General features: G+C 69.9%; 52 protein-coding genes, 2 tRNA genes and 1 riboswitch (1 of these 55 running past the window's edge). Of the genes, 27 read left to right on the plus strand and 27 right to left on the minus strand.

Translation table 11 applies throughout. The features are described 5' to 3' along the window. Positions 1-392 precede the first annotated feature (392 nt). Positions 393-1223, minus strand: coding sequence for a C40 family peptidase (locus tag EAT51_RS06265; RefSeq protein WP_130561512.1), 831 nt, complete (start codon positions 1221-1223; stop codon positions 393-395). A 236-nt stretch (positions 1224-1459) separates the two neighbouring features. Continuing rightward, positions 1460-2035 (minus strand): C40 family peptidase, encoded by a 576-nt coding sequence (locus tag EAT51_RS06270; RefSeq protein WP_130561431.1) that lies wholly within the window; start codon positions 2033-2035, stop codon positions 1460-1462. Positions 2036-2108: 73 nt separating this feature from the next. Here EAT51_RS06270 and EAT51_RS06275 point away from each other — a divergent pair, with 73 nt between their 5' ends. From EAT51_RS06275 to gorA, 3 genes are all read left to right on the plus strand, one after another. Continuing rightward, positions 2109-2588 (plus strand): FKBP-type peptidyl-prolyl cis-trans isomerase, encoded by a 480-nt coding sequence (locus EAT51_RS06275; protein ID WP_130519048.1) that lies wholly within the window; start codon positions 2109-2111, stop codon positions 2586-2588. Between the two features lie 90 nt (positions 2589-2678). Continuing rightward, entirely contained in the window at positions 2679-3905 is a 1227-nt protein-coding gene (locus EAT51_RS06280) for a DUF418 domain-containing protein (protein WP_130561432.1), read from the plus strand. Between the two features lie 81 nt (positions 3906-3986). Further along, a complete protein-coding gene (gorA, locus tag EAT51_RS06285; protein WP_130534763.1) occupies positions 3987-5351 on the plus strand; it encodes a glutathione-disulfide reductase in 1365 nt (454 codons plus the stop codon). A gap of 12 nt (positions 5352-5363) precedes the next feature. Here the strand turns inward: gorA and EAT51_RS06290 are convergent, their stop codons facing one another. Next, positions 5364-6233, minus strand: a complete 870-nt coding sequence (locus EAT51_RS06290; protein WP_130519317.1) for a LysR family transcriptional regulator — start codon at positions 6231-6233, stop codon at positions 5364-5366. 158 nt (positions 6234-6391) lie between these two features. Between EAT51_RS06290 and EAT51_RS06295 the strand changes: the two genes are divergently transcribed. Then, positions 6392-7330: an alpha/beta hydrolase gene (locus tag EAT51_RS06295; RefSeq protein ID WP_228257839.1), complete on the plus strand. Its 939-nt coding sequence runs from the start codon at positions 6392-6394 to the stop codon at positions 7328-7330. Positions 7331-7523: 193 nt separating this feature from the next. On the opposite strand, the gene EAT51_RS06300 is transcribed toward EAT51_RS06295, so the two are convergent. The 5 genes from EAT51_RS06300 to EAT51_RS06320 all read right to left on the minus strand — a co-directional run bounded on the left by EAT51_RS06300 (position 7524) and on the right by EAT51_RS06320 (position 13156). Continuing rightward, positions 7524-9113 (minus strand): DHA2 family efflux MFS transporter permease subunit, encoded by a 1590-nt coding sequence (locus tag EAT51_RS06300; protein WP_130519042.1) that lies wholly within the window; start codon positions 9111-9113, stop codon positions 7524-7526. A gap of 10 nt (positions 9114-9123) precedes the next feature. Next, positions 9124-10320 (minus strand): HlyD/EmrA/EmrK family protein, encoded by a 1197-nt coding sequence (locus tag EAT51_RS06305; protein WP_130519040.1) that lies wholly within the window; start codon positions 10318-10320, stop codon positions 9124-9126. Further along, positions 10317-11801 carry an efflux transporter outer membrane subunit gene (locus EAT51_RS06310; RefSeq protein WP_130519038.1) on the minus strand — a complete coding sequence of 495 codons (1485 nt, stop codon included), beginning with the start codon at positions 11799-11801 and terminating at the stop codon, positions 10317-10319. The genes EAT51_RS06305 and EAT51_RS06310 overlap by 4 nt, the downstream gene beginning before the upstream one ends. A gap of 2 nt (positions 11802-11803) precedes the next feature. Beyond that, the gene (locus tag EAT51_RS06315; RefSeq protein WP_130519036.1) at positions 11804-12265 is read right to left on the minus strand and encodes a MarR family winged helix-turn-helix transcriptional regulator; all 462 of its coding nucleotides are present in this window, start codon (positions 12263-12265) and stop codon (positions 11804-11806) included. Positions 12266-12364: 99 nt separating this feature from the next. Then, the gene (locus tag EAT51_RS06320; protein ID WP_130519034.1) at positions 12365-13156 is read right to left on the minus strand and encodes a cytochrome C assembly family protein; all 792 of its coding nucleotides are present in this window, start codon (positions 13154-13156) and stop codon (positions 12365-12367) included. A gap of 190 nt (positions 13157-13346) precedes the next feature. On the opposite strand from EAT51_RS06320, the gene ffh reads away from it, so the two are divergent. From ffh to EAT51_RS06370, 10 genes are all read left to right on the plus strand, one after another. Further along, positions 13347-14732 carry a signal recognition particle protein gene (gene ffh, locus EAT51_RS06325; RefSeq protein ID WP_130519032.1) on the plus strand — a complete coding sequence of 462 codons (1386 nt, stop codon included), beginning with the start codon at positions 13347-13349 and terminating at the stop codon, positions 14730-14732. Between the two features lie 7 nt (positions 14733-14739). Then, positions 14740-15810 carry an NAD(P)H-dependent flavin oxidoreductase gene (locus EAT51_RS06330; protein WP_130561433.1) on the plus strand — a complete coding sequence of 357 codons (1071 nt, stop codon included), beginning with the start codon at positions 14740-14742 and terminating at the stop codon, positions 15808-15810. Further along, the gene (locus EAT51_RS06335) at positions 15807-16613 is read left to right on the plus strand and encodes an aminotransferase class IV (RefSeq protein ID WP_130561434.1); all 807 of its coding nucleotides are present in this window, start codon (positions 15807-15809) and stop codon (positions 16611-16613) included. Before EAT51_RS06330 ends, EAT51_RS06335 begins: the two co-directional genes overlap by 4 nt. A 101-nt stretch (positions 16614-16714) precedes the next feature. Next, positions 16715-16978, plus strand: a complete 264-nt coding sequence (gene rpsP / locus EAT51_RS06340) for a 30S ribosomal protein S16 (RefSeq protein WP_130519026.1) — start codon at positions 16715-16717, stop codon at positions 16976-16978. Between the two features lie 40 nt (positions 16979-17018). Continuing rightward, the gene (gene rimM / locus EAT51_RS06345) at positions 17019-17534 is read left to right on the plus strand and encodes a ribosome maturation factor RimM (RefSeq protein WP_130519024.1); all 516 of its coding nucleotides are present in this window, start codon (positions 17019-17021) and stop codon (positions 17532-17534) included. A 79-nt stretch (positions 17535-17613) separates the two neighbouring features. Next, positions 17614-18381 (plus strand): tRNA (guanosine(37)-N1)-methyltransferase TrmD, encoded by a 768-nt coding sequence (gene trmD, locus EAT51_RS06350; protein ID WP_130519022.1) that lies wholly within the window; start codon positions 17614-17616, stop codon positions 18379-18381. 161 nt (positions 18382-18542) lie between these two features. Next, positions 18543-18947, plus strand: a complete 405-nt coding sequence (gene rplS / locus EAT51_RS06355) for a 50S ribosomal protein L19 (RefSeq protein WP_130519020.1) — start codon at positions 18543-18545, stop codon at positions 18945-18947. Between the two features lie 122 nt (positions 18948-19069). Further along, positions 19070-19354, plus strand: a complete 285-nt coding sequence (locus tag EAT51_RS06360; protein WP_130519017.1) for a hypothetical protein — start codon at positions 19070-19072, stop codon at positions 19352-19354. 63 nt (positions 19355-19417) lie between these two features. After that, positions 19418-19681: a hypothetical protein gene (locus tag EAT51_RS06365; RefSeq protein ID WP_130519015.1), complete on the plus strand. Its 264-nt coding sequence runs from the start codon at positions 19418-19420 to the stop codon at positions 19679-19681. Next, positions 19674-20078 (plus strand): RNA-binding S4 domain-containing protein, encoded by a 405-nt coding sequence (locus EAT51_RS06370; protein ID WP_130519013.1) that lies wholly within the window; start codon positions 19674-19676, stop codon positions 20076-20078. The genes EAT51_RS06365 and EAT51_RS06370 overlap by 8 nt, the downstream gene beginning before the upstream one ends. 15 nt (positions 20079-20093) lie before the next feature. Here EAT51_RS06370 and EAT51_RS06375 read toward each other — a convergent pair whose 3' ends face one another. The 6 genes from EAT51_RS06375 to EAT51_RS06400 form a co-directional block, all read right to left on the minus strand. Further along, positions 20094-21581, minus strand: coding sequence for an MATE family efflux transporter (locus EAT51_RS06375; RefSeq protein ID WP_130519011.1), 1488 nt, complete (start codon positions 21579-21581; stop codon positions 20094-20096). Positions 21582-21639: 58 nt separating this feature from the next. Further along, on the minus strand, positions 21640-22221 hold the full coding sequence (pnuC, locus tag EAT51_RS06380; protein ID WP_130519009.1) for a nicotinamide riboside transporter PnuC: 582 nt from the start codon (positions 22219-22221) through the stop codon (positions 21640-21642). Next, positions 22218-24392: a TonB-dependent siderophore receptor gene (locus tag EAT51_RS06385; protein ID WP_130519007.1), complete on the minus strand. Its 2175-nt coding sequence runs from the start codon at positions 24390-24392 to the stop codon at positions 22218-22220. The genes pnuC and EAT51_RS06385 overlap by 4 nt, the downstream gene beginning before the upstream one ends. A 73-nt stretch (positions 24393-24465) precedes the next feature. Next, a riboswitch (TPP riboswitch) is annotated at positions 24466-24561 on the minus strand. Between the two features lie 43 nt (positions 24562-24604). Next, positions 24605-25744 carry a phosphotransferase enzyme family protein gene (locus EAT51_RS06390; RefSeq protein WP_130519005.1) on the minus strand — a complete coding sequence of 380 codons (1140 nt, stop codon included), beginning with the start codon at positions 25742-25744 and terminating at the stop codon, positions 24605-24607. Positions 25745-25990: 246 nt separating this feature from the next. Then, positions 25991-28183, minus strand: a complete 2193-nt coding sequence (katG, locus tag EAT51_RS06395) for a catalase/peroxidase HPI (protein ID WP_130519003.1) — start codon at positions 28181-28183, stop codon at positions 25991-25993. A 161-nt stretch (positions 28184-28344) separates the two neighbouring features. Continuing rightward, positions 28345-28974 carry a DUF937 domain-containing protein gene (locus EAT51_RS06400; RefSeq protein ID WP_130519001.1) on the minus strand — a complete coding sequence of 210 codons (630 nt, stop codon included), beginning with the start codon at positions 28972-28974 and terminating at the stop codon, positions 28345-28347. 112 nt (positions 28975-29086) lie between these two features. On the opposite strand from EAT51_RS06400, the gene EAT51_RS06405 reads away from it, so the two are divergent. Continuing rightward, positions 29087-29782 carry a helix-turn-helix transcriptional regulator gene (locus EAT51_RS06405; RefSeq protein WP_130518999.1) on the plus strand — a complete coding sequence of 232 codons (696 nt, stop codon included), beginning with the start codon at positions 29087-29089 and terminating at the stop codon, positions 29780-29782. A 68-nt stretch (positions 29783-29850) separates the two neighbouring features. After that, entirely contained in the window at positions 29851-30498 is a 648-nt protein-coding gene (locus EAT51_RS06410; protein ID WP_130518997.1) for a glutathione S-transferase family protein, read from the plus strand. Positions 30499-30798: 300 nt separating this feature from the next. Here the strand turns inward: EAT51_RS06410 and mutS are convergent, their stop codons facing one another. Together mutS and EAT51_RS06420 are read right to left on the minus strand one after the other, a co-directional pair. Continuing rightward, on the minus strand, positions 30799-33462 hold the full coding sequence (gene mutS / locus EAT51_RS06415) for a DNA mismatch repair protein MutS (RefSeq protein WP_165421963.1): 2664 nt from the start codon (positions 33460-33462) through the stop codon (positions 30799-30801). Positions 33463-33739: 277 nt separating this feature from the next. Next, positions 33740-34741 carry an NAD-dependent epimerase/dehydratase family protein gene (locus EAT51_RS06420; RefSeq protein WP_425478236.1) on the minus strand — a complete coding sequence of 334 codons (1002 nt, stop codon included), beginning with the start codon at positions 34739-34741 and terminating at the stop codon, positions 33740-33742. A gap of 104 nt (positions 34742-34845) precedes the next feature. On the opposite strand from EAT51_RS06420, the gene EAT51_RS06425 reads away from it, so the two are divergent. The 3 genes from EAT51_RS06425 to EAT51_RS06435 all read left to right on the plus strand — a co-directional run bounded on the left by EAT51_RS06425 (position 34846) and on the right by EAT51_RS06435 (position 37277). Further along, complete coding sequence (locus EAT51_RS06425; protein ID WP_130518993.1) at positions 34846-35772, plus strand: LysR family transcriptional regulator; 927 nt, start codon at positions 34846-34848, stop codon at positions 35770-35772. Between the two features lie 117 nt (positions 35773-35889). After that, positions 35890-36279, plus strand: a complete 390-nt coding sequence (locus EAT51_RS06430; RefSeq protein WP_130518991.1) for an OsmC family protein — start codon at positions 35890-35892, stop codon at positions 36277-36279. Positions 36280-36440: 161 nt separating this feature from the next. After that, positions 36441-37277 carry an aldo/keto reductase gene (locus EAT51_RS06435; RefSeq protein ID WP_130518989.1) on the plus strand — a complete coding sequence of 279 codons (837 nt, stop codon included), beginning with the start codon at positions 36441-36443 and terminating at the stop codon, positions 37275-37277. A 67-nt stretch (positions 37278-37344) separates the two neighbouring features. On the opposite strand, the gene EAT51_RS06440 is transcribed toward EAT51_RS06435, so the two are convergent. Both EAT51_RS06440 and EAT51_RS06445 read right to left on the minus strand, forming a co-directional pair. Then, on the minus strand, positions 37345-38358 hold the full coding sequence (locus tag EAT51_RS06440) for a transporter (RefSeq protein WP_130518987.1): 1014 nt from the start codon (positions 38356-38358) through the stop codon (positions 37345-37347). Positions 38359-38561: 203 nt separating this feature from the next. Further along, positions 38562-40853 carry a glycoside hydrolase family 3 N-terminal domain-containing protein gene (locus EAT51_RS06445; RefSeq protein WP_130518985.1) on the minus strand — a complete coding sequence of 764 codons (2292 nt, stop codon included), beginning with the start codon at positions 40851-40853 and terminating at the stop codon, positions 38562-38564. 173 nt (positions 40854-41026) lie between these two features. Between EAT51_RS06445 and EAT51_RS06450 the strand changes: the two genes are divergently transcribed. Together EAT51_RS06450 and EAT51_RS06455 are read left to right on the plus strand one after the other, a co-directional pair. Then, positions 41027-41518, plus strand: coding sequence for a CinA family protein (locus EAT51_RS06450; protein ID WP_130518983.1), 492 nt, complete (start codon positions 41027-41029; stop codon positions 41516-41518). A gap of 17 nt (positions 41519-41535) precedes the next feature. Continuing rightward, positions 41536-43203, plus strand: coding sequence for an ABC1 kinase family protein (locus tag EAT51_RS06455; protein ID WP_130519312.1), 1668 nt, complete (start codon positions 41536-41538; stop codon positions 43201-43203). A 3-nt stretch (positions 43204-43206) separates the two neighbouring features. Here the strand turns inward: EAT51_RS06455 and EAT51_RS06460 are convergent, their stop codons facing one another. From EAT51_RS06460 to EAT51_RS06470, 3 genes are read right to left on the minus strand one after another with little or no spacing between them, the layout of a single operon-like run. After that, entirely contained in the window at positions 43207-43419 is a 213-nt protein-coding gene (locus tag EAT51_RS06460; RefSeq protein ID WP_130518981.1) for a helix-turn-helix domain-containing protein, read from the minus strand. Further along, a complete protein-coding gene (locus EAT51_RS06465; protein ID WP_130518979.1) occupies positions 43419-43931 on the minus strand; it encodes a hypothetical protein in 513 nt (170 codons plus the stop codon). The genes EAT51_RS06460 and EAT51_RS06465 overlap by 1 nt, the downstream gene beginning before the upstream one ends. After that, complete coding sequence (locus EAT51_RS06470; RefSeq protein WP_130518977.1) at positions 43931-44167, minus strand: hypothetical protein; 237 nt, start codon at positions 44165-44167, stop codon at positions 43931-43933. The genes EAT51_RS06465 and EAT51_RS06470 overlap by 1 nt, the downstream gene beginning before the upstream one ends. 121 nt (positions 44168-44288) lie before the next feature. On the opposite strand from EAT51_RS06470, the gene lexA reads away from it, so the two are divergent. The 6 genes from lexA to EAT51_RS06500 all read left to right on the plus strand — a co-directional run bounded on the left by lexA (position 44289) and on the right by EAT51_RS06500 (position 50114). Beyond that, the gene (gene lexA, locus EAT51_RS06475) at positions 44289-44936 is read left to right on the plus strand and encodes a transcriptional repressor LexA (RefSeq protein WP_130518975.1); all 648 of its coding nucleotides are present in this window, start codon (positions 44289-44291) and stop codon (positions 44934-44936) included. 173 nt (positions 44937-45109) lie between these two features. Continuing rightward, positions 45110-46144 (plus strand): recombinase RecA, encoded by a 1035-nt coding sequence (gene recA / locus EAT51_RS06480; protein WP_130518973.1) that lies wholly within the window; start codon positions 45110-45112, stop codon positions 46142-46144. A gap of 188 nt (positions 46145-46332) precedes the next feature. Further along, positions 46333-46830, plus strand: a complete 498-nt coding sequence (gene recX, locus EAT51_RS06485; protein WP_425478235.1) for a recombination regulator RecX — start codon at positions 46333-46335, stop codon at positions 46828-46830. Positions 46831-46944: 114 nt separating this feature from the next. Further along, positions 46945-49593, plus strand: a complete 2649-nt coding sequence (alaS, locus tag EAT51_RS06490; RefSeq protein WP_130561435.1) for an alanine--tRNA ligase — start codon at positions 46945-46947, stop codon at positions 49591-49593. 143 nt (positions 49594-49736) lie between these two features. Further along, positions 49737-49946, plus strand: a complete 210-nt coding sequence (gene csrA, locus EAT51_RS06495; protein ID WP_130518967.1) for a carbon storage regulator CsrA — start codon at positions 49737-49739, stop codon at positions 49944-49946. 75 nt (positions 49947-50021) lie between these two features. Next, positions 50022-50114 (plus strand) — tRNA-Ser (locus tag EAT51_RS06500). A gap of 430 nt (positions 50115-50544) precedes the next feature. On the opposite strand, the gene EAT51_RS06505 is transcribed toward EAT51_RS06500, so the two are convergent. The 6 genes from EAT51_RS06505 to EAT51_RS06530 all read right to left on the minus strand — a co-directional run. Further along, positions 50545-50621, minus strand: a tRNA-Arg gene (locus tag EAT51_RS06505). Between the two features lie 143 nt (positions 50622-50764). Further along, complete coding sequence (locus EAT51_RS06510; RefSeq protein ID WP_130518965.1) at positions 50765-51772, minus strand: NAD-dependent epimerase; 1008 nt, start codon at positions 51770-51772, stop codon at positions 50765-50767. A 34-nt stretch (positions 51773-51806) separates the two neighbouring features. Then, the gene (locus EAT51_RS06515) at positions 51807-53090 is read right to left on the minus strand and encodes a nucleotide sugar dehydrogenase (protein ID WP_130518963.1); all 1284 of its coding nucleotides are present in this window, start codon (positions 53088-53090) and stop codon (positions 51807-51809) included. A 67-nt stretch (positions 53091-53157) separates the two neighbouring features. Continuing rightward, positions 53158-54006 carry an alpha/beta hydrolase family protein gene (locus EAT51_RS06520; protein ID WP_130518961.1) on the minus strand — a complete coding sequence of 283 codons (849 nt, stop codon included), beginning with the start codon at positions 54004-54006 and terminating at the stop codon, positions 53158-53160. 60 nt (positions 54007-54066) lie between these two features. Then, positions 54067-55470, minus strand: a complete 1404-nt coding sequence (locus EAT51_RS06525) for a PhoH family protein (protein WP_130518959.1) — start codon at positions 55468-55470, stop codon at positions 54067-54069. Positions 55471-55552: 82 nt separating this feature from the next. Beyond that, positions 55553-55895, minus strand: partial view of a peroxiredoxin gene (locus EAT51_RS06530; protein ID WP_130518957.1) — the 3' portion only. The gene runs 140 nt beyond the window's last position; only the last 343 of its 483 coding nucleotides appear in the window; its start codon lies beyond the right edge, outside the window — the gene reads right to left on this strand; it ends in the stop codon at positions 55553-55555.

The raw sequence follows: 55895 nt of genomic DNA on the forward strand, positions 1-55895 counted from the left end.
CCGGCAAAGCACTTCGCCGCCGCGGGCCAAAAAGCCATAAGGACGGCTCCCACCTGTAGAGCGGAGCTTGCTCCGCTGCTCTTCGTTCAGTTCGTGGGAAAGGCCCCAGCGGAGTCCCCAAAAGGGGGTTGCCACAAGCTCCGCTCTACAGGCAGGCCGCTGCGAGATTTGAGGAGACAGTTGCTCCCACGATGGGGTCCGCATGCAACCGGTAGAGGCCCACTGCGGATGGATCGGGGCTTCTTTTGAAACGAAGCCTCATACCTCGACGCGCCGGCCCGCTGCCCTTCCGAAGCCAGCACTCGCACTCACCACGATCTCTCAAGCGGGAAGAACAGCCACAAAAAAGCCGGCGCATGCGCCGGCTTCTTGTTGCAGCCCTGGGTCCGCGCTTACAGCGAGACGCGGCGCGCCTGCATGAAGCGACCGCCCCAGTAGCCGGAGGTCAGCGTATCGACGCGCACGTCCTTGCCGGTGCTGGGCGAGTGCAGGAAGCGGCCTTCGCCGACATAGATGCCGACGTGGTTGACCCGGCCGCGGGCGCCGAAGAACACCAGGTCGCCCTGGCGCAGCTGGTCGCGGTTCCTGATCAGCTCGCCCTCGCCGTCGGCGGCCATGTCGCGCGAGACGCGCGGCAGGTCCACGCCCAGCGCGGTGCGGAACACGTAGCCCACCAGGCCGCTGCAATCCAGACCGCTGTCCGGATCGCTGCCGCCCCAGCGGTAGGGCGTGCCGAGCAGGGCCAGCGCGCTCTGCAGGACGCTCTGGACCTTGCCGACATCGGCCTGGCCGCCGGTCGCAGCCGCGGCACCGGCCAGGTTGTAGTGGCTCAGCAGGCGGCTCAGGTCGCCGGCCAGCGTGGTCGAGCGGTCCATGACCGGCACGGTGTCGCTGGCGGCCAGGCGCGGCAGCAGCGCGGTCAGGGTGGCGGCGGCGGCCTCGGTGGCCTTATCGCGCAGCGAGCCGTTGCCGGCCACGGCCACGGCCGGGACCGCGGCGGCCGGCGCCAGTGCGGCGACCGGAATGCTCACGGCGGGAGCCGTCGCGGGGGCGGCGGGAGCAGGTGTGGCAGCGGCGATCGGCTGGCCGGCCGGAACCGCGGCAGCGCTGTTGGCGTTGATCGGAGTCGGCACGCCAGTGGCGACCGTGGTGGCCACCGGGCTGGTGACCGTGGCCACGTCCGAGGACGGCGTGGCGGGGAGATGGGTAGCGTCCTGGGCCATCGCCAGCGGCGCGGCACCGGTACCAAGCAACGCCAGGATCAGTAGCGGAAGCGGGCCACGATGCAGGCGGCGGGTGGTGAGCGGCTGGCCCAACTTCAGGTCGTCGTTCGTCACGGGCGGGTGAAGGTTTCGCGGCGGAGACTGGAGTTTGCCGTTAGTCGCCAGTGAAGATGTTCAAAGTTCGTTACAGGAGCGTAGAGGGCATTGAGAAATGCATCACATTTTACGCATCACATTTAATTAACAACCCGGCGGGCTCCGCTGTAATGGTCGCGCCAGTAGGCTCCGTCCAGCGAGTCCAGGCGGACCGTTCCGCCGCTGCTGGGGGCATGGACGAAGCGGCCTTCGCCCACATAGATGCCCACATGGCTGACGCTGCCGGGCGTGCCGAAGAACACCAGATCGGCCGGCGCCAGGCGGCTCTCATCGATGCGCGGCCCCTGGATCTGGGCCAGCTCCCTGGAGGTGCGCGGCAGGCGCAGGTCGAGCATGTCGCGGTAGACGTAGTTGACCAGGCCGCTGCAGTCGAAGCCCGATTCGGGCGTGTTGCCGCCGTAGCGGTAGGGCGTACCGACCAGCCCCAGGGCGCGCATGATCACGCCGTTGACCGCCATCGGGTCGGCCACCGGCTGCACCGACCAGACCCGGGGCGGTGGCGGCGCCTTGCTGCGCACCACTGGGCGCTCGCTGCCGCAGCCGGCCAGCAAGGCCAGGACCAGGGCGAGTCCGCTCAGGACCAGACCGCGCCGGAGCCAGGCGGTTGGCATGCGCCGGGGCGAGCCCGGATAATGGACGGTCTTCATCGCGGCCATTGTGGTCCGCACGCCCTGCGGCGGACAAGCCGCGCACCCTGCCGCGCCACCGCGGCCTTCACCAGAGTTTGCAATGAAAATCGCCAAAGACAGCGTCGTGCGTTTCCACTACACCGTGTCCGAAGTCGGCGCCGAGCCGCTGGAGTCCTCCAAGGACCGCGAGCCGCTGGCCATCCTGATCGGCCACGGCAACATCATCCCCGGCCTGGAGGCGGCGATGATGGACAAGGAAGCCGGCGAAAGCTTCGGCGTGGACGTGGCCGCGGCCGAGGCCTACGGCGAGCGCCGCGATGGCCTGAGCCAGCGCGTGCCCAAGAAGCACTTCGGCGGCCAGAAGCTCGCCGCCGGCCAGCAGGTCGTGCTGCAGACCAACTTCGGCCCGCGCGCGGTGACCATCCAGAAGGTGGGCATGAGCGTGGTCGACGTGGACCTCAACCATCCGATGGCCGGCAAGGATCTGCATTTCGACGTGGAGATCGTCGAGGTGCGCGAGGCCTCGCCCGAGGAGATCGAGCACGGTCACGTGCACGGCGATGGCGGCCACCAGCACTGAGCCATGCGCTTGCTTGTGCAAGCTTTGCGGCGGCCCGCGTGATGCGGGCCGTCGTCGTTTGGGGTCGGCGCGATGCGCCCTGACTCCGCCATGAGGGCGCTGCCCGCGCCGCTGGGCGAGCGCGCGCGCCTGCCGGCGATGGATGTGCTGCGCGGCCTGGCGCTGCTGGGCATCGCGCTGATGAATCTGGAGGGCTTCGCCGGCCCGCCAGCGTCGATGGGCACCGGCGTGGATCCGGCGCTGTCCGGCGCGGATCGCTGGGTGGACGCGGCGATCTATGTGGTGGTCCAGGGCAAGTTCATCGCGCTGTTCTCGCTGCTGTTCGGCGCGGGCTTCGCCGGCCTGGCCGCGCGCGCCGAGCGCGAGGGCTGGGCGCTGGGCCCGGTGTGGCTGCGCCGCTGTGCGGGGCTGCTGCTGATCGGGCTGGCGCACGCGCTGCTGGTCTGGTCCGGCGACATCCTGGTGACCTATGCGCTGTGCGGACTGCTGTTGCTGGCCTTCCGCGAGGTGATCGGCGGCGTGCTGGCGTGGATCGGCGTGGCGCTGTTCCTGGTGCCGGCCGGGCTGATGCTGGGCGTGGCGGCGATGGGCGCATCGCTGGCCAGTGATCCGGCCTGGCAGCAGGCGCTGCACGAGCAGGCCGTGCACGCCCAGGCCCAGGCGCAGGCGCAGATCGGCGCCTACGCGCACGGCGATTACCTCGCCGCCACGCGCCAGCGGCTGGAGGACTTCGTCTCGAACCTGCAGGTGCTGCCGATCTACGGGGCGCAGGTCTTCGGCCTGTTCCTGATCGGCGGCTGGCTGGGCGGGGTGTTGGCCGAACCGGCGCGGCATGCGCGCGCGCTGCAGGCGATGCGCTGGCTCGCGCTGCCGCTGGGCCTGGGCGCGATGGGGCTGGCGGTTTGGCTGGCGCCATGGATCGGGCCGGGGCGTACCGATGCGCGGACCTGCCTGGGCGCGGCGCTGGCGTCGGCGGCTAGCCTGCCGATCTGCCTGGGCTATGTGGCCTGGACCCTGCGCTGGCTTCAGGGGCGCCCCTCGCTGACCGGCCTGTGCGCGGCGCTTGCTGCGACCGGCCGGCTGGCGCTGAGCAACTATCTGCTGCAGTCGCTGGTGTGCACCACGCTCTTTTACGGGTATGGATTCGGGGCCTTCGGGCTGGCGCGACGCTGGCAGCTGCCGCTGGCGCTGGCCCTGTTCGCGCTGCAGCTTGTCCTGAGCCGGTGGTGGCAGAAGCGCGGGCTTCCCGGGCCGGCCGAATGGGCGCTGCGCGCGCTGGCCTATGCGCGGCCGCCGCGCCGCGCAGGACAACGATGAGTCGCCTTGTCCTCACCCGTCGTGGGCCGGGGCTTGGGCATGCTGTGCAACGACCCTGAGACCCGAGCGGAGTGAACATCCATGCAGGCAGCGGCTGACAGCGCCTTCGATCTGATCGTCATCGGCGGCGGCTCCGGGGGGCTGGCCGGCGCCTTCCGCGCGGCCGAATACGGCGCCAGCGTGGCGCTGCTCGAGCCAGGCGAACTGGGTGGGACCTGCGTCAACGTCGGCTGCGTGCCGAAGAAGGCGATGTGGCTGGCGGCCGAGATCGCCCGGCATCTGGACATGGCCGCCGACCTGGGCTTCCCGGTCGAGCATGGGCCGCTGGACTGGCAGGAGTTCGTGGTCCATCGCCAGCGCTACATCGCCGGCATCCACGACAGCTACCGCCGCCGCCTGCACAAGGGCGGCATCAACCGCATTCCCTCGCGCGGCCGGCTGATGCCGGGCGGCGTGCGCTGCGAGGACGGACTGGAGCTCAAGGCGCGGCATGTGCTGATCGCCACCGGCGGTCATCCCAAGCGGCCGGACATCCCCGGCGCGGAGCTGGCGATCGATTCGGATGGCTTCTTCAACCTGTGCTCGGCGCCGCCGCGGGTGGCGATCGTCGGTGGCGGCTATATCGCCGTCGAGCTGGCCGGCGTGCTGCAGGCGCTGGGCAGCCAGGTCGAGCTGTTCGTGCGCGGCCCGTGTCTGCTGCAGGCCTTCGACCGCGGGCTGACCCACCAACTGGCCGAGAACCTGCGCCAGGGCGGCATCCGCCTGTTCTTCGACATGCAGGTGACCGCGCTGGAACGCCACGGCCAGGCCACGCGCGTGCTCACCGACACCGGCCCCATGCCAGGCGAATACGACTGCGTCATCTTCGCCACCGGCCGCACGCCCAATACGCACGACCTGGGCCTGGAGACCGTGGGCGTGCGCACCGATGACGAAGGCTACGTCCAGGTCGATGAGTGGCAGGACACCAACGTGGAGAACATCCATGCCATCGGCGATGTCACCGACGTCGGCGTCGAGCTGACCCCGGTGGCGATCGCCGCGGCGCGCCGGCTGATGGACCGGCTGTTCGGCGGCAAGCCGCAGGCCAAGCTGGATTACGCCAACATCCCCAGCGTGGTGTTCTCGCATCCGCCGATGGGTGGCGTCGGCCTGAGCGAGAAGGAGGCGCAGGCCAAGTTCGGCCAGGATGCGGTGAAGGTGTATTCGACCACGTTCCGGCCGATGCTCTACGCGCTGGCCGACGCGCCGCAGCACAGCCTATTCCGGCTGGTGTGCGTGGGTCCGGAGCGGCGCGTGGTCGGCGTGCACCTGATGGGCGAGGGCGCCGATGAGATCCTGCAGGGCTTCGCGGTGGCGGTGAAGCTGGGCGCCACGCTGGACGACCTGCACGAGACGGTCGCCATCCATCCCACCAGCGCCGAGGAAGTGGTCCTGCTGCGCTAGGGGGGCGCGCTGCTACGGCCCGGGCAGCTGCGCCAGCAGCCATCTTCTGAAGCTCGTCATCGCCGGAGTGAGCGGACGACGTTTCAACATGGTCAGCCAGTACGCGCCGGTGCTGACCACGACCGGAAACGGCTGGACCAGGCGCCCGCTTTCGAGGTCGCGCTCGAACATGCACGGCGGCACCAGGGCCACGCCGTGCCCGTCGATCGCCGCGTGCGCCATCAGCGTCGAGGCGTCGAAGACGGGGCCACGCAGCGGGACCGGCGCGCAGCCGGCGGCCTGGAACCAGGCCGGCCAGTCCTGCGGCCGGTAGGAACGCAGCAGCGGCACGTCCTTCAGGTCCGCGGGCGTCTGCAGGCGCGCCGCGGTCGCCGGCGAGCACAGCGGCGAGAGCGGCGCGTCCAGCAGGCATTCGGCCTGCAGCCCGTGCCAGGCACCGTCGCCGAAGCGGATGGCGAAGTCCAGGCTCTCGCCGGCCACGTCCACGCGGTTGTTGTTGGTCAGCAGGCGCAGGTCGATCAACGGATGCTGCGCCTCGAAGTCGCGCAGGCGCGGCAACAGCCATCCCATCGCGAAGGTGCCCACGACGCTGACGGTCAACACCTCGCGCCGGTGGCCGTGCTCGAACTGCTCCAGCAGCCGGCCCACGCGGGCGAAGGTATCGCTCAGCGTCGGCACCAGGGCCAGGCCTTCGTCGGTGATGACCAGGCCCTTGGAGGTGCGCCGGAACAGGCGCACACCGAGCCGATCCTCGAGCGACTTGACCTGGTGGCTGATGGCCGCGGGCGTGACCGAGAGTTCGTCGGCGGCCAGGGTGAAGGACAGATGCCGCGCCGCGCTTTCGAAGGCCTTGAGCGCGTTCAACGACACCGACGGCCCCATGGGCACATGAGATCTTCTTGAAGCTGCCAAGAGATAACATCCTTTGCGCGCGTACGGGGCGGATCAGACTATAGCGCCGACCTTTTTTCTCAGTCGGAAGGCGTCGGAACATGCATCGGATCGTGTATGGCGTGGTATGCGCAGCGGTTGTCTTTGGCTTGTCCGGCCGTGCGGCGCTGGCCGCGCCGGCCGATCCTTCTTCGAAAGAAGTCGCACGTGTCGAGGTGTGGCAGGCGCCCGCAGGCACGACGCAGCTGCCGATCTGGCCGCATGCCGCGCCGGATCCGGAAGAGACCACGCGCAAGCCCGAGCGCGTGCTGACCAAGCTCACGCCGGATGCGCTCGGCGGCGATGTGTCGCAGGGCGTGTTCGATGTCAGCGTTCCCACCATGACGGTCTACCCGCCGAAAGGACGCAATACCGGCGCGGCCGTGGTGGTCTTTCCCGGCGGCGGCTTCGTGATGCTGGCCATCACCCTGGAAGGCACCGAGATCTGCGACTGGATCACCGCGCACGGCATGACCTGCATCCTGTCCAAGTACCGGGTGCCCGGCGGCAACCACCACTACGACAAGGACTGCGACTGCGAGATCACGCCCAGGACGCCGTTCGCCCTGCAGGACGCACAGCGCACCATCCGCCTGGTACGCGCGCACGCGGCGCAGTGGCACATCGATCCGGCCAAGGTCGGGGTGATCGGCTTCTCCGCCGGCGGCTATCTGGTGGCGCAGACCAGCAACATCTTCACCTCGACCTATGCGCCGGTGGACGCGGCCGACAAGCTCAGCAGCCGGCCGGACTTCGCGATCGCGGCCTATCCCGGGCACCTGTGCCGCGAGGGCAAGTTCGCGCCGGGCTTCAAGGTCACGGCGCGTACGACGCCGACCTTCCTGCTGCAGGACTGGGACGACCCGGTCGACGACATCTGCAACAGCACCGTCTACGCGCGCGCGCTGGAGCAGGCCGGCGTGCCGGCCGAGGTGCACCTGTTCGCCAAGGGCGGCCATGCCTTCGGGCTGCGCCCGTCCAAGCATCCGGTGGTGAAGATGTGGCCGGTGCTGCTGGAGCAGTGGCTGAAGGAGATCGGGATCCTGTAAGCGCGGGGCGGGACGGCTGGGAACGGCCCGTCATTCCCGCGAACGCGGGAATCCAGTGCCTTGACTGCCTGAGTGCGAAAGTCGCTGGGTTCCCGCGTCCACGGGAACGACGATGTGTGGCGGTTGGCAGTGACGCCAAAGACAAAGGGCCGCATCGCTGCGGCCCTTTGTCTTTGCGCGGAAGGCGTAGACCTCAGTGGCCGCCGGCCGCCGCGCCACCGCCGGCCTTGGCCGCGAACGGCGGTTTGGCGAACCACACCACCACGATGATCGACAGGAAGACGATGCCCAGCAGGTGGAAGATCTCGTTGAAGCCGATCTGCGCGGCCTGCTGGCCGATCATCTGGTTCAGCGCCACCGCGCCGGTCTGCAGGTCGCCGCGGCCGAGCTGGTTCACGGTCTGCTGCATGGCCGGATCGTAGGCGTTGATGTGCTCGGTCAGTTGCGCATGGTGCACGGTGGTGCGCTGGTTCCAGGCCCAGGTGGTCAGCGAGGCGGCGAAGCTGCCGCCCAGCGTGCGCACGAAGGTGGCCAGGCCCGAGCCGGCGGCGATCTCATGCGGCTCCAGGTCCGACAGCAGGATGGTCAGCACCGGCATGAAGAACAGCGCCACGCCCAGGCCCTGGATCAGCTGCACCTCGGCCACGCGGCCGAAGTTGACGTCCAGGTTGAAGCCCGAGCGCAGGAAGCTGGTGGAGGCCATGACGAAGAACGCGAAGCTCGCCAGCAGACGCAGATCGAAGCGCGAGGCGTACTTGCCCACGAACGGCGTCAGCAGCACCGGCAGCACGCCCAGTGGTGCCGAGGCCAGGCCCGCCCACAGCGCGGTATAGCCCAGGTTGCGCTGCAGCCACAGCGGCACCAGCAGGCCGATGGAGAAGAACGCCGCATAGCCCAGCACCATCGCCAGCGTGCCGGCGGTGAAGTTGCGGTGGCGGAACAGGCGCAGGTTGACGATCGGATCCTTCTCGGTCAGTTCCCAGATGACGAACACCGTCAGGGCGAGCACCGCCACGATGGTCAGCCATACGATCTTGGTCGAGTTGAACCAGTCCTCGTCGTTGCCCAGGTCCAGCATGATCTGCAGCGCGCCCACGCCCAGGATCAGCGTGGCCAGGCCGATGTAGTCCATCTTCGGCGACTGCAGCTGCTCGGGCCGCCCCTTCATCTGCCGGCCGACCACGAAGCTGGCGAAGATGCCGATGGGAATGTTGATGAAGAAGATCCATTCCCAGCTGTAGTTGTCGGTGATCCAGCCGCCCAGGATGGGGCCGGCGATCGGCGCGACCACCGTGACCATCGCCAGCAGGGCGATGGCCTGGCCGCGCTTGTGCGGTGGATAGATCGAGATCAGCAGCGCCTGGGTCACCGGATACATCGGGCCGGCGACGAAGCCCTGCAGCGCGCGGGCCACCACCAGCAGGCCCATCGAGTTGGCGATGCCGCACAGGAAGGAGGCAACCACGAAGGCCAGCGTGGCCAGGGTGAACAGCCGCACCTCGCCGTACTTGCGGGTCAGAAAGCCGGTCAGCGGCAGCGCGATCGCGTTGCTCACCGCGAACGAGGTGATGACCCAGGTGGCCTGGTTGGCGCTGGCGCCCAGGTTGCCCGAGATGGTGGGCAGGGAGACGTTGGCGATGGTCGTGTCCAGCACCTGCATGAACGATGCAAGCGCCAGGCCGATCGTGGTCAGCGCCATGTTCGGCGGGCGGAACGGCTGGGCCGCCGGCTTGGGGGCGGCCGGCGCGCCGCCGCCGCCCGCGTCTTCGGCGATGGTGGACATCAGTGCGCGCTCAGTTGGTCTTGGCCGACTCGGGCAGGTTCTGCTCGATGATCGAGGTGATCAGCTGGTTGGCGTCGGCCAACTGCTTGTTGTAGGCGGCCGTGGTCATCAGCGGCTTGGCATCGGCCGGGCGGGCCGGCGCCAGGACCGGGCCGTTCTGGTCCTTCAGGCTCACGTTGACGTCCGTGCTCAGGCCGATGCGCAGCGGATGGGACTGCAGCTGCTTGGGATCGAGCACGATCTTGACCGGCAGGCGCTGGACGATCTTGATCCAGTTGCCGCTGGCGTTCTGCGCCGGCAGCAGCGAGAACGCACTGCCGGTGCCCAGGCCCAGGCTGTCGACCTTGCCCTGGTAGGTGACGTCATCGCCGTACAGGTCGGCATGCACCTCGACCGGCTGGCCGATGCGCATCTTGCCCAGCTGGGTTTCCTTGAAATTGGCCTCGATCCACACCTGGTCGATCGGCACGATCGTCATCAGCGTGGTGCCGGGCTGGACCTGCTGGCCCAGCTGCACGCGGCGCTGGGCCACGTAGCCCGAGACCGGCGCGAGGATCGCGGTGCGCTGCAGGTTGAGATAGGCCTGGCGCAGCTGCGAGGACGCGGCCTGCACCTGCGGGGTCTTGGACACGGTGGTGGCATCGACCAGCGCGCGGGTGCGCTGCAGGTTGCCACGCGCGCCGCCCAGGGCGGCCTCGGCCGAGGCCAGGATGTCGCGGGCGTGGGCCAGCTCCTCGCGCGAGACCGCGCCGGTGGCGACCAGGCCTTCGCGGCGCTTGACGTCGGCGCGCGCCTGATCGACGGCGACCTGGCGGGCGCGCAGGTCCGATTCGCTGGACTCCACGCTGCTGTACAGGCCGCGCACCTGGCGCACGGTGCCGGCCAGGTTGGCCACGGCCTGGTCGTAGCTGACCTGGGCATCGTTGGGATCCAGGTGCACCAGCGGCTGGCCCGCCTCGACCTTCATGCCGTTGTCGGCGTCGATGCTGACCACCGTGCCCATGGTCTGCGGCACGATCGAGACGATGTTGCCGGCGACGTAGGCGTCGTCGGTGCTCTGGTGCCAGCGGCCGTACAGCAGCTCGTAGGCGATCCAGCCCACGCCGGCCACGACGATCACCAGGAGCAGGATGAGCAGGGAACGCTTGCGGTTGCTCTTCTTCGGCGGCTGCGCGCCGGCCTGAGCGTTGGGAGTCTGCGAGTTCATGGCGTGGAGGTATCGGCGGTATTGGTGGAAGAGGGAGTCGGCGCGGTCAGCGGCAGGCCGCCGCCCAGGGCCTGGTCGAGATCGACCACGGCGACGTAGCGGCGGGCGTGGAGATCGGCCAGCTGCTGTTCCAGCTGCAGCAGCGGTCGCTGCGCGGAGAGCACGTCCAGCTGGGTGCCCAGGCCCGCGTCGTAGCGGTTGGAGGCCAGGTCGTAGGCCTTCTGCGCCGCATCGCGCGCCGCGGTCAGCGAGGCGACCTGCGCATCGAGCGAGCGCGCCGACTGGACCGCATCGGCGACCTCGTGCATGGCACCGACCAAGGCACCGTTGTAGCTGGCCACAGCGAGGTCGTACTGGGCGTCCGCGTTGTCCAGGTTGGCGCGCAAGCGACCGCCATCGAAGATCGGCAGGCTGATCGCCGGCCCGCCCAGGCCCAGCACCGCATCGCTGTCGAACAGATCCGACAGGTTGGCCGAGGCCAGGCCGACGATGGCCGACAGGTTCACGCTGGGCTTGAAGGCGGCCTTGCGCGCGTCGATGCCGCGGTTGGCGGCCTCCACGCGCCAGCGCGCGGCGACCACGTCGGCGCGATGGCCGAGCAGTTCGCTGGGCAGCACGCCGGGCACCGACGGCGCGGGCGCGGCGAGCAGCTTGGGCTGGGCGATGGCCAGGCCGCGGTCCGGGCCCTTGCCGAGCAGGGCGGCCAGCGCGTTGCGCAGGGCGTCGATCTGCTGCTGGGCGGCCTGTTCCTGCTGGCGCGCGCTGGCGATGGTGCTCTCGGCCTGGCGCAGCTGCAGGTTGTTGTCCAGGCCGGCGTCGACGCGCTGCTGGCTCAGGTCGCGCAGGCGGCCCGAACGCTGCTGCTCGCGGCGGGCCACGTCCAGCGCCTCGTAGGCCTGCGACAGCGAGATGTAGGTGCGGGCGATGTTGGCCGACAGGGTCAGGCGGGCGGCCTGGGCGTCGACCTCGGCGGCGCGCGCCTGGCCGACGGCGGCCTCGTAGGCGGCGCGCTGGCCGCCCCACAGGTCCGGCGCCCACTTGAAGTCGAGCATCAGCACGTTGGCCCACATCACATCGCCGCCGATCTCCGGGCCGGCCAGGCCCTTGGGCAGCTGCACGCCGCTGTATTCGCCGGTGGCGTCGAGCGTGGGCTTGCGCTGCGCGTCGGCCAGGCCGGCCTGGGCCTTGGCTTGGCGCAGGCGCGCGTCGGCCGCGGCCAGCGATGGGTTGCCCTGCAGGGCCTCGCGGATCAGGCCGTCCAGCTGCGGGTCGCCCAGCGCGTTCCACCAGTCCTGACGCGGGAAGGCGGCGGCGCTGAAGGCGTCCGCGCCCAGGACCTGGCGTGCACCGAGGGTGTCTGCGTCGAGCGGCTGGCCGCTGGTGGTCAGGCCGCGGCTGCTGGCGCAGCCGGCCAGCACCAGCGCGCAGGCCATCGCCGCGGCGAGCCTGCCGTGCAGGCGTGGGGGAACGGACGTGGACATGGTCAATCGGTCTCGGAGGTGAGGTTGTCGCGCGCCTGCTCGAGCAGGCGCATCAGTTCGCTGGATTCGGCCTCGGACATGCCGCGCGTCGCGCGCTGCAGCACGCGCTGGCCGCACAGGTTGATGTCCTGCCAGATGGCGGTGCCGGCCTCGGTGAGGTGGATGTGCAGGGCGCGGCGATCGCCGGGATCGGCCTTACGCGTGACCAGGCCGCGCGCCTCGAGGCGATCGAGCAGGCGGGTCATCGCGCCAGGGTGGACCTCGGCGGCGCGCGCCAGGTCGGTCACGCTGGCGATGCCGTCGGCCAGCTTCTTGATGGTGACGAACTGGCTGAAGGTCAGGTCGTGGCCGGCGGCGATCAGTTCGCGCTCCATCGCTTCCCAGATCGCGTCACGCGTCTGGCGGATCAGCAGGCCGAGCGAGGACCCGCTCGCGGGCGGGCAGATGGACGCAGGGGAATTCATGGCGCGGCATGATCCGCGCGGGTGGGATATTTGTCAATGCAAATATTGTTTCAGCAATGGAATGCCGCGTCGCGGCATTCTGCTGACAGAACGGTCAGCTCATAAGGTGCGTTTCAGGATCAACTCCAGCACCGCCTTGCTGCCGAAAAACGCGAGCAGCAGCAGCGCCATGGCCACCAAGGTCCAGCGCACCGCAGTCGTGCCGCGCCAGCCGCGCCGCCAGCGCCCCAGCAGCAGGCCGCCGAAGACCAGCCAGGACAGCACGCTCAGCACGGTCTTGTGCACCAGATGCTGGGCGAACAGGTTCTCCACGAACATCATTCCGGTCAGCAGCGTGGCCGTCAGCAGGGCGAAACCCACCGCGATCGTGCGGAACAGCAATGTCTCCAGCTCGGTCAGCGGCGGCAGCGCGCGCAGCCAGGCGTGGAACTCGCGCCGGCGCAGGGCGCGCTCCTGCACCCACAGCATGATCGCCAGCAGCGCCGCCACCGCCAGCGTGGCGTAGGACAGCAGCGCCAGCCAGGCATGCAGCTGCAGGCGCCAGTCCAGACCGGAGGAGGGGCGGTGGCCGTAGCCGTGGTAGACGGCCAGCAGCAGCGCGGCCAGCGGGAAGGACACCACGCCCACCGCTGCCATGCGGCCGCGCGCGACCAGGGCGGTCATCGCCGCCATGCCCAGGCTGACCAGCGACAGAGCCGCGAAGAAATGCATGTCTGGCCCGCCCGGCGTGCGCCAGGCCACCCACAGGTGGTAGCCGCTGTGCAGGGCGATGGCCAGCAGGGCCGGCAGGCGCCAGGCGCGGGTCGGCCCGGCGGCATCGGGCGCGACGGCGCGCACCAGCAACAGGGTCGCCAGCAGGTACAGGACACAGGAAGGAAGGACGAACCCCATGGCGCGCAGTGTCGCATGCGGCTCCGCTTTTCGAGAACCATTCTTGTTGGACGGGCGGTGGGATGGGGCCGCGCGCGGAGAGGCACAAGCCGCGCCGATAAGGCTCAGCTCGCCCCTCATTCCCGCCCGGCCGCAAAACCCACCCGGATATACTGCGCGCCCGCTTCGCGTCCGCTTTCCGGTTGCCCCCATGTTCGAATCCCTGACCCAGCGCCTGTCCGGCACCATCGAGCGCCTGCGCGGCCGCGGCCGCCTGACCGAGGACAACATCCGCGAGGCCACCCGCGAGGTGCGCATCGCCCTGCTGGAAGCCGACGTCGCCCTGCCGGTGGTCCAGGCCCTGGTCGAGCGCATCAAGGTGCGCGCGGTCGGCCAGGAGGTGCTGAAGTCGCTGACCCCCGGCCAGGCGCTGATCAAGGTGGTGCGCGACGAGCTGACCGCGGTGATGGGCTCCACCGCCCAGGACCTCAACCTCAACGTGCCGGCGCCGGCGGTGATCCTGATGGCCGGCCTGCAGGGCGCGGGCAAGACCACCACCGTGGGCAAGCTCGCCAAGCACCTGAAGGAGAAGCGCAAGAAGAAGGTCATGGTGGTCTCGGCCGACGTCTACCGCCCGGCCGCCATCGAGCAGCTCAAGGCGCTGGCCCAGCAGGTCGACGTGCCGTTCTTCCCCTCCGATGCCTCGCAGAAGCCCGAGGCCATCGTCCGCGCCGCGATCGAGGACGCGCGCAAGTCCTTCACCGATGTGCTGATCGTCGATACCGCCGGTCGCCTGGCCATCGACGAGGCGATGATGGCCGAGATCAAGGCGCTGCACGCCGCGGTCAAGCCGGTCGAGACCCTGTTCGTGGTCGACTCGATGACCGGCCAGGACGCGGCGACCACCGCCAAGGCCTTCTCCGAGGCGCTGCCCCTGACCGGCGTGGTGCTGACCAAGACCGACGGCGATGCCCGCGGCGGCGCGGCGCTGTCGGTGCGCTACATCACCGGCAAGCCGATCAAGTTCATCGGCGTGGGCGAGAAGCCCGACGGCCTGGACGTGTTCCATCCCGAGCGCGTGGCCAGCCGCATCCTGGACATGGGCGACGTGCTGTCGCTGGTGGAGCAGGTCGAGAGCCAGGTCGACAAGGACAAGGCGCAGAAGCTCGCCGAGAAGGTCGCCAAGGGCAAGAAGTTCGATCTCAACGACATGCGCGACCAGCTCGAGCAGATGCAGAACATGGGCGGCATCGGCGCGCTGATGGACAAGCTACCTGGCCTGGGCCAGGTGCCCGAGCACCTCAAGGCGCAGGTCGCCGGCAACAAGGAAGTGCCGCGCATGATCGCGATCATCAATTCGATGACCAAGAAGGAGCGCCGCAATCCGGCGCTGCTCAACGGCTCGCGCCGCGCGCGCATCGCCAAGGGCTCGGGCACCCAGCCGGCCGACGTGAACAAGCTGATGAAGCAGTTCACGCAGATGGAAAAGATGATGGGCAAGCTGGGCCGCGGCGGCATGAAGGGCATGATGCGCGGCATGCGCGGAATGATGGGCGCCATGGGTGGCGGCGGCCGCGGCGGCATGCCGTTCCGCTGATCGCCTGATGGCCTCGGCCGCGCGCCTGCGATCCGATGCGTTCTGCGCGCGCTTCGGCGTGCGCGTGTCGATCCTGCTGGCGCCGATGGCCGGCGCCTGCCCAGTGCCGCTGTCGGCTGCGCTGGCCGATGCCGGCAGCCTGGGCGCGATGGGCGCGGTGCTGTCCACGCCGCAGGACATCGGGCGTTGGATGGACGACTTCCGTGCGCTTTCCAGCGGGCCTGCACAGGTCAATCTGTGGGTGCCAGACGCGCCGCCCGCGCGCGATGCGCAGGCCGAGGCCGCCGTGCGTGCGCTGCTGGCGCAGTGGGGGCCGGATGTGCCCGCCAGCGCGGGCGATGCGGTCCCCGCGGATTTCGACGCGCAGTTCGACGCCGTGCTGGCGGCGCGGCCGCAGGTGTTGTCCACGATCATGGGCGTGCTGCAACCGGCCCAGGTGCAGGCGCTGCGCCGCGCCGGCATCGCCTGGTTCGCCACCGCGACCACGCTGGCCGAAGCGCAGTGCGCGCAGGACGCCGGCGCCGATGCGGTGATTGCGCAGGGCTTCGAGGCCGGTGGGCATCGCGGTGCGTTCGATCCGGCCGCCGCCGAGCGCCAGCTGGTCGGCCTGTTCGCGCTGGTGCCGCGCCTGGCCGATGCGCTGTCGGTGCCGGTGATCGCCGCCGGTGGCATCGCCGATGGCCGCGGGGTGGCCGCTGCGCTGACGCTGGGCGCGAGTGCGGCGATGGTCGGCACCGCCTTCCTGCGCACGCCGGAAGCCGCCATCGCGCCGGCCTGGGCGCAGGCCCTGGCCGGGACCGAGCCGCAGGACACCTGGCCGACGCGTGCGTTCTCCGGCCGGCTCGGGCGTTCGATCGCCACGGCCTATGTCCGCGCAGCGACGAATCCTGAAGCGCCACCGCCCGCGCCGTATCCGGTGCAGCGCGGCCTGACCGCCGCGATGCGCAAGCAAGCCGTGGTCGAGGACCGGCTCGATGCGATGCAGGCCTGGGCCGGGCAGTCGGCCTGGGCCGCGCAGGCCAGGCCCGCCGCCGCGCTGCTGCGGGACTGGTGGGCGCAGGCCGACGCCCTGCTGTGAGCGCGCCCCGCCTGAGCATCGCCGGCCGGCCCGCCACGCACGACGACCTGCGTCCGCTGGCGCAGTCCAACTACGGCCACTTCACCGCCTTCCGCACGCGCGGCGGCGCGGTGCAGGGGCTCGATCTGCACCTGGCGCGGCTGCGCGAGGGCCATGCGACGCTGTTCGACGCCCCGTTCGACGAGCCCGCGTTGCTGGCGCAGCTGCGGCAGGCGCTGCATGGGGTGGAGGACGCGTCGGTGCGGATCACCGGCTTCGCGCGCGACTTCGACTACCGCGATCCGCTCAAGCCGGTGACGCCGCAATGGCTGATCTCCGTGGCGGATGCGCAGCCGGCGGCGCCGGCCGGGCCGCTGGCCCTGAAGTCCTATGCGTTCGTGCGGCCCCTGCCGCAGATCAAGCACATCGCCACGCTGCCGCTGTTCCACTACCGGCGCCAGGCACGGCTGGCCGGCGCCGACGACGCGCTGTTCGTCGAAGCGGCGGGGCAGGGCGCGCGCGTGGTGGAAGGCTCGGTCTGGAACATCGGGTTCTGGGACGGCGGCCAAGTGCTCTGGCTGCAGGGCCCGGCGCTGCGCGGCACCTGCGAGGCGCTGCTGCAGCGGGGCCTGGATGTCTTGGGTGTGCCGCAGCGGAGCGCGGACGTCACGCTGAAACAAGCGGGCACGTTGGCCGCCTTCACCGCCAACGCGAACGGCTGCACGCCGGTGTCCGGGATCGATGGCAGGCCCTTGCCGGCCGCGCCGGAACTGCCCGCCCTGCTGGCCCGGGCGCTGGACACCCAGCCCTGGGATCGCCCCTGAGCACAGGCGGGAGAGTGGGGACGGGTTTGCGTGGCGCGCGCGGCCAGCTATAATCGCCGGCTTACCTCGCCATCCTGGCGACTGGGCAACACGAGAGCACCATGGTCAAGATCCGCCTTACCCGCGGTGGCGCCAAGAAGCGCCCCTTCTACCACATCATCGTCACCGACGTGCGCAGCGCGCGCGACGGCCGCAACATCGAGCGTCTGGGTTACTACAACCCGGTCGCCCAAGGCGCCGAGCCGCGCGTGGTGCTGGACACCGCCCGCGTCGACCACTGGGTGAGCAACGGCGCCCAGCTGACCGACAAGGTCCGCAACCTGTACAAGGAAGCGGCCAAGGCCAACGCCCAGGCTTCGGCCTGATCGCGCTGCGGCCGCGCCTGGCGCGGCCGGTCTTCTCGCAATGAGTGAGAACGCAACGCGCCGCATCCTGCTGGGCAGGGTGGTCGGCGCGTTCGGCGTGCGTGGCCAGGTCAAGATCGAGTCCTGGACCGAGCCGCGCGAAGCCATCTTCCGCTACCAGCCCTGGACCCTGCGCGATGCGGCCGGCCGCGAGCGCGAGCTGTCCGGCGTGCGCGGCAAGCCCTCGGGCAAGCATCTGATCGCCAGCTTCCCCGGCGTTGAGGACCGTGATGCGGTCGAAGCGATGGTCGGGCTGGAGATCGCCGTGCCGCGCAGCGCGCTGCCGCCGCCCCAGCCCGACGAGTACTACTGGGTCGACCTGGAAGGCCTGCGCGTGATCAACGCCGACGGCCGCGACTTCGGCACGGTCTCGCACCTGTTCTCCACCGGCGCCAACGATGTGCTGGTGGCGCGGGGCGACAAGGACCGGCTGATCCCGTTCATCCAGCCGGACTTCGTGACGCGCGTGGATTTCGAGGCCGGCGTGGTGGGCGTGGACTGGGACCCGGAGTTCTAGGAACGAGTGGAGAGGAGTGAGGAGTGAGCGTAGTGCTCTACTAGGCGCCATCCCACTCGTCTTGGCTCACCGCTCGCCCATGCGTATCGACGTCGTCAGCCTGTTTCCCGAGTTCATCGACCAGAGCGCCGGTTACGGTGTGGTCGGTCGTGCGCGCGAGCGTGGGCTGCTGGCCTTGCGGGGCTGGAATCCGCGCGACTACGCCGCCGGCAACTACCGCCGCGTGGACGACCGTCCGTTCGGCGGTGGTCCCGGCATGGTGATGCTGATCGAGCCGCTGCGCGCCTGCCTGGACGAGGTCCGTCAGGCCGATCCGGCGCCGGCGCCGGTGATCTACCTGAGCCCGCAGGGCCGGCCGCTGACCCAGGCACGCGTGCGCGAACTGGCCGCGCTGCCACGGCTGGTGCTGCTGTGCGGCCGCTACGAGGGCGTGGACGAGCGCTTCCTGGCGCACGAGGTCGACGAGGAGATCTCCATCGGCGACTACGTGCTCTCCGGCGGTGAACTGGCCGCGGCGGTGCTGATCGACGCGGTCACCCGCCTGCAGGACGGGGCGCTCAACGACGCCGAATCCGCCGCCCAGGACAGCTTCGAAGGCGAGGCCGGGCTGCTGGACTGCCCGCACTACACGCACCCGGCCAGCCACGCCTGGGGCGAGGTGCCCGAGGTGCTGCGGTCGGGCAACCATGCCGCCATCGCGCGCTGGCGCCGGCAGCAGTCGCTGGGCCGGACCTGGCTGCGGCGGCCCGACCTGCTGGACGAGGCCGCGCTGTCCAAGGCCGATCGCAAGCTGCTGGAGGCCTTCCGGGCCGAGCACGCCGCCGAAGGCCAGGGGCAGAACAGCTAGCCACGCGCCGGAAATTTCGTCTACAATGCGCAGTTCCCGCGGGCCGGTCGGCCTGGGCGGGCCGCAAGATCACGATAAACGTGCAGCGTCATTTCTGCGACTGCATCAGCCTTTGTTGTCGAGACCCGACACACCCACCCGAACATTGAATCGGTGCCACCATGAGCAAGTTGAACAAGTCCATCATCGCGGAGTTCGAGTCCGCCCAGATTTCCCGCGAGCTGCCGCAGTTCAGCCAGGGTGACACCGTCGTCGTCAATGTGAAGGTGAAGGAAGGCAACCGCGAGCGCGTGCAGGCCTACGAAGGCGTGGTCATCGCCAAGAAGAACGCCGGCCTGAACTCCGCCTTCACCGTGCGCAAGATCTCGCATGGCTACGGCGTCGAGCGCGTGTTCCAGACCCACAGCGCGACCATCGACTCGGTCGAAGTCAAGCGCCGCGGCAAGGTCCGCGCCGGCAAGCTGTACTACCTGCGCGGTCTGCAGGGCAAGGCCGCCCGCATCAAGGAAGACCTGGCCGCCGCTGCCGCCGCCAAGGCTGCCCGCCAGGCTGCCGCTGCCGAGTAAGCCTTCGGCACATTCGCCCGGCCTGCGCCGCGCTAAGCTCGAAACCCGGCCCTCGTGCCGGGTTTCTTGTTTTCAGCGCCGCGCACCCGTGCGGCCCGGCGCGCCCACGGAAGGAGGATGGGATGTCACGCGTTCTCAGTATCAAGTGGATCGCCGGCGTCGGCCTGGCGCTGGGGTTGGCGGGCTGCGCCAGCACCAACGGCCTGGACGGCTCGAACATCGCCTACGAATGCCAGCTGCAGGCGCGCGACGCCGCCAACCAGCCGCCGTTCCCGGACAAGATCCGCGACGGCAAGCACGGCCAGGCGTTCGAGCAGGGCGTGCGCGATGCGCATATGACGCAGGCCTGCCAGCGCGACACCGAATCGCACGCCGAGATCCGCTTCGGCGACAAGCCGGGCACGTGAGCTTCACGCACCGCGTCGCCCACTGGCACGTGGAAGAGAACACGCATGCACAGGAACACGAAGATGAAACTGCAGGGAACCTCGCTGGCCGCCGCGCTGTTGCTGCTGTCGGCCTGCGCCAGCCACCAGGCGCGCGACGATGCGACCGCGCTGCGTCCGGCCGACCGGTCCGAATGCCAGGTCGCCTCGTCCTCGGCAGCCGATACGCTGGCGCGATCCTCGGCGGGCACGATGGTGCGCGATCCCTGCCATCCGGAGGCCTGGGCCGAGCCCGTCCCGCGTGCGGGCCAGCCGATCAAGCCGGACTTCTCTGGAAAGCATGACTGAGCCCGTCGTTCCGCAGGCGGTGCGCCTGGACGTGTGGCTGTGGGCCGCGCGCTTCTTCAAGACCCGCGCCCTGGCCAAGGACGCGGTAGGCCTGGGCAAGGTGGAGATCGGCGGGCAGCGCGCCAAGCCCTCGCGCACGGTGCGGGTGGGCGATGCGCTGCGCGTGCAGCGTGGCGAGGAATGCTTCGAGATCGCCGTGTGCGGCCTGTCCGACCAGCGCGGTCCGGCGCCGGTGGCGCAGGCGCTGTATCAGGAAACCGAAGCATCGCGGCAGCGGCGCGTCGAGGCGCGCGCGCTGCGTGCGGCCGAGCGCGGCGGCTATCGGCCGCCGGAGAGCAAGCCGGACAAGCGCGCGCGTCGGCTGATCCAGGCGCTGGGCGACATCGACGCGCTCTGAGCGCGCGCGAGGCGATCAGGATTTCTGCAGGACATCGTCCGGCGCGCGGTCCGGGTCGGCCGGATCGGCCACCGGCGAGGGCGGGCTCGCCGGTACCTCCGAGGGCACGGCGATGGTGCGCGTATCGGCCGCGCCCATGCGCGCCTTGCGCCAGCCGCCCCAGCGGTAATAGGCGATGGACATCAGCATCGAGCACAGCGAACTGGTCGGGAAGCTCCACCACACCGCATCGGCACCCAGCGTGGGCTGCAGCAGCTTGGCGAACGGCACGCGGATGCCCCACAACGAGATCACCAGCATGATCAGCGGCGGGATCACCGCGCCGGTCGAGCGCACCACGCCGGACAGCACGAACATCACCCCGAAGAACAGGAACGACCAGATCGCGATGTGGTTGAGATGGCGCGCCGTGTCGAAGGCGGCGCTGCCCGGGGCCAGGAACAGGCCGAAGGTCCAGTGGTCGAGCAGGATCAGCGGCGCGATCAGCGCGCCGGTCATCAGGAAGTTGAACAGCACGCCGGTGCGCGCGATCGCCGAGACGCGGTCCCAGCGCTGCGCGCCCACGTTCTGCGCGGCCATCGAGGACACCGCCGCGGCGATGGCCATGGCCGGCATCTGCACATAGGCCCAGGTCTGCAGCGCCGCGCCGTAGGCGGCGGCCGTGTCGGTGCCGAAGCGGTTGACCAGGGTCATCATGGCGATCATCGCCAGCGACACCAGCACCATCTGCAGGCCCATCGGCACCCCCTTGGTGACCAGCGACTTGAGGATGGCCGGATCGATGCGGAACAGCCCCAGATCCTTGCGGCCGAGCCACAGCACATGGCGCCGGCGGCGCAACGCGATCAGCATGGCCAGCAACGCGATGGCCTGGGTGATCAGCGTCGACCAGGCCGCGCCGGCGATGCCCAGCTTCGGGAACGGCCCCAGGCCGAGCATCAGCACCGGGTCCAGCGCGCAGTCCAGCACCACGGCCAGCAGCAGATAGCGGAACGGCGTCTTGGCATCGCCCGCGCCGCGCAGCGCCGCCGAGAGGAAGGCGAAGGCGTAGATCAGCGGTATCGCCAGGAAGATCACGCGCAGATAGCTTTCGGCCAGCGGCAGCGAATCGGCCGGCGTGCCCATCGCCGCCAGCAGATGGCGCGCGGTCCACACGCCGGTGCAGGCGATCAGCACCGACAGCCCAATGAAGAAGCTCGCGCTGGTGCCGAACACCTGGCGCGCGCGGGCGATGTTGCCCGCGCCGATCGCCTGGCCGATCAGGATGGTGGCGGCCATGCCGATGCCGAACACCGAGCCGATCAGGAAGAACAGGATGCTGTTGGCGTTGGCCGTGGCGGTCAGCGCCGATTCGCCCAGGAACTTGCCGATCCACACCGCGTTGACCGAGCCGTTCAAGGACTGGGCCACGTTGCCGCCCAGGATCGGCAGCGAGAACAGCCACAGGCTGCTGCCGATCGGGCCTTCGGTCAGCGAACGCGGGGGGGCGGCAGGGGCGGGCATGGAGAAAGCGGGGCCGGCGAGGGTCCGGCACCCTACCATCGCCTGACCGTCGCGTCAGTCAAGCCGCCGGCAGCGGCGCGGCCTGGGCCGCCCGGCGCCACTGGCGCAGGCCCATCACCGCCAGGCCGACGAAGCCCAGGTACAGCGCCGCGGTCACCTCGAGCGACTTGAACAGGTACAGCCCGACGTAGATCAGATCCAGCACGATCCACAGCCACCACGCCGCCACGTGGCGGCGGCCCTGCCACCACTGCGCCACCAGGCTGAAGGCGGTCAACGCCGCGTCCAGCCACGGCAGCGCCGCGTCGGTGTAGCGGTGCATGCCAAAGCCCAGCAGCAGCGCGCCGAGCGCGCCCAGCCCCAGGTCGCGCAGCGCCGCGCCCGGCGCGAGCGCGGCCACGCGCACCAGGCCGTCGTCGTCCAGGTTGGCCTTCCAGCGGCGCCAGCCGTAGACGATGAAGCCGGCGAAGGCGACCTGCAGCAGTGCGTCGGAGTACAGCCGCGCATCGACGAACACCAGCGTATACAGCGCCACCGAGGCCAGGCCCACAGGCCAGCCCAGCATGTGGCGGCGCGCGGCCAGCCAGACCGCGGCCACGCTGACCGCCGCGCCGATCCATTCCAGCGCGTCGATGTTCACAGCGCCCAGGTCACGGTCAGGCGCGCCAGCCGCGGGGCGCCGGGGAACAGGTAGTAGTCGCCGCCGCTGCTGCCGGTGTCGCGCCAGTAGAACTTGTCGAACACGTTGTCCACCGACAGCCGCCAGGTCAGCGCCTGGCCGCCGATCTGGCTGCGCAGACGCAAGCCTGCGTCGAACACGTGATAGGCCGGCACGCGCAGTGCGCCGTCGGGGGTGGCGACGTTGGCGGCGGCATAGCGCCAGCCGGCGTTGAGGCTCAGAGCGGGCAGCGACTGCAGCTGGTAGTCGAGGAACACGCTGGCACGCGCCTTGGGCACGTTGATCAGCTGATGGCCGTCGACCGCGGGCGTGCCGCTCTCGTCGGCGCGCGCGCGCAGCACGCTGGCGCTGGCGACGATGCGCAGCTGTTCGGTCAGCCTGCCGTTGGCGGTGAGCTCCAGGCCTGTATGCACCTGCTGGCCGCGCTGGACGAAGGTGTAGCCGGCCTCGCTGGCGTCGGGCATCGCGTACTGGAACGGCTGGCGGATGCGGAACAGCGCCGCGCCCAGGTCCAGCGCATCGCTGGCGGCGAACTTCACGCCGGTCTCCCATTGGCGCGACTGCAGCGGCGGCAGGAAGCTGTCGGCGTTGGAGGTCCAGTACGGCGCCTCCTGGCCCAGCGACAGGCCTTCGCTGTAGCTGACGTAGGCGTTGAGTCGCGGCGTGGCCTGCCACAGCAGCGCGGTCTGCGGAAGGAAGGTGCTCAGCCTGGTGCGGCGCTCGCGCACGCCTTCGCTGTCGTTGGCCGTCTCGGTGAGCCGGACCCAGCGCCCGCCGGCGAGCCACTGCCAGCCCTCGCCCAGCGTGATGCGGTCCAGCGCGAACAGCGCGCGCTGCTTGTCATCCAACCGGCGCGCGGACGGGCCCGGCATGTTGGGCGAGGGCGCGAACACCGGCGTGTCCTGGTCGATGTTGGCCGTGCCGACGTAGTCGTACACGTCCTGGCGGCGATCGACCGTGCGGCGATAGCCGTCCACGCCGACGGTCAGCTGATGCTGCAGCGCGCCGGTCTGGAACTTGCCCTGCAGCTGCGCGCGCAGCTGCTGGTTGTGGCGCGTGTCGTCCGGGCTGCGATAGTCGTAGACGTCGTAGTCGCCGTTGGGCGCGAAGTAATTGCCCGGCACGCTGCCATCGGCGCACTGCGGCGCATAGAAGCAGCCGTAGGCGAAGGCCACGTTGTCGTCGATCACGCTGCGGCTGCTGCCGAGTGCGACGCTGCCCTGCCAGTCGGCGTTGAACTGGTAGCGGTAGCGGGCGGTGAGATTGGTGGTCTGGATCGCCACCGGCTGCGCCCAGGGCTGGTAGCCGAGCAGCTTGGTCGCGCTGGGGTGCGGTGGAAGGGCGTCGCCGCCCAGCAGCTGGTAGCCCGAGGCCGAGCGTTGCAAGCTGGTCTGGTAGTTGCCGTCCAGCTCCAGCTTGCCCTTGTCGCCGATCAGCCAGTCGGCGGCCAGCGAATAGAAATTGCGCCGGCCATCGAGGTGCTCGATGTAGGAATGGGTGTCTTCCCAGGCCGCGTTGAAGCGCAGGCCGAAGCTCGGCGTCAGCCAGCGGCCCCAGTCCACGGCGGTGTAGCGCGAGCCATGCGAATCGGTGCCCAGGGTGAGCTCCTGCACGCGCTCGGGACGCTTGGCCACGAAGTTGAGGATGCCGCCGGGCGCCATGATCCCGGCGGTCAGGCCGGCCTCGCCCTTGAGGATCTCCACCTGGGCGATGTTCTCCAGCGCCAGGCGCTGCTCGCCGGCGATGGACAGGTCGTTGAAGCGCAGGCCGGTGGCCAGATCCAGCGCGAAGCCGCGGATCGACACGTCCTGGTAGTAGCCGGCCGCCGCGTAGCTGTCGCCCAGCGAGGCGTCGTTGTGCGCCAGCTCGCTCAGGCTGCGCGGCTGGCGCGCGTCGATCAGGGCGCGGGTCAGCACGTTGATCGACGCCGGCGTGTCGCGCCAGCTGTCGGGGCCGAAGCTGTTGGACTGGCTGGTCGGCGTGGCCTGGGTCTGGCCCTTGACCTGCACGGTCGCAAGGTCGGTGGCCTCGGCGGCGGAAGCGGAGTCGTCGGTCTGCTGCTGCGCGTGCAGCGGCAGCGCGGCGGAGGACAGCAGGCAGGACAGCAGCAGGGTGGAGCGTGGGCGGTTCATCGGTTCGTCACCAGGCAAGGGCTCAAGGACGAAGCGACGGCGCGCACGGCGCACGCCGTTGCCGGGCGTGCCTGCCGTGCTGCTCAAAGCTCCCTACGCCGGTGCAAACCGGATCAGGTTCCAAGGGACTCTCTCAGCCCGGCAACGCCGGGCACCCCCGCTTCAGAGTGCGCATTGGACACCATTCGGCGTCGATTTGCACACCCTGCGTCTCAGGCGGCGGCGCGCAGCGCCTGCAGCAGGGCCTGGCCCGCCGCGCTGGCGAACCAGTCCGCATGGCCGAGCAGGAAGGTCGCGTAGGCCACCTGCGCGTTGTCCGGCGCGTGGGTGATGGCGTGGAAGTACTCGACCTCGGACAGGGCGAAATCCAGGTGCACCAGCGGCAGCAGATCGGCCAGCAGGCGCACCCGGTCCGGCACCAGGGGCGCCACCGTGCGATAGCCGGCGAGCAGGGCCAGCGCGGTGTCCACGTGCGCGGCGTCCAGGCCGTCTTCCAGCGACAGCCAGGCGATGGCGTTGCGTTCGATCGCGGTGGCCAGGTCGAACAGCGCGCCGGTCGGCGAGGCCAGGCCGTAGTCGAGCACGCTGCTGATGCGCGGCGCATCGGCCTGGCTCTGCCAGAGCAGATTGGAGACGTGCAGGTCGTTGTGCGCCCACAGGCGCGGCTCATCGCGCAGGGCTTCGGCAAGGCCGGCATGCCAGGGCAGCAGATGGCGTTCGAAGTCCGCCTGCCAGTCGCGCCCGCGCAGCCATTCGGCCAGCGCCGGGCGCTGTGCGAGCTGCGCTTGCAGTGCGGCGACGGGATCGGCCGCGCGGATCAGATCGTCGCGTGCGACCAGCAGATGCGTGCTGCGCTGGGGTGCGGCGTAGTCGGCCGCGGCCAGATGCAGCCGCGCGAGCATCGCGCCCAGCTGCCGCGCCTGTGCCAGGTCGGTCAGCGGCGTCCACGAGGTGGTCTCGCGATACAGGTCCGCGCCGATGCCGGCGCGGTGCACTTCATAGGTCCACGCGCCGTGCGCATGCGCGGTGCGGCCGTGCGCGTCGGCGAATACCTCGACCACCGGCAGGCCGCGGTCGCGCAGATGCGCCATGAAGCGATGCTCCTCCTCCAGGCCATCGGCGCTGCGTACGCTGCGATGGTGTCGCTTGATGAAGAGCGGGCCGTGCGCGGTCTCCACCAGGGCGGCGGCCGACAGGGGACGCGGGCTGTGCCAGGTGATGCGATGCGGGCCTGCGGCCAGCGGCGGGTAGGCGGCCAGGAGGGTGTCGACTTCGTCGGCGCGCAGCGGCGGCCAGTCCGGCGCGGCGTCTTCGGGGCCCACGCCATGCACGCGGTGGGAGGCATCACTCATGGCGGGAACGGGCGCGTGGCATCGGCCCGGTATTGTGCGGCAAGGCGGGGAGCGTGCTGGTCGTTGCGGCTTGAGGCGGGTGGTGGCGATGCCGCACCCGTGCGGCGAGAGAAATTTCGAGGTCGGGGGGATTCCCGCGAAGAGCACCCCCTCCCGGCCTCCCCCTTGCGCGTTGCGCAAAGGGGAGGGGCGGTGTCGTGCGATCGACGCGTTGCGCCGAGCGTTGTGGATCTGCGCGTTCGGGACTTACTTCAGGTCGAAGCGGTCCAGCTCCATCACCTTGGTCCACGCCGCCACGAAGTCCTGCACGAACTTCTGCCTGGCATCGTCGCTGGCATAGACCTCGGCCAGGGCGCGCAGCACGGCGTTGGAACCGAACACCAGGTCGGCGCGGCTGGCCGTCCACTGGATCTCGCCGGTGGCGCGGTCGCGGCCCTCGTAGGTCTCCTTGGAGGTCGGCTTCCACTCGGTGCCCATGTCCAGCAGGTGGAGGAAGAAGTCGTTGCTCAGCACGCCGACCCGATCGGTCAGCACGCCGTGCGCGCAGTCGTCCACGTTGGCGCCCAGCACGCGCAGGCCACCGATCAGCACGGTCAGCTCCGGCGCGGTCAGGGTCAGCTGCTGTGCCTTGTCGATCAGCAGCGTCTCGGTGGTCGGGCCGCCGGGCAGGCGCCGGTAGTTGCGGAAGCCATCGGCGATGGGCTCCATCGCCTCGAAGGACGCCACGTCGGTCTGGTCCTGGCGCGCATCGACGCGGCCGGGAGTGAAGGGCACTTCGATCTGGACGCCGGCCGCGGCCGCCGCCTTCTCGATGCCGACCACGCCGGCCAGCACGATCACATCGGCCAGCGAGGCCTTGCCGGAGGCCTGCTGGATCGCCTGCAGGGTAGGCAGCGCGGCCACGGCGCCGGCGTTGACCGCCCAGTCCTTCTGCGGGGCCAGGGCCAGACGCGCGCCGTTGGCGCCGCCGCGCTTGTCGCCGCCGCGGAAGGTCGAGGCCGAGGCCCAGGCCACCGACACCAGCTCGCTCACCGACAGCCCGGACTGGGCGATTTGGTCCTTCAGCGCGGCGATGTCGGCCGCGCCGGGCTGGTGCACCGGCGCCGGCAGCGGGTCCTGCCAGATCAGGTCTTCGGCCGGCACTTCCGGGCCGAGGTAGCGCGCCTTCGGGCCCATGTCGCGGTGTGTCAGCTTGAACCAGGCGCGGGCGAAGGCTTCGTTGAAGGCCTGCGGGTCACCCAGGAAGCGGCGCGAGATCTTCTCGAACTCCGGATCGAAGCGCAGGGTCAGGTCGGTGACCAGCATGGTCGGCTTGCGCTTCTTCGACGGGTCGAACGGGTCGGGAATCAGCGCGTCCGCATCCTTGGCTTCGAACTGGATCGCCCCGGCCGGGCTGCGGGTCTGCACCCAGTCGAACTTGAACAGGTTCTCGAAGAAGTGGTTGCTCCACTGGGTCGGGGTCTGCGACCACACCACCTCCAGGCCGGAGGTGATCGCATCGGCGCCCACGCCGCTGCCGAACTTGCTGTGCCAGCCCAGGCCCTGGGCCTCCAGGTCGGCCGCTTCCGGGTCCAGGCCGACGTGGTCGGCGGCGCCGGCGCCATGGGTCTTGCCCAGGGTATGGCCGCCGGCGATCAGGGCGACGATCTCCTCATCGTCCATGGCCATGTTGCCGAAGGTGGCGCGGATGGCGGCCGCGGCCGAGGCCGGATCGCCACTGGCGTTGGGGCCTTCGGGATTGACGTAGATCAGGCCCATCTCGGTGGCGGCCAGCGGGTTCTGTGCCAGGCTTTCCGGGTCGCGGTGGGCCAGCCAGGTGGTCTCATCGCCCCAGTTCACATCCAGGTCCGGCTCCCACACGTCCTCGCGCCCGGCGCCGAAGCCGAAGGTGCGGAAGCTGCTGCTCTCCAGCGCGACGTTGCCGGCCAGGACCATCAGGTCGGCCCAGGAAATCTGCTGGCCGTACTTGCGCTTGACCGGCCACAGCAGGCGCCGGGCCTTGTCCAGGCTGACGTTGTCCGGCCAGCTGTTGAGCGGGGCGAAGCGCTGCTGGCCGCGCCCGGCACCGCCGCGGCCATCGACCATGCGATAGGTGCCGGCGCTGTGCCAGGCCATGCGGATGAACAGGCCGGCGTAGGTGCCCCAGTCGGCCGGCCACCAGGCCTGCGAATCGGTCAGCACGCGGCGGATGTCGACCTTGAGCGCGCTGTAGTCCAGCTTGGCGAACTCGGCGCGGTAGTCGAACGTCTCGCCCAGGGGGTTGGAGCGGTTGGAGTGCTGGTTGAGCAGGTCCACGCGCAGCTGCTTGGGCCACCAGTCGCGGTTGCCGGTGCCGCCGCCGGCCACCTGCAGCGGCGCCTCGTGGAAGGGGCACTTGGCCGGAGCGGGGGTCGGGGCCTCGACCGGGGCGGGGGTGGCGTTGTCGCTGGGCGTGCTCATGGGCGCTGGCTCGTTGCGTGGAAAGATGCGGCAACGGTATCGGCCCTTGATGACTATGAATAGTCAATAGATCTGAACCTTACGATAGGCAGTCGCTATCGTAAGAGCGCCGCGCGCTCGCCAAGCGCAGCGCCTACCGGCTCAACGCCGGGTGCGCGCTCTCAGCGCGAGCCGCCGAACAGGCTGCCGCCGAGCTTCATCAGATCGCCCAGGTCCAGCTGGCCGTTGCCGTCCTGGTCGAGCACCTTGCCCAGCAGGCCGCCGGCCAGGCCGCCGGACTGCTGCACCTGCGCATGTTCCTGGCCCAGCGCCTGGCTTAGCTGCGAGGCGTCGCCCTGGCCGTTGCCGAGGAAACGCTGGGCCAGGTAGGACATCACGATCGGCGCCAGCAGCGCCAGCAGCTGGCTGGCCTTCTCGCCGCCCAGGCCGGTCGCCTGGCCCAGCCCGCTGGCCGCCGTCGGCGTGCTGCCACCGAAGATGTGGCCGAGGATGCCGACACCGTCGGTCTGCGGACCGGCGCCGCCGCCGAGCACCGAGCCGAGCAGTCCGCCCAGGTCGAAGCCCGAGGCCGCCCCGGCGTGGTCGCGCTGCAGCGCGCCGAGCAGCGCTTCGGCGCCCTGCGGCTGCTGGGCGTTGCGGCCCAGCGCGCCGAGCAGCAGCGGCAGCGCGGTGGCGATGGCGCTCTGGGTCTGGGCCGGTGCGGTCCCCAGCTGCGCGGAGATCTGCTGCACGGGCGCGCCCTGCAGCTGCTGGAACAAGGCCTCGGCCATGCCGGAAAGGGAAGAAGTCATCGTGCGGCTCCGCCGTCAGGGATTGGGGCGTGGACGTTAGCCCAAAGCGGATTGCGCCGGGGTTAACGCGCGCGGCTGCCGGCGCGCGCGTGCCAGCCTCTATGCTGATGGGATGACCGCCCGTGCCACGCGCCTGCTGCACCTGCTCGACGCCCTCGGCGGCCGACGCCATCCGGTGGCCGGCGCGCGCCTGGCCGAGCAGCTCGGCGTCAGCCTGCGCACGCTGTATCGCGACATCGCCACCCTGCGCGACCAGGGCGCCGACATCGCCGGCGACCCGGGCGTGGGCTATCTGCTGCGGCCCGGCTTCCTGCTGCCGCCGCTGAACTTCGGCGAGGAAGAACTCGAGGCGCTGGTGCTGGGCGCGCGCTGGGTCGCCGCGCATGCCGACCCGGAGCTGGCCGCCGCCGCGCAGCGCGCGATGGAGCGGGTCACCCGCGTACTGCCGGCGCGACTGCGTCTGGAGGTGGAGACCAGCGGTCTGTTCGCTCCGGAGTGGACGCCGCCGCCGCCGGAGCCGTGGCTGCCGGCGCTGCGCCTGGCCATCCGCGCCGGTCATGCGGTGCGCGTGTGCTATCGCGACGGCGAGGGACGCGATAGCGAGCGCACGCTGTGGCCGTTCGCGATGGCCTTCCTCGACGACAGGCGTCTGCTGGCGGCCTGGTGCGAACTGCGCGGCGACTTCCGCCATTTCCGCGCCGACCGCATGCAGTGGCTGGTGGACACCGGCCAGCGCTATCCCGCCCAGCGCCACGCGCTGATCAAGCGCTGGCGTGCGCAGCTCAAGCCTGCGCCCGTAGTGCGCTGAGCGCTGCTGACAGTGGCTGTCAGCAGGGGCTGAGGACACTGGCGGCTCATCCACAGCGGAGCGCCGTCATGCAAGAACCCCTGATCCTCTACACCCATCCGATGTCCCGTGGCCGCGTGGCGCGCTGGATGATCGAGGAGACCGGCCTGCCGTACGAAGCGAAGATCATCGACTTCGGCGCGCCGATGAAGTCGCCCGAATACCTGGCGATCAACCCGATGGGCAAGGTGCCGGCGCTACGCCATGGCGAGGCCATCGTCACCGAGAACGCGGCCATCTGCGCCTACCTGGCCGAGCTGGTGCCCGAGCGCCGTCTGGCACCGCCGGAAGACTCGCCCGAGCGCGCGGCCTATCTGCGCTGGCTGTTCTTCATGGCCGGGCCGTTCGAGGCCTTCCTGACCGCCAAGCACAGCGGCACGCTGGCGTCGGCGTTCGATGCCGGCTACGGCGAGGAGGGCACGCTGCTGGACACGCTGGAGCAGGCCGTGGAGGGCCGCACCCACCTGGCGGGCAACCACTTCACCGCGGCCGATCTGTATGTGGCCGCTTGCCTGGGCTACTACCTGCGCACCGGCGAGCTGGAGTCGCGCCCGGCCTTCGTCGCCTTCGCCAAGGCCCATACCGGGCGCCCGGCGGCGCTGCGCGCGGGCGAGCTCGACAACGCGCTCATCCTCCAGCATCCCAACCCGAACATGCCCGCGAGCGTCTCTGCCTGATCGACCGTTCTCCGCGGGGGCCGCCGTGGCGGCCGTCTTATGGCTACTGGCGGCCCCACTTATAGAGCGGAGCTTGCTCCGCTGAGGCTTCCCCGAAGATCCGATCGAAAACGCATCGGAGCTTGCTCCGCCGGGACTTTCCCCAGTTCTGATCGAAACGCAGCGGAGCAAGCTCCGCTCTACAAGTGGGCGGCGACGTGATCGGAAGAGACAGTGGCTCCCGCCAAGCCGATCCCTCGTGTTTTTCCCACGAAGTCGGCTCCCACCGGAGCAGCGATCCTCAACAGCGATTCGCGCTCGCTACAGCAGCGCCTTCAACCGGTACAGCGCCTCCAGTGCCTGCTTGGGGCTGAGTTCGTCCGGGTCGAGCGCGGCCAGGGCTTCCTGCGCCGCCGAGGGTGCGGCGGCGAACAGGCCGAACTGCTGCGGCGCGTCCAGCGCCTGCGGCGCCATCTTCGAGGCGTGGGTGTCGCTGCCGCGCCGTTCCAGTTCGGCCAGGCGGCGACGCGCCTGGTTCAACGTGCTGCGCGGCAGGCCGGCCAGCGCGGCGACCTGCAGGCCGAAGCTGCGGTTGGCCGCGCCGTCCTTGACCGCATGCATGAACACCAGCGATTCGCCATGCTCGATCGCATCCAGATGCACGTTGGCGATGCCGCTGGGGCCGCCTTCGACGCTCTCGTCGGCCAGCGCGGTCAGCTCGAAGTAGTGCGTGGCGAACAGCGTGTAGCAGCGGTTGACCGCGGCCAGGTGGCGCGCGACCGCGTCGCCCAGCGCCAGGCCGTCGTAGGTCGAGGTGCCGCGGCCGATCTCGTCCATCAGCACCAGCGAATGACGCGTGGCGTGGTGCAGGATGTAGCTGGTCTCGGCCATTTCCACCATGAAGGTCGACTGGCCGCGGGCCAAATCGTCGCCGGCGCCGATGCGGGTGAGGATGCGGTCGATCGGCCCGATCTGCGCGCGACTGGCCGGCACGAAGCTGCCGATATGCGCCAGCAGCACGATCAGCGCGTTCTGGCGCATGTAGGTGCTCTTGCCGCCCATGTTCGGGCCTGTGATCACCAGCATGCGTCGCGCCGCGGCGGTGTCGCTGCCGTCCAGGCGCAGGTCGTTGGGTTCGAACGGCTCGTTGCGCACGGCCTCGACCACCGGATGGCGGCCGCGTTCGATCAGCAGGCAGGGCGCCTCGAGCAGTTCGGGCCGGGTCCAGTCCAGCGCCTGGGCGCGCTCGGCGAAGGCGCACAGCACGTCCAGTTCGCTCAGCGCCGCCGCGCAGCGCTTGAGCGGCTCGAGCACCTCGCCCAGCGCATCCAGCAGTTGCTCGTACAGCACCCGCTCGCGGGCCAGCGCACGTTCGCGCGCGGAGAGCACCTTATCCTCGAAGGCCTTGAGTTCCTCGGTGATGTAGCGCTCGGCATTGGTCAGGGTCTGGCGGCGGGTGTAGTGCACCGGCGCCTTGTCGGCCTGGCCCTTGCTGATCTCGATGTAGTAGCCGTGGACGCGGTTGTAGCCGACCTTCAGCGTGGCGATGCCGCTGGAGGCGCGTTCGCGCGCCTCCAGGTCGATCAGGAACTGGTCGGCGTTGGTCGACAGCTGGCGCAGTTCGTCCAGTTCCGCATCGAAGCCTTCGGCCAGCACGCCGCCATCGGTGAGCTTGAGCGGCGGCTGCTCGGCCACGGCGCTGACCAGCAGGTGCGCGGTGGCGTCGTGCTCGCCCATGGCCGAGGCCAGCGACGCCAGGCGCGGCGAATCCAGCGGCGCGAGCAGTTCGCGCAGGCGCGGCAGCAGCGCCAGGCTGTTGCGCAGCGTGGACAGGTCGCGCGGGCGCGCCGAGCGCAGCGCCACGCGGGTGAGGATGCGTTCGACATCGCCGAAGGCGCGGAAGGCCTCGCGCAGCGCCTGGCCGACGCTGGTCGTGGGGTCGTTCGCGGTGCCGCGCTCGATCAGGGTCTCCACGGCGTGGTGGCGCTGGTTCAGTACGTCGTGCGCGCGCAGCGGGCGATGCAGCCAGCGGCGCAGCAGGCGCCCGCCCATCGGCGTGACCGTGCTGTCCAGGATGCCCAGCAGCGTGTGGCGCACGTCGCCGTCCACGCGCGTGTCCAGCTCCAGGTGGCGGCGCGTGGCGGCGTTCATGGCGATCGCCTCGGCCGAAGGCTCCAGCGCGATGGCGCTCAGATGCGGCAGCTGCGACTTCTGCGTCTCCTCGACATAGCCCAGCAGCGCGCCGGCGGCGGCGATGGCCTGCGGCCGGTCCTGGATGCCGAAGCCGGTCAGGTCGTGCAGCTTGAAGAACTGCAGCAGCTGGCGCCGGCCGCTGTCGGCATCGAACAGCCACGGCGCGCGCCGGCGCACGCCGCTGCGCCCGGCCAGGAATGTCGGCCAGCCTTCCTCGTCGGGGACCAGCAGTTCGGCCGGCTCCAGGCGCGCCAGCTCGGCCTCCAGCGCGTCGTCGGATTCGACCTCGTTGACCAGGAAGCGCCCGCCGGCCAGATCCGCCCACGCCAGCCCGTAGCCGGCCTTGCCGCGCGCGAGCGCCATCAGCAGCGTGTCGCGGCGCTCGTTGAGCAGCGCCTCGTCGGTGACCGTGCCCGGGGTGACGATGCGCACCACCTTGCGTTCGACCAGGCCCTTGGCCAGGGCCGGGTCGCCGATCTGCTCGCAGATCGCCACCGACTCGCCCAGCGCCACCAGCCGCGCCAGATAGCCCTCGTAGGCGTGCACCGGCACGCCGGCCATCGGGATCGGCGCGCCGCCCGAGCTGCCGCGCTGGGTCAGGGTGATGTCCAGCAGCCGCGCGGCCTTGCGCGCGTCGTCGTAGAACAGCTCGTAGAAGTCGCCCATGCGGAAGAACAGCAGCAGGTCCGGATACTCGGACTTGGCCGCGAAGAACTGCTTCATCAGGGGCGTGTGCTCGACGGCGCCCTTGCTGTTGCTCGGTTTGGCTGCTGAATCGGTGGACTGCAACATCGGGTTCTCGGTGGGGGAGCGGTCAGGCTGGGCGCGAGGCGAGGCGGCGGCTGAGGGCTGGGCGCCCTTGGCATCAGGCGATGCGCCTGTCGCGGCGCCCGGCGTCGGCGGACACGCCGGGCGCCAAGTTTAGAACGGCTGACCGCACCCGTCCTTCCCCGCTGGGCAGGAACCGGGTGTCTGTGGGGGCTGATGTCGGCGCGGCGCTGCGTCTGGATTTGCGCAAGGGCTTCTTATGGAGCCGCTGCGCTAAGGACGAGCGGCAGGCGTGTATGCATCAGTTGGTACGCGCTGAGGCCGGCGACGCGCCCGTGCGGGGGATGCAGCCCATCCCGGCCAGCGTCGCCTCCACCGCATCTTCCAGTGGCGTGTGCGGCTCCTCGCCCAGGACGGCCGCGAGGTGTCGGCCATCCAGACGCACCGGCGCGTTCCAGAGGTACCGCATTTCCCGCAGCTCGCGCAGGGTCGGGACGAATGGCGCCAGCGCCCAGGTCAGCCACCAGGGGAAGGCCGCCATGGCCGGGTCCTGTCCATGCCTGCGGACGACGGCGCGGATCGCCTGCGCCATGCGGGTTCCATCCGCGTCCCAGTGGTCGGCCATGTGGAAGCGGGCGAAGGGCGCCAGGGTCTTGCCGCGACCGAGCAGTGCCACCATCGTCCGCGCCACATCGGGCAAGTAAGCCCACTGGTGCCCGACGCCTGGCTTTCCGGGAAGCAGGATCTTCTTCACCGGCTGGCCCGACTTGACCAGGCCCTGCGAGAACCAGCTGTTGCCCGCGCGCGGCCCGAAGAAGTCACCGGCGCGCACCACGATCACACGCGCGCCCCGCGTGGTGGCAGCGTGCAGGCGGTCCTCCATCTCCACGCGGATGCGGCCCTTGCGGCTGGCCGGATGCTGCGGGGCGTCCTCGGCGATCAGGGGAAACGCGTCGGGGCCGTAGTTGTAGACCGTCCCTGGCAGGACGATCGTGGCGCGTTCGGCGATGGCGGCGGCGATGGTGTTGTCCACCATCGGCAGGACGCGCTGCGCCCAGTGGCGATAGCCCGGCGGATTGACCGCATGGACGATGGCCTGGCACCCGCGCGCGGCGCTCATGACATCGTCGCGGTTCATCGCGTCGCCGCGCTGCCAGGTGATGCCATCGCGCTGCTCGGCCACCGTGTCCAGGCCGCGCTTGAGGGCCCGGACGCGCCAGCCCGCATCGCGCAGCTGGCGCGCGACTTCGCCGCCGATGCCGCCGCTGGCGCCCAGGACCAGCGCTTGTTTGTTCGAAGAGATATCCATGGAGCTGCTTCCTTCCTGTCGATGGGAGGCAGGCAGCGTCGGCCAGATCCGGATGGCTGTGAATTGCCGATCGCCATCGATCCGCTATACATTTTCGTATGGCCGAGAAGATCGGATGGGAGCACTACCGCAGCCTGCTGTCCGTCCTGACGGAAGGTTCGCTGTCCGGCGCCGCGCGTGCCCTGGGCATCACCCAGCCGACCGTCGGCCGGCACATCACCGCCCTGGAAACCGCCTTCGGGCAGACCCTGTTCACCCGCACGCAGGCCGGCCTGGTGCCGACCGATGCCGCCGTCGCGCTGCGGGGGCATGCCGAGGCCATGCGCAACACGGCCGCCGCCCTGGAGCGCGAAGCCCTCAGCCAGGGCGAGGGCATCCGCGGCGCCGTGCGCATCTCGGCCAGCGAGGTCATCGGCATCGAGGTGCTGCCGCAGGCGCTGGCACGCCTGCGCAACGAGCACCCGCTGCTGAAGATCGAACTGGTGCCGACCAACCGCGTGCAGGACCTGCTGCAGCGCGAGGCCGATATCGCCATCCGCATGACTCCGCCCCGTCAGCGGGCCCTGGTCGCACGCCGGGTCGGCAGCATCGAGCTGGGGCTGTTCGCCCACGCCGACTATCTCGAACGGCACGGGACGCCGGCCACGCTCGCCGGACTGAAGCAGCACGCCCTGATCGGCTTCGATCGCGAAACGCCGTTCCTGCGTGCCGCCACGGCGCGCTTCCCGTTCCTGGGCCGCGACGCCTTCGCGCTGTGCAGCGACAGCGATGTGGCGCAGCTGGCCATGATCCGCGCCGGCTGCGGCATCGGCGCCTGCAAGGTGGCGCTCGCAAGGCGCGATTGCAACCTGATCCGCGTGCTGCCCGACGCGTTCTCGTTTCCGCTCGAGGCCTGGGTCACGATGCACGGCGACCTGCGCGGCAGCCGGCGCTGCAAGGCAGTGTTCGACGCCCTGGTGGCCTGCATGGAAGCGCATGTCGCGCTGTCGCGTCCGGTTTCCGCTTCCGGCGATGCCGGGCGATAAGCGGCGGAGATCAACGAGGGCGCACCGCAGCCAGCACGACCCGCATCGGCTCGCCCGTTCCGTTTGGCGGCGAACTGGCACAGTCTTCCACCAGGCGATGAACCACAGGAGTCCCGCATGTCCCACGTCCGCATCCAGTCCACCGGCACCGACTACGCCCACCGCATTTCCACTGCGCACCACACGCTGATTGCCGACGAGCCGGCCGCGCTGGGCGGGCAGGATCAGGGCATGGCGCCGTTCGACCTGTATCTCGCTTCGCTGGCCGCCTGCACCGCCATCACGCTGCGCATGTACGCGCAGAAGAAGGGCTGGGACCTGGGCGAATTCAGCGCCGAGCTGTCCTCCGAGCGCGACGCCGACGGCAAGCTGCACGTGCATCGCAAGCTGCACGCCTCGGCGGCGCTGAGCGATGCGCAGTGGGAACGTCTGCTCGACGTGGTCGCGCGCACGCCGGTCACCCTGGTGATGCGCGAGGGCGCGACCATCACCAGCGAGCGCGCTTGAGGTCGACGCCCTGTCTGCCCTCGTGATGCTGAAGGGCGAGGGACGCGGATGCATGTTCGCTGCTGCACACATTGTCCGCGTGCCGCTCACGTTTCGCTGAGCGCTCGAGCATTACGTTCGTCCGCACGGCAAGTCTCGTCGTGCAGCGCAGGTGCTCCGCCATGTCTCCCATTCCGACCACCCGACTCGGCGGCCAGGACGTCCCGGCTCTCGGCCAGGGCACCTGGAACATGGGCGACGATCCGGCGCGGCGCAAGGCGGAGATCGAAGCCCTGCAGCGCGGCATCGACCTGGGCCTGCGCCTGATCGATACGGCCGAGATGTACGGCGAGGGCGCGTCCGAGCGCCTGGTCGGCGAGGCGATCCAGGGCCGGCGCGACGACGTGTTCGTGGTCAGCAAGGCCTACCCACAGAACGCCTCGCGCAGCCGTCTGCCGCAGGCGTGCGAACGCAGCCTGCGCCACCTGGGCACCGATCACATCGACCTGTACCTGCTGCACTGGCGCGGCGCGGTGCCGCTGGCCGAGACCGTCGAGGCGATGCAGGCGCTGCGTCAGGCCGGCAAGATCCGCCACTGGGGCGTGAGCAACCTCGACGTGGACGACATGGAGGAACTCATCGACGCCGGCGGCACGCACTGCGCGACCGACCAGATTCTCTACAACCTCGCCCGGCGCGGGCCCGAATACGACCTGCTGCCGTGGCTGGAAGAGCGTCAGATCGCGGCGATGGCCTACAGCCCGGTGGAGCAGGGCCGGCTCAAGGGCCACGCGGCGCTGCAAAAGATCGCCCGGCGCCACAACGCCAGCGATCTCCAGGTCGCGCTGGCCTGGGTGTTGCGCCGCCAGGGCGTCATCCCCATCCCCAAGGCCGCCAGCCGCGCGCATGTGGAGGACAACGCCGGCGCGCTGTCGCTCACGCTCATCGAAGAGGATCTGGCCGATCTGGACCGCGCCTTCCCGCCGCCAAGGGCCAAGCGCGCGCTGGAGATGCTCTGAGGCGGAAGGCCGCGCACCTCGAGTTCGTCGTCGAATTCCGTCGCTGTCAGCGAATCCCGGCGAACGCCTAATCCGCGCGCCGACCGAAGGCCAGCCACGCCAGTACCGCGGTCAGCAGCACCAGTCCGGTCACCACCACGGCGAAGCCGTGCGCCGAGCTGGCCAGCGGCATGCCGCCCACGTTCATGCCGAACAGGCCGGCGATCAGGTTGACCGGCAGCGCCAATACGGTGACCACGGTCAGGATGAACAGCGTGCGGCTGCTCTGCTCGTTGACCAGTGCGGCCAGCTCTTCCTGGATCAGCTTGACCCGCTCGACCAGCGAGGCCGAATCGCCCACGGCGGTGGAGAACTCCTCGGCCGCCTGCTGCAGGTCGATCACGTCGTCGCGGCTGATCCAGGCTGGCGGCCGGTTCAACAGCCGGAACAGGGCGGTGGGCTCGGGTGCCAGCAGGCGCTGCAGCCGCACCAGCGAGCGGCGCAGCGCGCCCAGCTCCTTGCGGTCGGTGGCCACGCGGTTGTCCAGCAGCCGGTCCTCGATCTGGTCCACGCGCGCGGTCGACTTGCGCACGATGTCGCCCAGCACGCTGGCCTGGTCGCGCAGCAGATGCGCCAGCAGGTCCACCGGCGAGCGGAAGTCCTGGCCGTTGCGCACCGCCGTGCGCAGCTGCTCGACCGAACGCAGCGGCCGCAGCCGCGCGCTGACCACAAGCCGCGGCGCGATGCTCAGCGTGGTGGTGCCGACCTCGGACGCATCGAAGGTGGAGTCGAACAGCACGTCGTGGATCACCGCCACCAGCGCGCCCTCGTCCAGCTCCAGCCGGGTCGAGCCCACGCCGCTGCCGAGCGAGTCGTGGAAGGCTTCCGGCAGGGTCAGGCGGTTGGCCAGGAAGCGCCGCGAGGCCTGGTTGGCCAGCGAGAAGTGCAGCCACAGGAACTCGCCGCGCGCACTGGCCTGCGGATCGGCCAGGAAGGCATCGACGGCCTCGCTGCCGAACGCCTCGGCCGGCTGGCCGGGCACGAACCGGTAGCCCCAGATCAAGCCGTCTTCGTTGGAACCGTAGTGCTCGAGTTGAGGCATGCGCGCGGGCGAGGGGAGCGGAAGGCGCAAGCGTAGCCTAGCCACCCGCCCCGCATGCGACACCGCCGACAAGCGCCGCCTGTAGAGCGGAGCTCGCTCCGCTGGCGCTCTCCCACGATCCGGCCGAAGGACAGCGGAGCAAGCTCCGCTCTACAGGGCGGCCGCGACGTGGTGTGAAGAGACCGCGGCCCCCAATGCGGGGATCAGCCCAACAGTTCGAACGTCCCGTGCAGCCCGTCCACCTCGGCCGACGGCGCCACCCAGACATCGAAGAGGCCCGGCTCGACCGTGGGCTTGAGATCCTGGCCGATGAAGAGCAGATCGGCGCGGCGCAGGGTGAACTCGACCTGCGCGCTGGCGCCGGGCTCCAGGCGGATCTTGCGGAAGTCCTTCAGCTCCTGCACCGGCCGGGTGATGCTGGCCGCGCGGTCGTGCACGTACAGCTGCACCACTTCCTCGGCCGCGCGGCTGCCGCGGTTGCTGATCGTGGCGCGCACGGTCAGCGCGCCGTCGGCCGGCAGCCGGCCATCGCCGATGTCCAGCCCGCCGTATTCGATCCGCCCGTAGGTCAGCCCATGGCCGAACGGGAACAGCGCCGAGTTCGGCGCGGTCATGTAGCGCGTCTTGAACGGGCTGAGCTTCTCCGGCTCCGGATCGGGCCGGCCGGTGGTCTTGTGGTCGTAGTAGTACGGCACCTGGCCGGACTCGCGCGGGAAGCTGACCGGCAGGCGCGCCGACGGCCCGTGCGCGCCGAACAGCACATCGCACAGCCCCAGGCCCGAACGCGAGCCCAGGTACCAGCCCACCAGCACCGCCTGCGCCTTGGGCGCCAGCTTGCCCAGCGCCAGCGCGCGGCCGTTGCCCAGCACCACCACCACCGGCTTGCCGGTGGCCGCGACCGCGTCGAGCAGGTCCTGCTGCACCTGGGGCACGGTGATCGAGGTGCGCGAACGCGCCTCGCCCGAGTCGTCGCGCGATTCGCCGATGGCCATCACGACCACGTCGGCCGCGCGCGCGGCGGCTACCGCCTCCTGCACGCCGCCGGCCAGCGGCTTCTGGTAGCCGCAGCCTGCAACCACCTGCAGCAGCGAAGGATCGGCCAGCGTCTGCTTCATGCCGGTGGCCAGGTCGCTGCCCGTATCGTCGCCCTCGAACAGCGTCCACGGGCCCTTGGTGCTGTCCCAGTCCTGCGCCAGCGGGCCGATCAGGGCGATGCGCTGGCCGCTGGTGCGCAGCGGCAGCACGTCGTCCTCGTTCTTCAGCAGCACTACCGACTTGCGCGCGGCCTCGCGCGCCAGCTCCAGCGTCTCGGGCAGGCGCTGGCGCGAGGGCGCCGATGGCTTGATCCGGCGGAAGGGATCGTCGAACAGACCCAGCTGCGCCTTGAGCTGCAGCACGCGCCGCACCGAGCGGTCGACCACCGCCATCGGCACCTCGCCGCTTTCCACCAGTGAGGGCAGGTGCTTGAGGTAGAGCGCGCTCTGCATGCTCATGTCCACGCCGGCCAGGATCGCCAGCCGCGCCGCATCGCGCCCGTCGCGGGCGAAGCCATGGGCGATCAGTTCCTCATCGCCGGTGTAGTCGGAGACGACCACGCCGGTGAAGTCCCATTCGCCGCGCAGCACATCGTCCAGCAGCCAGTGGTTGGCCGTGGCCGGGATGCCGGAGATCTCGTTGAACGAGGCCATCGTGGTCATCGCCCCGGCGTCGAAGCCGGCCTGGAACGGCGGGAAATAGGTCTGCCGCAGCACGCGTTCGGACACGTCGGTGGTGTTGTAGTCCAGGCCGCCTTCGGCCGCGCCGTAGGCGCAGAAATGCTTGGGGCAGGCGACCACGGCCTCGGGGTCGGCCAGGCCGCGCTCGCCCTGGAAGCCGTGCACGCGCGCGGCCGCCATGCGCCTGCCCAGCAGCACGTCCTCGCCGCTGCCTTCCACGCCGCGGCCCCAGCGCGCGTCGCGGGCGATGTCCACCATCGGCGCGAAGGTCCAGTCGATGCCGACCGCCGATGCTTCCATCGCCGCCGCGCGCGCGGTGCGCCGGGCCAGCTCCGGCTCGAAGCTGGCCGCCTCGCCCAGCGGCACCGGGAACACCGTGGTGAAGCCATGGATGACGTCGGCGGCGAACAGCATCGGGATCTTCAGCCGGCTCTGCATGGCGGCCTTCTGCAGGCGCTCGTGCCAGAGCACGTTGGAGCTGTTGAACACGCCGGTCAGCTGGCCGGCCTTGACCGCGGCCACCTGCGCCGACACTGCCGAGGTGTTGCTGATCGGGTTGGCCGCCGCGGCCGCACCGTTCTGGCTGGCCGAGGCCATCAGAGTCAGCTGGCCGGCCTTCTCGACCAGGCTCATGCGGCCGATCAGGTCGTCGATGAAGGCCGGTGTCTTCGCGCCGTCGCGCGCGCGGCCCAGCGCAAGGCCCATCGGCAGTTGCGAGAGCAGGGTGGCCGCGCCCGCGGCGGTAAGCAGCTGTCGCCGCGTGATTCGGTGTTGGGTCATGCCGCTCCCTCCAGGGCTTAAGCGTGTTCGGGCCACGTAGGTGGCGGGGTCAGGTGGTGAAATGTAATCGTTTACACGGAAAACGCACGCGGCATCGCACGATGCCGCGCCCGATCGGGCCGGGTCCGACGATCTGGGATACTGGAACGGACCTGCCTGACCCTGGACGCCCCATGCCGCCTTCCGATGCCGAACTGACCCAACTGGCCACCGCGGTCGGCCAGCGCCTGCACGAGCAGCGCGACCGCCTGGTCACCGCCGAGAGCTGCACCGGCGGCTGGATCGCCAAGGCCATGACCGACATCGCCGGCTCCTCGGCCTGGTTCGACTGCGGCATGGCCGCCTACAGCTACGAGGCCAAGCAGGCGATGCTGGGCGTGCGCCCGCAAACGCTGGAGACCTTCGGCGCGGTCAGCCGCGAGACGGTGATCGAGATGGTCTCCGGCGCGCTGGTCAATTCCGGCGCCAGCGTGGCCGTGGCGGTGACCGGCATCGCCGGCCCCGGCGGCGGCAGCGAGGACAAGCCGGTGGGCACGGTGTGGATCGGCTGGAAGCGGCGCGGCGGCTACGCCCGCGCCCAGGTGTTCCACTTCGACGGCGACCGCGACGCGGTGCGCCGCCAGACCGTGGCCGCGGCGTTGAGCGGGCTGGGTCAGGCGCTGTGAACAAGCCCCACGGCGCGCTGTGGGAGACCCTGTCCACCGTGCGCGACCTGGGGCGCATCCAGGAGATCGCCACGGTGCTGGTGCGCTACGGCTTCGGCGACGTGGCCCGTCGTATCGGCATGACCGGCGCGCTGGAGAAGGCCGGCCGCCTGCTGCGCCTGGAGCACGCCGAGGAATACCTGACCATGTCCACGCCCGAGCGCCTGCGCCGGGCGCTGCAGGAGCTGGGGCCGACCTTCATCAAGCTGGGCCAGATCCTGGCCACGCGCGTGGACCTGCTGGGGCCGGAGTTCCTGCGCGAACTGGGCCAGCTGCAGAACAACGTGCCGGCGCTGGACTTCGAACTGATCCGCGCGCAGGTGCGCGAGGACCTGGGCGCCGAGCCCGAGGCAGTGTTCGCCCGTATCGACACCACCGCGCTGGCCGCCGCCTCGCTGGCCCAGACCCACCGCGCCTGGCTCGCCGATGGCACCGCGGTGATCCTCAAGATCCGCCGGCCTGGCATCCGCGAGACGATCGAGGCCGACCTGCGCCTGCTGGCGCGGCTGGCCGAGATCGTCCAGGCGCGCGCGCCCGAGCTGCGCCGCTACCGCCCGCGCGAGATGGTGCGGCAGTTCACCGCCTCGCTGCGCAACGAGCTGGACTTCGCCGCCGAATGCCACAACGCCGAGCGCATCGCGGCCAACTTCGCCGGCCATCCGGAGATGGTCGTGCCCAAGGTCTACTGGGCCTGGACCAGCGAACGCCTGAACGTGCAGGCCTTCGTCGAGGGCATCCCCGGCGCGGACATCGCCGGGGTGGAGGCCGCCGGCCTGGACCGGCGCGGCCTGGCCCAGGCCGGGGCGGACATCGTGATGAAGATGGTGCTGGAGGACGGCCTGTTCCACGCCGACCCGCACCCGGGCAACCTGTTCTACCTGCCCGACGGGCGCATCGCGGTGATCGACTTCGGCATGGTCGGTCACGTCAGCGCCCCGCGCCGGGCGCAGATCGCGCGGCTGCTCTACGGCATGGTGGCCCAGCAGCCGCAGGACGTGGCCGACATCCTGATCGACTGGGCCGGCGATGCCGAGGTGGACGAGGAGCGCCTGCAGGCCGACATCGACGAGATGATCGACCAGTACCGTGGCCTCCCGCTCAAGGACCTGCGCATGGGCCGGATGCTGCTGGGCATCTCGGCGCTGCTGCGCGAACACGGCCTGGTGCTGCCGGGCGACCTGGCGCTGATGGTCAAGGCCTTCCTGACCCTGGAAGGCCTTGGCCGCCTGCTGGACCCCGAGTTCGACATGGCTGGCCAGGCGCGGCCGTTCCTGGAGCGGGCGATGCTGCGGCGCTATGCGCCGCGCCGGCTCGCCCGCCGCGGCCAGCGCGCCCTGGCCGGATCGCTGGACCTGCTCGAGGACCTGCCGCGCGAGCTGCGCCGCCTACTGCGCCGCTACGGCCGCGGCAACATCCAGTTGGAGGTGACTAGCCTGCGCCCGTTCGGCAACCAGTTCGCCCATGCGGTCAACCGGCTGACCATGGGCATCATCACCGCCGCGCTGATCGTGGGCTCCTCGATCGTGATCGACAGCGGTGGCGTGCCCAGCCGCTTCCGCACCGCCTTGGGGCTGGCCGGCTTCATCGGCGCCGGCCTATGCGGCGTAGTGTTGCTGGTGTGGACCGTGCGCAGCGGACGGCGCTGAGCGTTAGATCGGATCGGGGCGATACTCGAGCAGGTCGCCCGGCTGGCATTCCAGCACCCGGCAGATCGCGTCCAGCGTGGCGAAGCGCACACCCTTGACGTGGCCCTGTTTGAGCAGGGACAGGTTGGTCTCGCTAATCCCGACCGCATCGGCCAGGTCCTTGGACTTCATCTTGCGCCGCGCCAGCATCACATCGAGGTTGACGATGATCGGCATCAGACGATGCCCCGCGCATCGTCGGCGGCCTCCGCCGCCAGTTTCATCAGGTGCGCCACGCTGTAGAGGCAGACGCAGGCGATGACAGGCAGATAGAGATCGCTGAAGTAGCCGACATCCAGATGGAAGGAGGGCGTCGTGGTGCCATTGAACCCGTCGATGAATCCGTTGACGAAATCCGGCATTCCGCGGAACAGCGCATACAACAGTGTCGCATGCCCGACCCGGCGAAAAGCCTTGGCGACGGGCAGACTCAGCGCCTCCTCCCGCATCAGGCTGCGACCAAGGCCGCGCATCGCCACCAGCGGGAACAGATAGGACAGGCACATGCACACGTCGACCAGCGTCGGCGAGAGATGTCCTTGTGCCTGGCTCAATCGCCAGGAAGCGAACAGATCGTCGTAGGCCAGCGTCAGAATTTCGACCGCAATGCCGAGCGTTCCGATCCACCACAAGACACGGCCGAGGCGCTCGATCTTCTCCTGGACCCGTGGTTCGGCCTGTCCGTCCATTAGACGAAGCCTTCGCTGTCTTGTCTCAACCGCAACGCCTCGTGCCGCGGCCTGCGAAGTTCGCGCACGGCCATGACCGCGAGCGCTAGACCGGCCAGGCCGATGGCGTGGACCAGCACGACACGGCTGTCCGACCCGTCGAACGCCTTCGCTGGCGCCAGCAGCAGGATCAGAGCGTAAAAGCCGAGCAGCAGCGTGGAGAGGACGGTCAGGGCGGTACTGGCGACGTGCTTCATGCGTTGTCTCCGGTGGATGATGGATGCTTTGCTAGAATTAATTTACGAAAAACATAAATTATTTTCGAAACCTGTCAACACCGCTTGCTCCTTATTTCTCTTAGTAGTATTACTACTAACCATGGAGCTCACCTACACCCAGCAGACCATCCTGGCCCTGATCGCCGAGCGGCTCGAGGCCGACGGCATGCCGCCCTCGCAGACCGAGATCGCCCGCGCGCTGGGCTTCAAGGGCGTGCGCGCCGCGCAGTACCACCTGGAGGCCCTGGAGGCCGCCGGCGCCATCGAGCGCATCCCCGGCCGGGCACGCGGCATCCGCCTGCTGCACGCGCCGCAGCCGGCCCAGGCCGCGATGCAGTTCGCGCCGGCCAACGACGATGCCTCCGCCCTGCGCTTGCCGGTGCTGGGCCGGGTCGCGGCCGGCGCGCCAATCGGCGCCGACGCCGACCATCACGACTACGTGGTGCTGGACCGGGTGTTCTTCTCGCCCTCGCCGGACTACCTGCTGAAGGTCAAGGGCGATTCGATGCGCGATGAGGGCATCTTCGACGGCGACCTGATCGGCGTGCACCGCACCGGCGAGGCGCGCAGCGGCCAGATCGTGGTGGCGCGCATCGATGAGGAGATCACCGTCAAGCTGCTGAAGATCGGCCGCGACTCGATCCGCCTGTTGCCGCGCAACCCCGACTACTCGCCCATCGACGTACGCCCGGACCAGGACTTCGCCATCGAAGGCCTGTACTGCGGCCTGGTGCGGCCGAACCGGTGATGTCCCACGTTTCCGTCCGGACTTTTCCGACCCGCGACGGCGGCATCGCCCGCTGCCCGCGGCCAGGCGCACGGCGCACCGTTGCAGCACGGCTCGCCGATGTCTCAATCCGTGCGATCCACCTGCTCTAGATTGCTCCCATCACCTCACCACACCTTCCAAGGACACTGACAATGGACGAGAACAAGAAGCGCGCCCTGGCCGCGGCCCTGACCCAGATCGAGCGCCAGTTCGGCAAGGGCTCGGTCATGCGCATGGGCGACCGCGTCATCGAGGCCACCGAAGTGATCCCGACCGGGTCGCTGATGCTGGACATCGCGCTGGGCATCGGCGGCCTGCCCAAGGGCCGCGTGGTCGAGATCTACGGGCCCGAGTCCTCCGGCAAGACCACCCTGACCCTGCAGGCCATCGCCGAGTGCCAGAAGCAGGGCGGCACGGCCGCCTTCATCGACGCAGAGCACGCGCTGGACCCGATCTATGCCGGCAAGCTGGGCGTCAACGTCGACGACCTGCTGCTGTCCCAGCCCGACACCGGCGAGCAGGCGCTGGAAATCGCCGACATGCTGGTACGCTCGAATTCGGTGGACATCGTGGTCATCGACTCGGTCGCCGCCCTAACGCCCAAGGCCGAAATCGAAGGCGAGATGGGCGACCAGCTGCCGGGCCTGCAGGCCCGCCTGATGAGCCAGGCCCTGCGCAAGCTGACCGGCAACATCAAGCGCTCCAACACCCTGGTGATCTTCATCAACCAGCTGCGCATGAAGATCGGCGTGATGATGCCCGGCCAGAGCCCGGAAACCACCACCGGCGGCAACGCCCTGAAGTTCTACGCCTCGGTGCGCCTGGACATCCGCCGCATCGGCGCGATCAAGAAGGGCGACGAGATCATCGGCAACCAGACCCGCATCAAGGTCGTCAAGAACAAGATGGCCCCGCCGTTCAAGCAGGTCGTCACCGAGATCCTGTACGGCGAGGGCATCAGTCGCGAAGGCGAGCTGATCGACATGGGCGTGGAGGCCAAGATCGTGGACAAGGCTGGCGCCTGGTACAGCTACGGCTCCGAGCGCATCGGCCAGGGCAAGGACAACTCGCGTACCTACCTGCGCGAGAACCCCGAGGTGGCCGCCAAGCTGGAAGCCGAGCTGCGCGAGAAGTTCCAGCCGGCCGAGGTGGCCGGTCGTGAGAACGACGAAGGCGATGACGCCTGATTGCATCCGTTCCTCGCAGGTCGGCGCTGCTGTCAGTGGCGGCGCCGGCCTGTGCGGGGCGACCTTCCAAGACCGAGTACGACGGCGGCGCCCTCGCGGGCGGCGCCGTTCTGCGTTCGGGATGGGACGGATCGGCTCCGACGCCGGCGTCCGGTTGTCCGGCCATGGATGAGCACGACGCGCCCGATGTGTCCGACGCGGCCGTGGCGGAGCAGGGCGCCAGGCCGCGCCGTCGCCGGCCCGAGCCCACGCCGGTCCAGCGCGCCCTGTCGCTGCTGGTCCGCCGCGAGCATTCGCGCAAGGAGCTGACCCGCAAGCTGACCGCGCGCGGCGTCCAGGCCGAGGAGGCCCGCGCCGCCGTCGAGCGCCTGGCGAGGGAGGGCTGGCAGGACGACGCCCGGTTCGCCGAGTCCCTGGTCCGCAGCCGGGTGGCCGCCGGCTACGGCCCACGCTACATCCAGGTCGAGCTGGAAACCCATGGCCTGGACGCGGCCCAGGTGGACAAGGCCCTGGCCAGTTTCGAGGGCGACTGGCGCGAGCTGGCCCGCGACCTGGTCGCCCGGCGCTTCGGCCCCGAGCGGCTGGAAGACCTGGCCGCCCAGCGCAAGGCGGCCGACCTGCTGCTGCGGCGCGGCTTCGACGGCGAGGCGGTGCGTGCGGTCCTGCGCGGGCTGCCGGAGGACTGAGCCGCCCGGCTTTGTTACCCTTTGCGGTTCAAGGTTGTCTCAGGGCAGGTCGCATCCATCTAGAGGGGATCCGCGGCCTGTTTTGCCAGCCGCTCGCCCACTGCCCGCGCCCACATGACCGCCCCCACCTTCAGCAGCAGCCAGGTCCGCCAGGACTTCCTCGATTTCTTCCGCGCCAAGGGCCACACCATCGTGCCTTCGGCCCCGCTGGTGCCGGGCAACGACCCGACCCTGCTGTTCACCAATTCGGGCATGGTCCAGTTCAAGGACGTGTTCCTCGGCGCGGAGAAGCGCAGCTACGTGCGCGCGGCCGACGTCCAACGCTGCCTGCGCGCCGGCGGCAAGCACAACGACCTGGATTCGGTCGGCTATACCGCGCGCCACCACACCTTCTTCGAAATGCTGGGCAACTGGTCCTTCGGCGACTATTTCAAGAAGGAGGCCATCGCCTGGGCCTGGGAGCTGCTGACCCAGGTCTGGAAGCTGCCGGCCGAGCGCCTGCTGGTCACCGTCTACCACACCGACGATGAGGCCTACGGCCTGTGGCACGACGTGATCGGCGTGCCCGCCGAGCGCATCGTCCGTATCGGCGACAACAAGGGCGCGCCCTACGCCTCGGACAACTTCTGGCAGATGGCTGACACCGGCCCATGCGGGCCGTGCACCGAGATCTTCTACGACCACGGCGCGCACATCGCCGGCGGCCCGCCGGGCTCGCCGGACGAGGACGGCGACCGCTTCATCGAGATCTGGAACCTGGTGTTCATGCAGTTCGACCGCCAGCCCGACGGCGCCCTGGTGCCGCTTCCGGCGCCGTGCGTGGACACCGGCATGGGCCTGGAGCGGCTGGTGGCGGTGCTGCAGCACGTGCACAGCAACTACGAGATCGACCTGTTCCAGGCGCTGATCCGCAAGGCCGCCGAGCTCACCGGCACGGCCGACCTGGAGAACAAGTCGCTGCGCGTGATCGCCGATCACATCCGCGCCTGTTCGTTCCTGATCGTGGACGGCGTGCTGCCGTCCAACGAAGGCCGCGGCTACGTGCTGCGCCGGATCATCCGCCGCGCCTTGCGCCATGGCTGGATGCTGGGCGTGCGCCAGCCGTTCTTCAGCCAGCTGGTGCCGACCCTGGTGGCGCTGATGGGCGAGGCTTACCCGGAGTTGGCGCAGAAGCAGGACTTCGTCGAGCGCGCGCTGCGCGCCGAGGAAGAGCGCTTCGCCGAGACCCTCGACGCCGGCATGCGCATCTTCGAGGACGTGGCCGCGCGCGCGCAGGGCAGCATTCCCGGCGCCGACGCGTTCCGCCTGTACGACACCTACGGCTTCCCGGTCGACCTGACCGCCGACATCGCCCGCGAGCGCGGCATGGACGTGGACATGGCCGGCTTCGAGGCGGCCATGGAGCAGCAGCGCCAGACCGCGCGCGCGGCCGGCAAGTTCTCCGGCGGCACCGCGCTGCCGGCCGAGCTGGTCGCACAGCTCACGCCGACCGAGTTCCTGGGTTATGACCAGCTGCAGGCCGATGGCCTCAAGATTGTCGCCCTCCTGCACGACGGCCGCCCGGTGCAGCGCCTGGAGGCCGGCCAGTCCGGTCTGGTGCTGCTGGATCGCACCCCGTTCTACGCCGAGTCCGGCGGCCAGGTCGGCGACACCGGCCGGCTGCAGGGCGCCGGCGGCGCGTTCGCGGTCAGCGACACGCTCAAGCTGGCCGGCCAGTTCCATGGTCACCTGGGCCAGGTCGAGCACGGCGCGTTGGCGGTCGGCGATGTCGTCGCCGGCGAGATCGACGCCCAGCGCCGCGGCGCGACCATCCTCAACCATTCGGCCACCCACCTGCTGCACGCCGCGCTGCGCTCGCTGCTGGGCACCCACGTGCAGCAGAAGGGCTCGCTGGTGGCGCCGGACCGGCTGCGCTTCGACTTCTCCCACTTCCAGCCGGTGAGCCCGGCGGAGCTGGCCGAGATCGAGCGCCGGGTCAACGCCGAGGTCCGCGCCAACCACCAGGCCGAGATCCACAACATGGGCATGCAGGAGGCCCTGGACTTCGGTGCGATGGCGCTGTTCGGCGAGAAGTACGGCGAGCGCGTGCGCGTGCTGCGCATGGGCGATACCTCGACCGAGCTGTGCGGCGGCACCCATGTGCAGCGCACCGGCGACATCGGCTTGTTCAAGATCGTCAGCGAAAGCGGCGTGTCCGCCGGCGTGCGCCGCATCGAGGCGGTGACCGGGCAGGGCGCGCTGGACTATGTCGATGGCGAAGAGCGTCGCCTAAGCGAGGCCGCCGGCCTGCTCGGCGGCAGCGCGGCCGAGGTGGTCGAGCGCATCCGCCAGCTCACCGAGCGCCAGCGCAAGCTGGAGCGCGAGCTGGAAAGCCTCAAGGCCAAGGCCGCTTCCGGCGCCACCGCGGACCTGGCCGGCCAGGCGGTCGAGGTGGACGGCATCAAGGTCCTGGCGGCGCGTCTGGAAGGCTTCGACGCCAAGGCCCTGCGCGATGCAGTGGACCGCCTCAAGCAGCAGTTGGGCGACACCGTGATCCTGCTGGCCGGCACCGAGGGCGGCAAGGCGGCCCTGGTGGCCGGCGTGAACGGTGCCGCAATGGGCCGGGTCAAGGCGGGGGAACTGCTGGGTCACGTCGCCGGTCTGATTGGCGGCAAGGGCGGCGGTCGCCCGGACCTGGCCCAGGGTGGTGGCGAGGACGGGCCCGCCCTTGCTTCTGCGCTGGCTGGGGTCACTTCTTGGGTGGCGCAGCGCCTGGCGGCATAAGCCCGACGCCTTTTCCCTTGCGGCTGGAGGTGACCGGCCGCTACCATGTTTCACGTCCATGAACTTATCTGGAAGCGTTTTTGGCACTACGCGGGCCAAATGCTTCCACCGGCTATACGCTAGCCGGCCTACGGAGAATTGAAATGCTGATCTTGACTCGCCGTGTCGGCGAAACCCTGATGATCGGAGATTCGGTCTCAGTCACCGTCCTCGGCGTGAAAGGCAACCAGGTGCGCATCGGGATCACCGCGCCCAAGGACGTTGCCGTGCATCGCGAGGAGATCTACCAGCGCATCCAGCGTGGCGATGAGGCCGGCGCCGACGATCGCGTCGAAGGCAACAGCTCCAACTGACAGAATGTTTGCCGTGGAGGCGTTCAGCCGGTATCCTTGCCGGCCGTCGCGCAATGCCACGGCACGATGTTGTTCGGAGTGATGCCCGAGAGGCCGAAGGGGCTCCCCTGCTAAGGGAGTATAGGGTCAAAAGCTCTATCGAGGGTTCGAATCCCTCTCACTCCGCCAGTCCTTGAAACCCGCCTTCCGGCGGGTTTTTCGTATGCGCGATTCGGTAGCCGAAGTGCGGAATCGAATGCATGCCTGGTCGTCCATTGCCGCGCGTGTGGCACGCATTCGCGCCTAAGCGCGGCGTGCGATCGCGATGGCATTCGGCGTGCGCCGTGCGAGGGGCCAGGCGCATGCGCCTCGACGATTCACCGTGAGGGCTCCTGTAGTGCAATGGCGTAAGTAGCGCCTACTGTTCGCGCATCTAGACCACGCAAGCGTAGCGACTCGGCGATCGCGTCGACGCGCGCAGATGGTCCGCCCGTTGTGCCGTGACATCGGCTCAGAAGTGCCGAAGAGAAGCCGGGGCGCCCCGGAACCGCGCCATGGCTCGGCGGAAAACAGGCAACAAAAAAGCCAGTGGAGTCCACTGGCTTTCTTGTCTTTGTAGTGGCGCGCCCGGAGAGATTCGAACTCCCGACCGCCTGGTTCGTAGCCAGGTACTCTATCCAGCTGAGCTACGGGCGCGCTGCGAAGGAGCGAGATTATTCGGGTTTCGGGCCATCGCGTCAACACCTTTTCTCAACTTTTGTAGCGTGCCGCCGCCGATGCTGACGCGGTGCCGTCGTCAGGCGGGCAGCATGCAGTCGGTGCGCGCGATCCGCCGCGCTTTAGACCCCGTAATACTCCCGGTACCACGCCACGAACGCGGCGATGCCGGTCTGGATGGTCGTGGACGGCGCGTAGCCCACGTCGCGCTGCAGGGCGCTGACGTCGGCGAAGGTATCGGGCACATCGCCAGGCTGCAGCGGCAGCAGCTTGCGCACGGCCTTGACGCCGAGCGCGCGCTCCAGGGTGTCGATGTAGTCCAGCAGCTGCACCGGCGCGCTGTTGCCGATGTTGTAGACCCGGTACGGCGCATCCGAGGTGGCGGGGTTGGGCTGCAGCAGGTCGTAGTGCGGATCGGGCCCGGGAACATGATCGAGTGTGCGGATCACGCCTTCGACGATGTCGTCGATGTAGGTGAAGTCGCGCGTGTGCTGGCCGTTGTTGAACAGCTCGATCGGCTCACCGGCCAGGATGCGCCGGGTGAACTGGAACAGCGCCATGTCCGGCCGACCCCAGGGGCCGTAGACGGTGAAGAAGCGCAGACCCGTGGTCGGCAGGCGATAGAGATGGCTATAGGTGTGCGCCATCAGCTCGTTGGCCTTCTTGCTGGCCGCGTACAGGCTCAAGGGATGATCGACGCTGTCCTCCACGGCGAACGGCAGCTTGCGGTTGCCGCCGTAGACCGAACTGGACGAGGCGTAGACCAGGTGCCCGACCTCGCGATGGCGGCAGGCCTCCAGGATGTTCATGAAGCCGACCAGATTGCTTTCCACATAGGCGTGCGGATTGACCAGCGAATAGCGCACGCCGGCCTGCGCGGCGAGGTTGACCACCCGCTCGGGCTTGAACGCGTCGAACGCCGCCTCCAGCGCCGGCCTGTCTTCCAGCGCGCCATGGACAAACTGGAAACCCGGCTGCCCGGTCAGGCGCGCCAGGCGCGCCTGCTTGAGCGTGGGATCGTAGTAATCGTTGAGGTTGTCGTAGCCCAGCACGCTGTCGCCGCGCGCCAGCAGGCGCTCGCTCAGGCGCGCGCCGATGAAACCGGCCGCGCCGGTGACCAGGATCTTCATGGTGTGGATCTCGTCTTCGAAATCATGGGAAGCGTCACAGGCGCGCATCGACCAGGCTGCGGTCCAGCACGCGCTGCACGTCGAACAGCACGCCGTCCTGGCGCAGCAGCGCGCGGATGCCGGCGGCGCCCAGGGCGATGAACTCGCGGTGCGCCACGGCCAGGATCACCGCGTCGTAGTGCGCCGCCGCGGGTGCGTCCAGCAGGGTCAGGCCGTATTCGTGGTGTGCCTGCTGCGCATCGACCCAGGGATCGTGGATGTCCGGCGCGATGCCGAACTGGCCCAGCTCGGCCACAATGTCCACCACGCGCGTGTTGCGCAGGTCCGGGCAGTCCTGCTTGAACGCCAAGCCCAGCACCAGCACGCGCGCGCCGGCCACGGCCAGGCCGCGCTGGGCCATCAGCTTGATCGTGCGCTGGGCCACGTGCGCGCCCATGCCGTCGTTGATGCGGCGTCCGGCCAGGATCACCTCCGGGTGATGGCCGACCTGCTGCGCCTTGTGGGTGAGGTAGTAGGGGTCCACGCCGATGCAGTGGCCGCCGACCAGGCCGGGCTTGAAGCCGAGGAAGTTCCACTTGGTGCCGGCCGCGGCCAGCACGTCGCCGGTATCGATCCCCAAGCGATGGAACAGCAGGGCCAGTTCGTTGACCAAGGCGATGTTGACGTCGCGCTGGGTGTTCTCGATCACCTTGGCCGCCTCGGCCACGCGGATGCTCGGCGCGCAGTGCGTGCCGGCCGGCACGATCGCGCGGTAGAGCGCGTCCACGCGCGCGGCCGCCTCCGGGGTCGAGCCGGAGGTCACCTTGACGATGGTCTCCACCCGATGTTCGCGGTCGCCCGGGTTGATGCGCTCGGGGCTGTAGCCGGCATGGAAGTCGCGGTTGAACACCAGGCCCGATTCGGCCTCGATGATCGGCACGCAGATCTCTTCGGTCGCGCCGGGGTAGACGGTGGATTCGAAGATCGCCAGGCCTCCGCGGCGGATCGCGCGTCCCACCGTGCGGCTGGCCGCCTCCAGCGCACTCAGGTCCGGGCGTTTGTAGGCATCGACCGGCGTGGGCACGGTGACGATGAAGACCTCGCAGCCGGCCAGGTCGGCCGCATCGTCGCTGCAGCGCAGGCCGGTGGCCGCGCGCAGCGCCTCGCTCGAGGTCTCCAGCGTGCGGTCGTGGCCCGCCTGCAGTTCGGCCACGCGCGTGGCATCCAGGTCGTAGCCGATCGTGGCGGTCTGCCTGCCGAAGGCCACCGCCAGCGGCAGGCCGACATAGCCCAGGCCGATGATGGCGATCTTCGGTGCAGGAGAGAGCGTGTGGGACATGCGCGAGTCGTTTCCGGAATCCGACGCATAGCATCGCACCGCGCCGCCATCGGCGCGACGACGCAGCTCAGTCGAGCGAAGCCGCCAGCCGCTGTGCGACCGGGTCCGGCTTGCGCATCCAGGCGAAGTGATCGGGTGTGGTCCCAAGCGCCTGACGGTCCAGCACGGCCACGCTGCGTGGACTGGCGTGCGCGAACTTCTCCATCAGCGCGCGCAGCGAGGCGGGCGGCGCCAGCCAGTCCTGCGCGAACAGCAGCCCTGTCGTGGGGATCGTGCATGCGGCCATGGCGGCGTCGATGTCCACGTCCATGCCTTGACCGGCGTAGCGCCCGCCCAGGCCCACACGGCTCCAGTCCTCGATCAGGCCGCGCGCCTCGTTGCCGCCGAAGCCGATGCGATGGCCGGGCAGGGCGCCGCGACGGCGCGCAAGCCAAGGCAGGAACCGGTACGCCAGCGGCAGCACCGGTCCGCGCGGCAGGGGGAAGGTGCGCCAGTACGGCGTGCCGCTGGCGACCAGCCACAGCGCGTCGAAGGGCGTGTCGGTCAGTGCGGCATGGCAGCCGGCCAGTTGCCCACCCAGGCTGTGGCCCCCGATCAGGCACGGCAGGCCGGGCTGCGCCTCGCGCATCGCCTGCGCGCTGACGGGGAGATCGAGCGTCAGCAGTTGGCGATAGCCCCAGTCCACCTCGCGCGAGGCCCTCCAGCTGCTGCTGCCATGGCCGCGCGCCTCATGCAGGAACACGGCGACGCCGCGTTCGGCCAGGGCCTCGGCCAGCGGCACGTAGTGGCGTGCCGCCACGCCCAGCGCCGGCAGCCACAGCAGGCTGGCCCGCGGCTGGGCCGGGACGCGGCGCAGCAGCGTCCAGCGATGGCCGTCGCTGGCCTGCAGCGGCAGGCCCTCGTGCGCCTCAGCCATGGCCCCGCGCCTCGCGCCGCCTGCGCCGTGGCCCGGGCCGGCGCGCGCCGGCCGCTGGCGTCACAGCACTTCCGAGGCGAAGTCGGCCAGGCGCGAGCGCTCGCCGCGACGCAGGGTGATGTGCGCGCTGTGCGCCCAGCCCTTGAAGCGGTCCACCGCGTAGGTCAGGCCCGAGGTGGTCTCGGTCAGGTACGGGGTGTCGATCTGCTCGACATTGCCCAGGCAGACGATCTTGGTGCCAGGACCTGCGCGGGTGATCAGCGTCTTCATCTGCTTGGGCGTGAGGTTCTGCGCCTCGTCGATGATCAGGTAGCGGCTGAGGAAGGTGCGGCCGCGCATGAAGTTCATCGAGCGGATCTTGATGCGGCTGGCGAGCAGGTCGTTGGTCGCCTGCCGGCCCCAGGCGCCGCCTTCCTGGTTATGCGTGAGCACTTCCAGGTTGTCGGTCAGCGCGCCCATCCACGGCGTCATCTTTTCCTCCTCGGTGCCGGGCAAGAAGCCGATGTCCTCGCCCACGCTGACCGTGGCGCGGGTCATGATGATCTCGCGGTAGCGCTGCTGGTCCATGGTCTGGGCCAGGCCTGCGGCCAGCGCCAACAGCGTCTTGCCGGTGCCGGCGGTGCCGAGCAGGCTGACGAAATCGATCTCCGGATCCATCAGCGCATTGAGCGCGAAGTTCTGCTCGCGGTTGCGCGCGCTGATGCCCCATACCGCGTGCTGACCACCGCGGAAGTCGTCGACCAGCGTCAGCGTGGCCTTGCCGTCCGGGTTGACCTTGACCACGCGCAGTTCGACTTCGTCCTCGCCCGGCAGGTAGAGGTACTGGTTGGGGAACCAGTCCTCCTCGTCGGCCATGGTTACCTCGTAGCTGGTGCGCCCGCCCTTGTCGCTCCAGGACTTCAGGTCGCCCTGGTGGCGATGCCAGAAGTCCTCCGGCAGCTGCGTGGCGCCGGTGTAGAGCAGGCTGAAGTCGTCCAGCGCGCGGTCGTTCTCGTAGTCCTCGGCGACCAGGCCGCTGATCGAGGCCTTGATGCGCAGGTTGATGTCCTTGGACACCAGGATCACCGGCGTGCCCGGATGCTCCTCGCGAAGCTGCAGCACCGCAGCCAGGATCTTGTTGTCCGGCGCGATGGTGCCGAAGGTGCGGCCCGGGTCGACCGGCTTGAGCTGGAAGTGCAGCTGGCCGATCTGCGAGGGCTGGCGCAGGCTCAGGCCCTGCGGATGGACCAGCGTGATGCCGAGCTGGATCTGCTGGGCGTCGGCGCCGACGATGAGCTCGTTGAGGAAGCGGCTGACCTGGCGCGCGTTGCGGCTGACTTCGGACATGCCCTTCTTGGCATTGTCCAGTTCCTCGATCACCTGCATGGGCAGGAACACATCGTGTTCCTCGAACTTGAACAGCGCGGTCGGGTCGTGCATCAAGACGTTGGTGTCCAGCACGTAGATGCGCTTGCTTCGGGTCATCGGCGGTTCCTGTTGGACGGACAGCAGCAGGCCACCACGACCCGCGGGGCGGGGTGGTGGGGGTCAAGGAAAACAGTGGGGGTCACTGGGATCGGGCGGCCTTGAGCGCGTCGAGCACGGCCTGGGCGTGGCCGGCGACCTTGACCTTGCGCCACGCCTGCACGATGCGCGCGTCGGGCGAGATCAGAAAGGTGCTGCGTTCGATCCCCAGCACCTGGCGGCCGTACATGTTCTTCTCGCGGATCACGTCGAAGGCCTTGCACAGCGCCTCGTCGGCATCGCTGACCAGCGGGAAGTCGAATCCCTGCTTGGCGCAGAAGTTGTCGTGCGACTTGACCGAATCGCGCGAGACGCCCAGCACCGTGGCGTCCAGCTGCCGGAACTGCGGCAGCAGCGCATTGAACTCCAGCCCTTCGGTGGTGCAG

Origin of the sequence: Pseudoxanthomonas winnipegensis (assembly GCF_004283755.1) — a bacterium.
In the GTDB taxonomy this organism is placed as follows: Bacteria; Pseudomonadota; Gammaproteobacteria; order Xanthomonadales; family Xanthomonadaceae; genus Pseudoxanthomonas_A; species Pseudoxanthomonas_A winnipegensis.

Coding starts and splice junctions, on each gene's coding strand:
- EAT51_RS06265 (WP_130561512.1), bottom strand. CDS start 1,223: ATGGCCCAGGACGCTACCCATCTCCCCGCCACGCCGTCCTCGGACGTG.
- EAT51_RS06270 (WP_130561431.1), bottom strand. CDS start 2,035: ATGGCCGCGATGAAGACCGTCCATTATCCGGGCTCGCCCCGGCGCATG.
- EAT51_RS06275 (WP_130519048.1), top strand. CDS start 2,109: ATGAAAATCGCCAAAGACAGCGTCGTGCGTTTCCACTACACCGTGTCC.
- EAT51_RS06280 (WP_130561432.1), top strand. CDS start 2,679: ATGAGGGCGCTGCCCGCGCCGCTGGGCGAGCGCGCGCGCCTGCCGGCG.
- gorA (WP_130534763.1), top strand. CDS start 3,987: ATGCAGGCAGCGGCTGACAGCGCCTTCGATCTGATCGTCATCGGCGGC.
- EAT51_RS06290 (WP_130519317.1), bottom strand. CDS start 6,233: ATGGGGCCGTCGGTGTCGTTGAACGCGCTCAAGGCCTTCGAAAGCGCG.
- EAT51_RS06300 (WP_130519042.1), bottom strand. CDS start 9,113: ATGTCCACCATCGCCGAAGACGCGGGCGGCGGCGGCGCGCCGGCCGCC.
- EAT51_RS06305 (WP_130519040.1), bottom strand. CDS start 10,320: ATGAACTCGCAGACTCCCAACGCTCAGGCCGGCGCGCAGCCGCCGAAG.
- EAT51_RS06310 (WP_130519038.1), bottom strand. CDS start 11,801: ATGTCCACGTCCGTTCCCCCACGCCTGCACGGCAGGCTCGCCGCGGCG.
- EAT51_RS06315 (WP_130519036.1), bottom strand. CDS start 12,265: ATGAATTCCCCTGCGTCCATCTGCCCGCCCGCGAGCGGGTCCTCGCTC.
- EAT51_RS06320 (WP_130519034.1), bottom strand. CDS start 13,156: ATGGGGTTCGTCCTTCCTTCCTGTGTCCTGTACCTGCTGGCGACCCTG.
- ffh (WP_130519032.1), top strand. CDS start 13,347: ATGTTCGAATCCCTGACCCAGCGCCTGTCCGGCACCATCGAGCGCCTG.
- EAT51_RS06330 (WP_130561433.1), top strand. CDS start 14,740: ATGGCCTCGGCCGCGCGCCTGCGATCCGATGCGTTCTGCGCGCGCTTC.
- rpsP (WP_130519026.1), top strand. CDS start 16,715: ATGGTCAAGATCCGCCTTACCCGCGGTGGCGCCAAGAAGCGCCCCTTC.
- rimM (WP_130519024.1), top strand. CDS start 17,019: ATGAGTGAGAACGCAACGCGCCGCATCCTGCTGGGCAGGGTGGTCGGC.
- trmD (WP_130519022.1), top strand. CDS start 17,614: ATGCGTATCGACGTCGTCAGCCTGTTTCCCGAGTTCATCGACCAGAGC.
- rplS (WP_130519020.1), top strand. CDS start 18,543: ATGAGCAAGTTGAACAAGTCCATCATCGCGGAGTTCGAGTCCGCCCAG.
- EAT51_RS06360 (WP_130519017.1), top strand. CDS start 19,070: ATGTCACGCGTTCTCAGTATCAAGTGGATCGCCGGCGTCGGCCTGGCG.
- EAT51_RS06365 (WP_130519015.1), top strand. CDS start 19,418: ATGAAACTGCAGGGAACCTCGCTGGCCGCCGCGCTGTTGCTGCTGTCG.
- EAT51_RS06370 (WP_130519013.1), top strand. CDS start 19,674: ATGACTGAGCCCGTCGTTCCGCAGGCGGTGCGCCTGGACGTGTGGCTG.
- EAT51_RS06375 (WP_130519011.1), bottom strand. CDS start 21,581: ATGCCCGCCCCTGCCGCCCCCCCGCGTTCGCTGACCGAAGGCCCGATC.
- EAT51_RS06385 (WP_130519007.1), bottom strand. CDS start 24,392: ATGAACCGCCCACGCTCCACCCTGCTGCTGTCCTGCCTGCTGTCCTCC.
- EAT51_RS06390 (WP_130519005.1), bottom strand. CDS start 25,744: ATGAGTGATGCCTCCCACCGCGTGCATGGCGTGGGCCCCGAAGACGCC.
- katG (WP_130519003.1), bottom strand. CDS start 28,183: ATGAGCACGCCCAGCGACAACGCCACCCCCGCCCCGGTCGAGGCCCCG.
- EAT51_RS06400 (WP_130519001.1), bottom strand. CDS start 28,974: ATGACTTCTTCCCTTTCCGGCATGGCCGAGGCCTTGTTCCAGCAGCTG.
- EAT51_RS06405 (WP_130518999.1), top strand. CDS start 29,087: ATGACCGCCCGTGCCACGCGCCTGCTGCACCTGCTCGACGCCCTCGGC.
- EAT51_RS06410 (WP_130518997.1), top strand. CDS start 29,851: ATGCAAGAACCCCTGATCCTCTACACCCATCCGATGTCCCGTGGCCGC.
- mutS (WP_165421963.1), bottom strand. CDS start 33,462: ATGTTGCAGTCCACCGATTCAGCAGCCAAACCGAGCAACAGCAAGGGC.
- EAT51_RS06425 (WP_130518993.1), top strand. CDS start 34,846: ATGGCCGAGAAGATCGGATGGGAGCACTACCGCAGCCTGCTGTCCGTC.
- EAT51_RS06430 (WP_130518991.1), top strand. CDS start 35,890: ATGTCCCACGTCCGCATCCAGTCCACCGGCACCGACTACGCCCACCGC.
- EAT51_RS06435 (WP_130518989.1), top strand. CDS start 36,441: ATGTCTCCCATTCCGACCACCCGACTCGGCGGCCAGGACGTCCCGGCT.
- EAT51_RS06440 (WP_130518987.1), bottom strand. CDS start 38,358: ATGCCTCAACTCGAGCACTACGGTTCCAACGAAGACGGCTTGATCTGG.
- EAT51_RS06445 (WP_130518985.1), bottom strand. CDS start 40,853: ATGACCCAACACCGAATCACGCGGCGACAGCTGCTTACCGCCGCGGGC.
- EAT51_RS06450 (WP_130518983.1), top strand. CDS start 41,027: ATGCCGCCTTCCGATGCCGAACTGACCCAACTGGCCACCGCGGTCGGC.
- EAT51_RS06460 (WP_130518981.1), bottom strand. CDS start 43,419: ATGCCGATCATCGTCAACCTCGATGTGATGCTGGCGCGGCGCAAGATG.
- EAT51_RS06465 (WP_130518979.1), bottom strand. CDS start 43,931: ATGGACGGACAGGCCGAACCACGGGTCCAGGAGAAGATCGAGCGCCTC.
- EAT51_RS06470 (WP_130518977.1), bottom strand. CDS start 44,167: ATGAAGCACGTCGCCAGTACCGCCCTGACCGTCCTCTCCACGCTGCTG.
- lexA (WP_130518975.1), top strand. CDS start 44,289: ATGGAGCTCACCTACACCCAGCAGACCATCCTGGCCCTGATCGCCGAG.
- recA (WP_130518973.1), top strand. CDS start 45,110: ATGGACGAGAACAAGAAGCGCGCCCTGGCCGCGGCCCTGACCCAGATC.
- alaS (WP_130561435.1), top strand. CDS start 46,945: ATGACCGCCCCCACCTTCAGCAGCAGCCAGGTCCGCCAGGACTTCCTC.
- csrA (WP_130518967.1), top strand. CDS start 49,737: ATGCTGATCTTGACTCGCCGTGTCGGCGAAACCCTGATGATCGGAGAT.
- EAT51_RS06510 (WP_130518965.1), bottom strand. CDS start 51,772: ATGAAGATCCTGGTCACCGGCGCGGCCGGTTTCATCGGCGCGCGCCTG.
- EAT51_RS06515 (WP_130518963.1), bottom strand. CDS start 53,090: ATGTCCCACACGCTCTCTCCTGCACCGAAGATCGCCATCATCGGCCTG.
- EAT51_RS06520 (WP_130518961.1), bottom strand. CDS start 54,006: ATGGCTGAGGCGCACGAGGGCCTGCCGCTGCAGGCCAGCGACGGCCAT.
- EAT51_RS06525 (WP_130518959.1), bottom strand. CDS start 55,470: ATGACCCGAAGCAAGCGCATCTACGTGCTGGACACCAACGTCTTGATG.